The sequence below is a fragment of the Mycobacterium sp. 1164985.4 genome (assembly GCF_001668575.1).
Lineage (GTDB): Bacteria > Actinomycetota > Actinomycetes > Mycobacteriales > Mycobacteriaceae > Mycobacterium.
In genome coordinates, this window is sequence record NZ_LZMD01000059.1 from 1 (window position 1) to 48,430 (window position 48,430).

Below are 48,430 nucleotides of genomic sequence, written 5' to 3' on the forward strand. Positions count from 1 at the left end.
TCTGGCACGTCCCACCCGCGCTCTTTGAGCCTCTTTCGGCTCGCCGCCGCGCGATCGATCACCACCTCGGCGCGCCTCATCCTTCACGGCGGCGTGTTCGCGCTCTCGTTGTACATACTCGGTTACCTCGGGTTGGCGTGGCTCGACATGTCGGGCGCCTTCTATCGCCCCGAGGTGGGCAACGGGTATCTGTTCCGTTTCGTGGCATGGCTTCTCGGACCGCACCCGTTGAACTTCTGGTACGGCTTTGCGGAGACGATTGCTGTCGCCTCGCACCTGATCGTCGAGCCGTTGCGGATCTGCCTGATCGCATCCACGGTGGCGTATTGCCTCGAGCAGCTCGAAAAAGAAGACGCTACAGCAGCATCCGCACCAGAAGTCGACCCTCAGAGGTCGTGACGTCGAGCGCGGTGGGCACCACTTGATGAGGCAACACGAACGCGAACTGCTGTAGTCCGGGCTTCTCGCATCGCAGCGCGACGCCGTCGGGTGCGATCGGTGCCATTCCGCCCGCCTTCTCGGACGACCACCGTCGCTGACCGTCGGTGATGACACCGTTGCAGGTCGCCGGACTCTCGCGTGCCGGCCCCGACCTGTCCACGGTGACGACCGTCAACACCGCCCCCTCCGGCAGGTCGGGCCCGAATCGTAAGGGGTTACGGTTCAAGTGTTTGATCGATTCGACCCGCCACGTGAAGCCGTCGGCCGTGCCTGACTGACCTTTGGCCACAACAACTTCGGGCACCGTCGTTTGGCGGTACGTCGCCCACTGATCGCCCAGTGTGGTTGCGATGACGACGACCAGCGCCCCCGCTGCAACGACGGCCCCGATCAGGTTGCGCACCCACAGTGCCGACAGCCGCCTCATGACGCACTCTCCGCAGGAGGTCTCAGCGTCTCGGCGCGCACTCGGTCGATGTCTGCACGCGGAATATCGATGATGAGTCGGGAATCGAGTTGTTCGTCGTAGCCTGTCCACACCCGTAGCGTCACCGTCTCGGACGATCCGGGCTCGAGCAATGCCGGCGCGACGTCGAACACCCACGATCCCCGTTGCTTGAATCCGGGACTGACGTCATCGCGGAGGGTCTTGAGGAAGAACCGGTCGGTGGGGGTGTAGGTGTTCGGCCCGACGATGAGGTCACTGCGGGGTAGCTCGGTGCTGACCGGCGCCTCCAGCGTGGCATCGACCACCACCCAAATACCAGCAGGAGCAACGGCATTGACCAGCGCAGCGGCACGGACGTCGGTGACCGTCGCTACGACGTCACGTCCTGCGGTGCGTTGCCCGGCCCGGCCGTACACGTCGAACGGCCCCGTGACGTCCGGCGGTGTTGGGAGGTTCTGCCACACCACGGCGGCCGCCGCGATCGTGACGACGGTCCCGACTACGACCAGCACCCGACGCGTGCGCGGGCTCATGTGAGCCCCTGGACTGGAACGACGATCTGGCCGTAGTCGTCGGTATCGATCCATTCTTTGCCGCCGTAGGTGACCAGCAGCTGCGTGTACTCCTTTTTCCACACCCGGATCGTCACCGTCTGCACCGACTGCGCGCTCGATTCGGGTAGCAGCCACGTGAACACCAGCTGTTCGGCAAGTCCAGGACCGAGGGTTTGAAGCGCTGAACCGTCGCGGAACCGGAACGTTCCGAAAAATTCCTTGCCGGGCAGATCCTGTAGGTCGAAGAGGTTGCGAAGGCGTCCGGGCACGGTGCCGGTGTTGTCCACGTTCGCCACCACGCCGAGGTAGACCTTGCCCGGCTGGGCGGTGCCGATGGTCGCCATGCCGCCCTTGATTTCACGAAGGAACCGCGCTCGCTCCACGGTGATCGTGAACTGTCCGTCGCTGAACTTCTGCGCGACGCTGAACGGGGTGACGCGCTTGTCGACGGTGTCAAGGCCGCCGAACGCGGCGGTGGCGGCCAGAACCAGCAGAAGCGCGACACGTCGGATCTGGGCGAAATTCAATCGGGACAACCTCTGCGCCACCCGATGCGTCCGCGTCACGGGGACCGGAGGTTCGCCACCCACGTTGGCCGATGCTAGTGGCAATCGCAGGAGCCGCGCAGTTGCCGCGGCTGACGTCCGCACCGCCAGACTAAGGTCAACGCATGAACCCGATCATGCCCAAGACCGATGCCGCCGCACTGGTGATCGCCGCTAAGACCCGGAAGGGACTGAGCTGGGCCGAGATCGCCGACGCCCTGGACGCGCCCCGAGTCTGGTGCGTTGCCGCGCTGCTGGGTCAACACCCGATGTCGAAAGCGCAGTCAGAACGAGCCTGCGCTCTCCTTGGTCTGGACGAAGCAGTCGGGGAGAGCCTGCAGTTTCAACCCGCTCGCGGTATCGACCCGGAGTCGTTGTCGGACCCGACCATCTACCGATTCCAGGAGGCGCTCGCCGTGTACGGACCGGCGATCAAAGAACTCATCCACGAGGAGTTCGGCGACGGCATCATGAGCGCGATCAACTTCAAAATCGACGTCGGACGCCGCGAGGATCCCGACGGCGATCGCGTCGTGGTCACGTTCGACGGAAAGTTTCTCGACTACCGCTGGTAGCCCGCGACGCCGGAGGCGTGGCTCAAGGGATGCCTACGCCACCTCCGGCAGCACCCCAGCGTGTGGAACCTTCAACTTCTCACCCTGCTTGTCGTCGTACGCGCTGTCGTTGACGTAGACGACTCTTTCGGTGAAGTCGATGCCGAGGACGACGATCCGATGATCCGCTGCGCAGCCAGAACTACAAGAAGCACTTCGCGGCGTGAGTCTGACGAGCCGGCGAAGCGTCACCGCGTCGACAGGCATTTCTCGAGCTTGTTGAGCGAAGCCTTGTAACCCCACTTCATACCGAACGCGGCCATCTTGGCCTTCGCGCCGATATTGGTGATCGTGACGTGCAGCGTGACGACCGTCTTCCCATCGCGCTCGGTGAGGACGACGTCGTTGGTGTGCTCTATCGTCGACCCGTCTTCTTCGCCCTCGGTCCAGGACCGCGCGTCATATGTCAGCCGTGAGCGTTCCTCGATGCGGGTGAACGTTCCGCTCATCGGCCAGCGCGTGCCCTGGTACTTGCCCATGGCTTCGCCGGCCTCCATGACGATGTGAATCCTGCCGCCGACCACAAGGTCGATCTCGCATTCCGGCACGAACGTCTTCTCGGGGCCCCACCACTGCCGCACCATATCGGGATCTGTCCATGCCTCCCATACGGTTTCGATCGGAGCGGGGTACGAGCGCTCGAGGTTCAGTTCCTTGGTCTTCTTGAACATTTGCATCAGCATGCGGTCACTCCTTTGTCGATCGGTGGGACTTGGCGGGGGGAGCGGTCGGTCTTTGGGCCTGGTCTTCGGTCCTTTCGCGGATCGATTCGAGATACCGGCCCAAGGAGTCGAGGCGGCTCTCCCACAGTTGTGCAAACGATTCGGCCCAGCGGCCGATCTCCTCGAACGGTGCAGACTCGAGGTGGTAAATGCGTCGCCGGGCCAGCGCTTCGCCGGCAACGATCCCCGAATCACCCAACACCCGTAAGTGTTTGCTGACCTGTGGCTGCCGGATGTCCAGCGCCTCGGCGATCTCGCCGACCGAACGTGGCCCTGTGCGTAGCAATTCGACGATCTTCAGGCGGCTTGGCTCGGCTAGAGCTCCGAAGACCGTCGACTGCACAGTGCGACGGTACGACCGATAACATATTCCTGTCAAGGAATATGTCGAAGCAGGCTACCGTGGAGCAATGGCGCGCATTCTGATCGTCGGTGGCCACGGCAAGGTGGCACTGCCGCTGGCCCGGATCCTCAGTGAACGCGGAGACGAGGTGACCTCGGTCTTCCGCAATGCAGACCACTCCGATGAGGTCTCGGCGACAGGAGCCGGGCCCGTGGTGGCCGACATCGAGGCCCTCGATACCGAAGCGCTCGTCGAGGTTGTGAGAGGTCACGACGCCGTCGTGTTCGCCGCTGGCGCCGGAGGCGGCAACCCGACGCGTACCTACGCCGTGGACCGCGACGCCGCGATCCGGCTGGTCGACGCGGCAGAACGCGCGGGGGTAAACAGGTTCATCATGGTGTCGTACTTCGGCGCGAAATTGAATCACGGTGTCCCGAAGGAGAACTCGTTCTTTCACTACGCAGATGCGAAGGCCGCCGCCGATGCGCACCTGCGGGCCAGCGGTCTGCGCTGGACGGTATTGGGCCCGGGCGGTCTGACGCTTGAGCCGGCGACCGGTCGCATCGCCATTGGGCTCGACGCCGCCGGTGGCCAGGTGTCGCGCGAAGACGTCGCGCTGGTCGCCGCCGCCTGCCTGGCGAACGACGCCACCGTCGGGCACACCGTCGAGTTCAACAACGGCGAGGTGCCGATCGACGAAGCCCTGACTCGTCTGGCGTAACCGCCTCTTGCCAATCGTGAACCAGGGACGCCTCAGCCGATCATCTTTCGAAGTGCTGCGCGTTCATGTGCGACTTCCGATAGGTCGCCCCAGCTAAGGGTGTGTGCACGGACTCGGTCAAATGGCGCGACTCACGGAAGCCCCGTGTGTAAACCCTCGAGTGCTGGATCAAGTAGCCGTCAGTCCTCCGCGGGGCACAGCAGAGAGTGCACGACACCGGTTTCCTCGTAACGGAATTCGTGTACGGGACGCCGCAGAGGCTCGACGGTGGCGTCCTCGTGGACGATGAGCCCGCCGCCGGAGGGGATGCCCAGACCCGCCGCGGCGCCTTTCATCGTCTGGACGGTGCCGGCCAGCCGCGCCCACTCGGAGCGCTCGTCGTGCGTGTCGATGATCGCGGGAACGAACTTGAACAGGTCGATCAACTCGGTTGCCGAGGATTGCGCCTTCTTGACGATCCCGTAGAGCCCGAGCTGGACCGCGCCCGCAGAGATGCCGATCAGCAGCGCGCCCTGCGCGTAGCGCGTCCGGATCACGTCCGCCATCCCGGTTCTCTCGAAAACTTTCCAGCCGAGCCGCACATCGCCGCCCGCGAGAAGGATCACCCCGGCCTGCTCGAGGAAGTCCCGATCGTCCGCACCGAAAGACGAATCGACCATGTGGTGTCTGGTGATCCCGACGGCCTCCACGGCCGCTTCGAAGATGTCGTAGAACTCCGGACGATCGCCGTTCGAGGCGCCGATGTAGGCGGCGCTGATCGGAAGGTCATCGGCCAGATTGTCGATGGCCGATTCGAGCAGCAGCCGGTCACCGTGTCTCCAGAACAGCAGCTGACTGTCGGCAAGTAGATAGAGCGGCTGTAGGCGGGCCAAGGAATCACCCAAGGAATCAGTTGTCAACTGGCGTCCCGCGACCGCGACCGGCCCAGCCGCCACTTGTTTTTCTTGGGAGTCTGGTAGGCGTCGTGGGTCCAGGCGTCCCACATAGCCTCGGACTCCTCCCGCACGGGACTGTTTGTGACCTCCCATCCGAGGCTGACGACTTCCGTTGTGGACCACCGCATCAGGTTCCCATCAGCGCCGATCTCCTGGGCGAGGAGCACTCGCTCCTCGGGGCTGAGTTTGTCACTGAACGCCTGCATGGCGGTTTTCAAGCGCCAATAGGGCACGGCCCCGTCGCACTGCCGACACAGAGTCACGAGCTCGACCCGTGCGTGTCCGAGCAACGACGCCGGCTCTTCCTCGGTACCAGGGCTGTCCTGCGCGGTCGCGACGCTGGGTTCGTGCTGACTCTCATCGTGTTCGATCAGCCGGCGGTATTTGGCGCGTATGTCTTCGAGCTCGGCCTCGGCGGCCAGGGCTCGTTCGCGCCACCATGCGGCATGGTATTCCGCCAGCTTCGCTTTGCAGTCAGGGCAGATCGCTAGGTCGGACGCGACCTCGTCGTGCGTCGTCGGGCTGGTGAGCGCGAGGCCGCAGAGTGCCTGGTGGAGATCCCGGTTGAGGTAGTCCCCGTGGTGCACCACCGAAGCGGATGACTCCCGGACAAAGCTGTGGGGTGGTTCCACACGAGCCAAAGTAATTGAGCGGAACGGACGTTTCGGCTGGTTCGATGAAAACGGTCGCCAGCCCCGGCGCGTTATCGCCCCAGGGCTGCCGATCCGGTGAAGAACTAGCTGTTGGCGGCCTCACTCGACTGCCCGCCCCCGGGGTTGGTGCCGGTTTTTGCGCGGGCCCACCGCCGCGGCGATCCACCGCAACTACTGGACCAGCGACGGAATGTTGAACGGTTGGCCGTCCCTGGCGGCGAGGTACTCCGGCCGCGGGGTCTCGGCGGCGTAGGGCGAGACGAGTTGGTTCTCGACGGAGTTGAACACCAGGAAGACGTTCGACCGCGGATACGGGGTGATGTTCGAACCCGACCCGTGCATGATGTTCGAGTCGAACCACAGTGCCGTGCCGGCCGGCCCGGTGACCTGGTCGATGCCGTGGCGGGAGGCGGCCTCGGACAGCGTGGCGTGGCTCGGGACGCCGATCTCCTGCTTCACCAGTGATGAGGCGTGGTTGTTCTTCGGCGTTGCGCCGACGCACGGATAGAACGTCTTGTGCGAACCAGGCATCACCAGCAGCGACCCGTTGTAAGGGAAGTTCTCGGTCAGCCAGATCGAGCAGGACACCGCCCTCATCGCCGGCATGCCGTCCTCGGCGTGCCACGTCTCGAAGTCGGAGTGCCAGTAGAAGCCGGTTCCGGTGAACCCGGGCATCAGATTGATCCGCGCCTGGTGCAGGTAGACGTCGCTGCCCAACAGCTGACGGGCCACGGGCAACACGGTGTCGAGGGTGATCACCTCGGAGATGACGTCGCTGAACAGGTGGGGTTGGAACACCGACCGGATGCTGCCACCGGGTTCGCGGATGATCCGCGGATCTTCCCGACCGGCCTTGGCGTCGATGTTGTCCAGCTCGCCGCGCAACGTCGAGATCCAGTTGTCGCCCACCGCCTCATGCTGCAGCAGGTAACCGTTGGCGTCGATCGACTGGAGGTCGCCGTCACCCAGCGGACCGTCCGATTCGCTTCCCCAGGCCGTTGGCTCGGCGCGGGGGATGGGGTCGGACGGTTCCGCGAGGCGCGTGGGATATCTGTCTACAGAGTCAGTGAATCGGGTTTCGCTCAACTTGCTTGCACCGCCGGGGGTGGATAGGTACCGGTCTCGTCGTGGACCTCTTGGCCGGTCACTGGAGGGTTGAACACACACAGCATCCGAAGCTGAGTATCACACGTGACGCGGTGACGTTCATGCCCGTCGAGCAGATACATCGTGCCCGGGCGCAGGGGGTGCTCCTCACCGGTCTCGTGGTTGGTCAGGGTGCCGGTGCCCTCGACCACCCACACCGCCTCGACGTGGTGGCGGTATTGGAACTCGCTGACGGAGTTCGCGTTGATGGTGGTCTCGTGGAAGGAGAAACCGACCCCGTCAACTGCGAGGATGATGCGCTTGGATCTCCAGTCCTTCGCCGACACATCGCGATCGGTGCCGGTGATCTCGTCAGTGGTGCGCACGATCATCTCGTGCTCCTTTCACGTGAATGTGGTCAGGAAAGCGCCGCGGCGACGGACTCGGCGAGCACGTCGATGCCCGCGTCGAGGTCGGCCTCGGAAGTGGTCAGCGGCGGAAGCAGTTTGACGACCTCGTCGGATGGACCGCTGGTCTCCATGAGCACGCCGCGATCGAACCCCGCGCGGCACACCGCCGAGGCCATCGGCGCGTCTTCGAACTTGAGGCCCTGCGCCATGCCGCGTCCGCGCGCGCTGACGCCCGGATACTGCTCGGCGATGCTTTCCAGGCGAGCGCGGATCTGCTCACCCTTGGCAAGGGTGTCGTCACCGAACGTCTCGGTCTGCCAATAAATTTCAAGCGCCTTGCTGGCGGTCACGAACGCCGGGTTGTGGCCGCGGAACGTTCCGTTGTGCTCCCCGGGGGTCCACACGTCGAGCTCCCTGCGGAACAAGGTCAGCGCCATCGGCAGACCGTATCCGCTGATCGACTTGGACAGCGTGACGATGTCGGGAACGATGCCGGCCTCCTCGAAGCTGAAGAAGCGACCGGTGCGCCCGCAGCCCATCTGCACGTCGTCGACGATCAGCAGGATCTCGCGGCGGCTGCACAGTTCGGCTAATGCCTGCAGCCATTCCACACGTGCGACGTTGAGGCCGCCCTCACCCTGCACGGTTTCGACGATCACCGCGGCGGGATGGTTGAGTCCGCCGCCCGAATCGTCGAGCACCCGCTCGAACCAGTGGAAGTCCTCGGTGGCGCCGCCGAAGTAGTTGTCGTATGGCATCGGTGTGGCGTGCACGAGGGGGATACCGGCGCCGGCCCGTTTCATCGAGTTCCCGGTGACCGACAGCGCGCCCAACGTCATTCCGTGAAATGCGTTGGTGAAGTTGATGATCGACTCACGACCGGTCACCTTGCGGGCGAGCTTGAGGGCCGCCTCGACGGCGTTCGCGCCGGTCGGTCCCGGGAACTGCACCTTGTAGTCGAGGCCGCGCGGCTTGAGGATCAGCTGCTCGAAGTTCTGCAGGAACTCCGTTTTGGCGGCCGTGGCCATATCGAGCGAGTGCACGATGTTGTCGTTGGTCAGGTATTCGATCAGCGGCCGCTTCAACTCGGGGTTGTTGTGGCCGTAGTTCAGCGCACCGGCTCCCGCGAAGAAGTCGAGGTAGCGCCGGCCGGAGGTGTCGGTCACCCACGATCCCTGGGCGACGGCCATGGTGGCCGGCCAGCCCCGGCAGTAGCTGCGGACCTCGGATTCGACTGAGGAGTACACGTCGGGCAGGTCGGATTCTTCAGGGCGGGGGAGTGTTGCTGGCGTAGACATGGGTCCTTTCTGAGGTGTCTAGTCGGCCAAAGGTGTGGTGATGGGTCCGATTCGGACCGTCGGCTCGTCTTCGTGGGACTGGTCGGCGGCCAGGTGCGCGGCGGTGAACCGGGGCTCCTCCATGAGGGGCACCCCGTTTCGCCGAGCGAACGCGCCGAAGAACGCGCGGGACGCCGAGTTGCTCGGCGCCACCGTGGCTTCGACGGTGACGGGGTGGCCCCGACGCTCGGCGCGGACGCGATGAACGAGGCCGTCGAGCATTGCGCTGGCCAGTCCGGTTCCTCGGGCGCTCGCCGCGACGGCCACCTGCCAGACGAAGAGCACTTCGGGTCGCGCCGGCGGGTGGTAGCCGGTGATCAACCCGCAGATCTGGCCATCTTTCTCCGCCACAATCGAAGTACTGGCAAAGTCCGTGGCCATCAACAGATAGGTGTACACGGAGTTCAGATCGAGCACTTCGGTCTCGGCCACGAGGCGATGCATCGCGACGGCATCGCCCTCATTAGGCGACCGAAGATGATTGGTCCATGAAATCGGCTGTGCTGCGGGCACTTTCGAACCAGCATTCCGCCCATCCGGAGCCAAGGCCGGGTCGCGAATGGTCACTTGCGTTGTCACCACCGAACAAAATTATCGAGTCACATCAGTTACGTCATCGGCGTTATGACCGTAGGCCAGCAAAAACTGACAGGCAAGTTTCCACCTCTCCCTCACGCCCGTTAGGTGCGCGACGGAGCGGCTAATCACCTGCGCGGATGCCGATGCTTGAGACACCCGTCACGTGATCAAGCGTTATCAAAACGTTATCTAGCGGACCCGTCAATGTTTTGATCGGCTAACGACGGGTAGTTTGTGACGCAGCCGTCAATCCGCTTGGACTGACAAATGGAGTGTTCGGGGGTCCGCTCCGGCGTTCTTCTCGTGCGCGGTCAATGCTGACGCGCGCGCGACATCAATGAGGTAGCGAAGGAGATTTTTCGTGCGACGCATCATCGGATTGCTGATCGCTGCCGCTGCCACCGCGGTCGTGTTCGCCGCGCCCGCAGCAGCCGATCAGGCCGACTTCGTGCGCCAGCTCCAGGAACAGTACGTGTTCCTCGGCGCGGATCAGCTGATCTCCGCGGGCAACTACGTGTGCGCGGAGGCGGCACGTGGCGTGCCGGCCGCCGAGACGGTGATGAAGATCCGCGATGACCTCGGAATCTCGACCGCCGCCGCCGGCGACATCGTCAGCCTCGCGGTGGTCGAACTCGGCTGCTGACCGCGCGCCGGGCGACGTCGCGGCGGACGTTTGGTAACAAGCGGGTCAAGCGGTGCGTGGCGCGTTCTGCGCAGGGACGCGGAATTGCTAGCTTGCCCGCGTGAATTCGTCTGCCGGCAGACTCTGGGTCACTCTGATCGCGATGGTACTCGTGTGCGTGGGGGTCGAAATCCCCACGGCGGCTGCATATTCGCGGGACGGGCTCCCTGTGGAAACCCTCGATGTGCCGTCGCCGTCGATGGGCCGTAACATCCGCGTGCAGTTCCAGGGCGGCGGTCCGCATTCGGTCTATCTGCTCGACGGGCTTCGCGCGCAGGAGGACGCCAACGGCTGGGACATCAACACCGGTGCGTTCGAGTGGCTCTACCAGTCCGGCATCTCCGTCGTCATGCCCGTTGGCGGGCAGGCCAGCTTCTACACCGACTGGTACCGCCCGGCGGCAGGAAGCGCAGGCACCGTGACCTACAAGTGGGAGACGTTCCTCACCCAGGAGTTGCCCGCCTGGCTTGCAGCCAACCGGGGGCAGGACCCGCTCGGCAATGCCGTTGTGGGGCTGTCGATGTCGGGCAGTGCGGCGCTCACCCTCGCCGTCTGGCATCCGAGGCAGTTCATCTTCGCCGGTTCATTATCGGGATATCTCAACCCATCGAGTGGGTTGTGGCCCACGTTGATCGGCTTCTCGATGAAGGATGCGGGCGGCTACAACGCGACCGATATGTGGGGACCCTCGTCGGATCCGGCATGGCGCCGCAATGATCCGATGGCCAACGTCAACACGCTGGTCGCCAACAACACCGCGCTGTGGATCTACTGCGGCAACGGCGCGACCTCCGAACTCGACGACGGCGCAAACTTCGGGGCGCAGTACAGCGCGCAGTTCCTCGAGAACATCACGCTGTCGACGAACAAGGAATTCCAGCGCAAGTATCTCGCGGCCGGCGGACGCAATGCGGTGTTCAACTTCCCGCCCGACGGCACGCACACCTGGGCGTATTGGGGTTCGCAACTGCAGGCGATGAAGCCCGACCTCGTGCGCATTCTCGGAGCCGCCCAACCCTGACGTCCTTCCGTCATACGATGGCCGGGATATCGATCCAGGGGTGGACATGACCGATGACTCCGGCGGTCTTCATGACGAGATCGCACGGCTGGCGCGCAGCCTGCACAGCCAAAAGGGCGCGGACATGAGCGTCGACAATCTTGTCGACGAGGTCACGGCGACGGCGGTGCGCATCCTGCCAGGTGTCGACCATGCGGGCATCTCGCTGGTCGACCCCAAGAGTCGGCGCGTCCGATCGGTCGCGGCCACGGGTCCGGTGCCCAAGGAACTCGACAACCTGCAGGAGGCCCTTCAGCAGGGCCCCTGCGTCGACACCATCCACGATCGCGTGACGGTGCGCGTCGACGACTACGAGTCCGAGGACCGGTGGTCGCAGTTCATGCGGCGTGCACTCGACGTCACGCCGGTGCGCTCCAGCTTGTCCATCCAGCTCTACACCCACGAATCGGAGATCGGGGCGCTGAGCCTGTACTCGGAGCGGGCGCACACCTTCACCGCGCAACTCGAGGACTTGGCGTTGGCCGTGGCGGCACACGCCGCGATCGGATTGGCGACAGCGCGCCGCGACGATCAGTTCCGGACCGCGCTGGCATCGCGCGACATCATCGGTCAGGCCAAGGGCATGATCATGGAGCGCTTCGATCTCGACGCCGCCGACGCGTTCAACCTGCTGGTGAAGCTCTCCCAGGAAAAGAACACGCCGCTGCATTTGATCGCTGTGCAACTGGTCGGCCGAGGAAACTCGCCCGCATAATTGCCGCGGGCCCCTCGCCCGGTGCACCACCCGTCAGTCATTGGCCATGTGGGCCCTGACCGGCGCGGATGGGTCCCCGTTTATGCATCGGTACCGTGAAGTCGCTACCCTATTGCGCGGGTTAAGACTGCAGCCTCGCGTGAACGGCCATGACCGCTACGGTGGTTGCCAAACAAGAGGTGAGGCTTGGACGGACAACTTTGTACCGAGAACTGGGTGGGACGCGTCGCTGTCGTCGCCGCCTCCGGTGACCTCGACATGCTCACGGCACCGCAGCTGCGGGAAGCCGTACAGGCGGCGTTGGGCAAGGATCCGGTCGGTCTGATCGTCGACCTGACCAGCGTGGAGTTCCTGGGGTCCGCGGGCATGCAGGTACTGATGGAGACCCACAACCAGACCGACGGCACCGAGACCCGCTTCGCGGTCGTCGCGGACGGTTCCGCCACCAGCCGGCCACTGAAGATCACGGGGATCGCGGATTTGATCGACCTGTTTTCCTCACTGGACGTCGCGCTCGACAACATCACAGCTTGAGCCGCGGCCGGACGGGGTAATCAGAGTCGACATGAACGCTCCGACGGAACTGGGTTTTTCGAGTAATGGTCCTGCCGATGCGCAGACCGTTGCCGAGTTCCGCAATGCCTTCGCACAGTGGTTGAAGTCGAACTTCGCGCTCGACGCCGACCGCTTCAGTGACATATTGCTCGCGGTGAACGAGGCCCTGACCAACGCCGCCGAGTTCGCTTACGTTGGGTCCAAGCAGGCTGGGACGATGTCCGTAACGGCCCGTTATGACGCCCAAGAGCGTCGGCTGACCGCGATCGTCACTGACCAGGGCGCTTGGTTGGAGAAGGAGCCCGACGCGGCGAGCACCCGCGGTCGCGGGATCCAGTTGATGCGGGCCCTGTCCGACCGCGCAACCGTCGACGGGTCGGCGTCAGGCACTCGCGTTCAGCTCGAGTTCGATGACTGCCGGCTCGCCTCCGAAGAGCCGTTCGCCACATCCGCTTGACTTTTGTTTGGTCCGCGGCGGACGCGGGTAAAGGCGCTTCGCTGACTTCCATCGCAGAAAGCGAGCGCAGGTATGGGTAGTGAACCCCGGGGCGTCGATCTTGCTCCATCCGGTACCTGCGGCAAGCGCGGAACCCGGTAACCGGACGCGGTCGGGAACCGAGAAATGTCCGTCGTGGCGGTCCACCGCCCGCCATCGCAGCCCAGGCGGGTGTTGTCCGTCGTCTCCACCACCTGCGCCGTCGGTGGGCCAGACCACATCGTCGTGTCGGTCACGGGTGAGATCGATGCCGCCAACGTCAGGGATTTTGCGGCGATCGTCCTCGACGCGATCACCGACGCCGCGCGTGTCACCCTCGACCTGTCCGGCTTGGACTTCTTTGCGATCGATGGGGTGACCGCACTTCACGCGCTCAATGCCCGGCTGCTGCGGGCGGGCGTGTCGTGGTGCGTGGTCCCCGGCGCCGCCGCATCGCGGGTGCTGGCGCTGTGCGACCCGGAGGAGCTGATTCCCATGGTGAATGTGCAGCCGCCGTCGCCGCCGCAAAGGCCGAGGCTGCGTCTGGTGCGGTAGTCGCTCTGCGCTCTGTGTGACGGTCGTGGCGCCTGTTGCCGATTTGCTGTCGTGTCGCCCTGTGATCTACCGCTCACTTTGGGCCGCAAAGCTAAGAATCCGTAATAGGTGCCGTCGGCCACATTCTTCGGAACGCCTTGCGGCGCCTCCGTTTACACAGGTCATTAACCGTTTGCTCAACGGCGCCAAGAGGTAACAATCGGGTAACGGGCGATTTTCTAAGCGGTGTCTGAGAGGTTCGCAGGAACGCGCGAAGCCCGCCTCCTGCGTCGCGCGGGTAGGTCCGAATTCGTCGCTAGACTCGTTGCAGACCGCGCCGAAACGGCGCGATACGACTTGGAATCTAGGGCCGGTACACGCATCCGGCGGAGGTACCGAAAGACAATGGCTGACTTTTTGATGCCCGAGCATGGGCCCACCGCGCTGGGTGCCGTCGAGTTGAGTCGAGGGCCGATCGGCGACATCGCCGCGACCGGCGCGGGTACGACGCTGGTCACCCACCCCGGTGACGACAGCGTCGCCGTGCTCAATGCCCGCACCCTGGCGGCAGAGGCGATCATCGCCGTTCACGGCGAACCTTTCGCGGTCGCGATCCACGACGACCGCGCCTACGTGAGCACCTCCTCGTGGACTCATAAGGACGAGGTGACCGTGCTGGATACGGCCACCAGGTCGGTGATCGCGTCGTATCCGCTGGCGGACAACGTGACGGCGCTCGCGGTCAGCCCCGACGGTAAACGGGTCTACGCCGGACGCACCGGCGACGGGCGCATCGACATCGCGGTGATCGACATCCCCGCCGACCGCGTGGGCACCATCGACGTCGCGACCGGTGCCGGCATCGGGATCGACGCACTCGCCGTCGACCCGACCGGAACCAAGCTTTTCGTCGCCACCACCGATGCGCGCGGCAGCGCGGTCGTCACGGTCGAACTCGAGACCGGGCGCGTCGGCGGCGCCGTGCGGATCGGTTCCCCGATTCGCGATATCGCGCTCGCGGACGACACCGCGTTCGTCCTCAGCTCGGACCGGGCTCGCGGTGGCGTGGTGCACGCGGTCGACCTCACGACGACGGGGCGTATCACCGACGTCATCGAGATCGGTGGTGCCCCAACCCAACTCGCGATGGGTGTGGACAAGAGCAGGGCGTACATCGTCGACTACGACCACGTCGCGGTGCTGTGCACGCTCACCTTGCAGATCATCGACACGATCACCCTCGACGCTCGCCCGTCCTGCGTGACGGTCGATTCGCGCGGTGGTCGCCTCTACGTGGCCGACTACGCGGGCGGTGTGACGATGTTCGCCGTCGACGCGACGATGCCGATGCTCTATTCGGAGTTCGTCGCGACCGACCCCATAGTGACGCCCCGGATGCGCGAGCTGGAGACGCTCACCGCGTAGGACGTCATCACGGCGCCCGCCGATCGGCCGCCGCGACGGCGCATATCCCGTTGCCCGAGCCGATCGCGACGAAGTGACTGGCGCCCCCGACCGGATGCCAGACCGCGCCCGGCATCGCATCGGACACCGCCTTGTTGAGCCGACGGCCGTCGCGCGTCGTCACTTCCGCCGTCACGCCATCCCTCCGGCAAGTGGTGTTGAACCTTTGGCGCCGCCGGCCCGTCGTACCCCCTGAAAGGCCGCAGGGGCCTTCACGACACGAAGGGAGCGCGCCATGCGCGCAATACTGTTGACAATGACCGGGCTCGCCGCAGCGGCGTGCGGGGCGATTCTCATGCCTCCCGCGATCGCGTCGGCCGCCGAATCGGCCCAGCTGACCATCGCCACGCTCGAGGCGCAGGGCTTCGACGTCAAGGTCAACCGGATCGGAAGCGCGCCACTCGACCAATGTGTCGTCACCGATGTGCGAAACGCCCGTGAGCGAACGGAATCGGTGCGGCGAGGCGACGACCTCATCCAGGTGGTCGCCCAGCGCACGATCACGGTCACCGCGGACTGCTCGCGCCGGTGAGGCGGATTCCTAACGACCGCTGCAGTCCAGCGACACCGAAATCGGTTTGCTGATGGTCACCGGGAACAACACGCCATCCTGGTTGCCGCCCAGAAGCGGCATCAGCTGGGTGAACTGCTGGGGATTGCGCACGCTGGTGACGACGCATTCGGACATCGGGGCGGTGCCGATCTTGTCGATCGTCACGTTGTACCCCTGGTCCTGCAGTTTGGAGATGACCTCCTGCGCCGATTCCTGGTCGTCGGCCGACGCGAGGCCCGCGGGCGCGGCAACTGTCGCGCCCACGAGGGCTGCGGCTCCGGCGAGGATCCATGTGGTCCGCATGCGGTCCATGATTCCCTATCAGCGCTGGGCGCGCTGGTAAGCGGTCACCACGGCCGCGCCTCCCAGACCAATGTTGTGCTGGAGCGCCGCGGTGACACCCTCGACCTGCCGCTTGTCGGCCGTGCCGCGCAACTGCCACGTCAGCTCCGCGCACTGCGCGAGGCCCGTCGCACCGAGCGGATGGCCCTTCGAGATCAGCCCGCCGGAGGGGTTGACGACCCAACGCCCGCCGTACGTGGTGTCGTTGTTGTCGATGAGCTTGGGCGCCTCACCCTCCCCGCACAGGCCGAGCGCCTCGTAGAGCAGAAGCTCGTTGGCAGAGAAGCAGTCGTGCAGTTCGATCACCTGGAAATCGGTGGGACCGAGCCCTGACTGATCGTAAACACGCTGCGCAGCTTGAACGTTCATGTCGTAGCCGATCAGGTTCTTGGCGCTGCCGTCGAAGCTGGACTGGAAATCGGTGGTCATCGCCTGGCCGACGATCTCCACCGCCTGGCCCGCCAGACCGTGCTTGTCGACGAAATCCTCGCTGGCCACGATCGCCGCACCGGAGCCGTCCGAGGTCGGCGAGCACTGGAGCTTGGTCAGCGGGTCGGAGATCATCTTCGCGGCCAGGATGTCGTCGAGGGTGTACTCCTCCTGGAACTGCGCATACGGATTGTTCACCGAATGCTTGTGGTTCTTGTATCCGATCTTCGCGAAATGCTCTGCGGTGCTTCCATGCTGGCGCATGTGCTCGCGACCCGCGGCACCGAACATCCACGGCGCCACGGGGAAACCGAACTCGTCGATCTCGGCCATCGCCGCGACATGCTTGGCCATCGGTGACTCACGATCGTCGTGGCCGCCCTGCAAGGAGCCCGGCTGCATCTTCTCGAAACCGAGCGCGATCACGCAGTCGGCGAGCCCACCGCGGATCGTCTGTGCGGCAAGGAAGAGCGCTGTGGACCCCGTCGAGCAGTTGTTGTTGACGTTGGCGATCGGAATACCGGTCAGGCCGAGTTCGTAGAGCGCCCGGTTGCCCGAGGTCGAGTCGCCGGCAACGTAACCGACGAATCCCTGCTCGACTTCGGAGTAGTCGATGCCGGCGTCATCGAGCGCCTTCGTGCCCGATTCTTTGGCCATCTGGGGGTAGTCCCAGCCCTCGCGGCGGCCCGGCTTCTCGAACTTCGTCATCCCGACGCCCACGACGAAAACCCTGTTGCTTCTGGCGCTCGACATACCCTCATCCTTTCGCTGCGCTGCGATTGACGACAAACATACAGCGCGCGACGTGTCTAGCGGCCCGGACAGCCACCGACGAAGGCGGGGCCCCACTCCTCGCAGCGGGGCCCCGCAAATTCGGGGGCGTCAGCCGAAAAGTACGGCGTTGCCGGGGCAGTAATGGTCGACAGACGCGATGACGAATGTCGCGACCTGTCCGGTGGTCAGGTCGGTGGTCTCGAGGATCTCCATGCCGAGGTCGACGGGATCGGTGCCGTCGTCGAGCCTCGTGCAGACGTCGTGTGCGGTGCCGGCTCCGGCGACGGCGCCCAATCCGAGCACGGCCATCATGAGTGCGGTGCCGATCGTGGCGAGGCGGTGCGAAGCGAACATCGTGACTCCTGTGGGTGTCGGTTCCCGGTGGTCCCGGGCTGACATCAGAGTCGGATGGAGCTCTTGAAGGATTCTTGAAGCAGTCTTGGCGACCGGTCAGGCGTACTTCAGCCACCAGTTGTGCAGATCGGCGAGGTTGTTGCCCTGCGCATCGCCCAGCAGGAGGTTCTCGTTGATGGTCCAGGTGATGTCCTGGTTGCCGTTGAAGACGCCGCAGGCGATGCGGCCCTCGACCTTGTCGGGAGTCTCGGTGTAGTGCCAGGTGGTGGGGGAGTCGGCGTCGCTGTTGGGGCACGGCACCAGGTCCTGATTGGCCGCGACGGAGTCGTCGAAGGCCTTGTCGAGGGCCGGCTGGTCGGCGAACAGCGAGTATCGCGCGTTCGCCGGTCCGCCCTGTGGAGAGGCGGGTCCGCAGTCCACGGTCGCCAGTGAACCCGGGGCCGGCGGGCTCACCGGCCGGCACACGCCGTCGTTGTAGCCGCGCGGCAGCATCCCGAGCAGTTTGGCGTCGAACGAGTCCGGATTCGGTGCGGGCGTCGTGGTGCGCGGTGACCTGCGGGTGGTGCGCTCCGTGGTCGGTGTCGACGTGGCCGTCGTCGTGGTCGACGCCGACGGCGTGTCGTCGGGCTTCACCGCGAACCAGATCCCGACGGCCCCCAGCACCAACACGAACACCGCGATTGCCGCGGCGATCGGCAGCCACGGGGTGCCCTTGCGCGGCGGTCCTGGTGGGCGCGGTCCCGATGCGGAAGGGGCGGCCCACATCGGGCCGCTCGGCGGTCCTGCCGGGTGCATCGGCCCGCTCGGCGGGCCGCCGGGCGGTGTGTGAAACGCGGCGGGGTGCGCGCTCGGTGGCGGCGTCGGCGGGGGCGTCGGCTGGGGCGTCCGGTACCACGCCTGCGGCGGGGGAGACCCCACACCCGCGGCCTCGCTGCGTTGCAGGATGGTGGCCGCTTGATCCTGATCCCGTTGGGTCAGAGCGTCATTCGCCGCGGCGGCGAGGTCGCCCGCGCTGGCGTACCGATCCTCGGGCTTCTTCGCCATGCCGCGGGCGATCACCGCGTCGAGAGCCGTAGGAATGCCCGGCCGCTGCCGGCTGGGTTTGGGGACCGGCTGCATCAGGTGTGCGGTGATGACGACGCTCACGCTGTCGCCCGGGAACGGCTGTGAGCCCGTGAGGCATTCGTGCAGAACGCAAGTCAGCGCGTAAACATCGGCGCGATAGGTCACCTCGTCGTTGGTGAAGCGTTCCGGCGCCATGTACGCGTAGGTGCCGACCGCGGTGCCCAATTCGGTCAGTTTCTCGTCGGTGGCGGCGTTGGCGATGCCGAAGTCGACGAGATATGCGAAGTCGTCGCGCGTCAGAATGATGTTCTCCGGCTTGACATCACGGTGCATGATGCCGCTCTCGTGTGCGGCGTCCAGAGCCGAGGCGACCTGTTTGATTATGGCCACCGCACGCGCGGGCGTCATCGGCCCGTAGTTCTTGAGCACCTTGCGCAGGTCGGTGCCGTCGATCATGCGCATGTCGACGTACAGCAGGCCGTCGATCTCGCCGTAATCGTGAATCGGAACCACATGCGGTTCCTGCAGCCGCCCCGCCGAGTGCGCCTCGCGCTGTAGCCGCTTGCGGAAGACGGGGTCGTTGGAGGCAGCCTCGGGCAAGAGCTTCAGCGCGACGATCCGGTCCTTGACGGTGTCCTCGGCTTCGTACACCTCGCCCATGCCGCCCTTGCCCAGCAGTCGACGCAGCCGATACGGGCCGATCTGGGAACCCACACGAGAGTCCCCCGGCTCGGGGTCGGTCATCGGAGCTCCTCGGGGCGGTTGGCTGGCCGGCGAGAACACACTAAACCGGCATCAGGCCGAATGCGGGTCGATCCGAAACGTGAACTCGTGGTCGCAGATGCGAATCGGGTCGCCGTCACCGAGCATCGCGGTCCCGCGGATTCGCTCGCCGCGCACTTCGACACCATTCGCCGACCGCAGGTCCGAGACGACGAAGTTGGTCCCGGTGTCGATGATCACGGCGTGGTGCCGGCTCACGCTGGCGCCGGTGAGCACGATGTCGTTGTCGGCCAACCGCCCGATCCTCGTCGCCGTCGCCGTCAGTGGATGGATCTGTCCGGTGGCCGAGTGCAGAGCCGCCACGGCGGAGGACGGGGCGATCGCGGTCCGCGCCGCGATGTCGCCGACGGTGTGGACGGCGGTGGTCTGCGCGGCCTTTCGGACATCGAGCGGCTGCTGGCGCAGGATCCGTTCGTGCAGTGCGCGAACGGTCGGACCCGGGTCGATGCCGAGGTCCTCGGCGAGCGTGGTCTTGAGCCGCAGATATGCATCGAGCGCGTCGGACTGCCGCTCGGCGAGGTAGTAGGCGGTGATCAGCTGGGCCCAAAGCGGCTCGCGGTAAGGGTGTTCACCCACCAGGCGCTCGAGTTCGGCGATGACGGAGTACGCACGCCCGCAGGCGATCTCGGCCTCGGCATGGGCGGTGTGGGCGATCACCTTGTCCTCGGTGAGCGCGGTGGCATATGCGTCGACGAACTGAAAGTCACGCAGGTCGTCGAGAACCGGGCCCCGCCACTCGTTCAGTGCGTTGCGTAGATGTCGGCTCGCCTGCTCGAACTGGCCGGTCGCAGCGGCTTGCACCCCCGCGGCCTTCTCGGCGACGAAGCGGCCGAGGTCGCAGGCGGCGTCGTCGGCGTTGAGCCGATATCCCGGTGCGGCATTCACCAACGCCGACTTGGGATCGGCGCCCACAGTGCCGAGCAGCTTTCGCAGATTCGAAATGTAGGAGTGCAGGCTGGCCCTGGCTTCGGCCGGGGGCCACTGCTCCCACGCCGCGGTGATCAACGCGTCGGTGGAGACCGGCCGATTGCGGTTCATCACGAGCACCGCAAGCACCGCCCGCTGTTTGGGGGTGCCCAACGTAACCGGGGCGCCGTCGGCCGTCATCTCCAGCGGCCCCAGCACACCGAACCCGATCTTGGTCGCGGCCATCGCGGTCATTGTGACCCGCGCGAGAGGGGTTGTGGTGTAGACCTGCAAGAGTAGAACGTGTTCTAGTTTCTTGGTGAAGGAGTCGGTATGGGCCTGCGGGTGGTGCAGTGGGCGACCGGAGGCGTGGGCGTCGCTGCGATCAAGGGCGTGCTCGAACACCCCGACCTCGAACTGGTCGGATGCTGGGTGCACTCGCCGCAGAAGGCGGGCAAGGACGTCGGCGAGATCATCGGCACCGAGCCGCTCGGCGTGACCGCGACCAACAGCGTCGACGACATCCTCGCCCTCGACGCCGACGCCGTGATCTACTCCCCGCTGCTGCCCAATCCCGATGAGGTGGCCGCGTTGCTGCGCTCCGGTAAGAATGTCGTCACACCCGTCGGATGGGTATATCCCAGCGATCGGCAGGGTGCACCGCTGCGGGAGGCCGCGATCGCGGGAAAGGCCACGCTGCACGGCACCGGCATCGCGCCCGGTGGGATCAGCGAGAAGTTTCCGCTTCTGTTCTCCGCCTTCTCGACGGGTGTGACTTTCGTTCGGGCCGAGGAATTCTCAGATCTGCGCACCTACGAAGCGCCCGACGTCGTGCGCCATGTGATGGGCTTCGGCGAGGTGCCCGAGAAGGCGCTGAGCGGTCCGATGCAGAAGCTGCTCGACGGGGGTTTCATCCAGGCGGTGAAGATGATCGTCGACAAAATGGAGTTCCGCGCCGATCCGAAAGTTCGTTCTTCGCAGGAGATCGCGGTCGCGACGGCGCCCATCGAATCCCCGATCGGCGTCATCGAACCGGGTCAGGTCGCCGGGCGCAGATTCCACTGGGAGGCCCTGGTCGAGGGGGAGCCGGTGGTGCGGGTCACCGTGAACTGGTTGATGGGTGAGGAAAACCTCGACCCCGCTTGGACATTCGGCCCGGAAGGTCAGCGGTACGAGATGGAGGTCCGTGGCAACCCGGATGTCAACATCGTCGTCAAGGGTTTTCAGTCGGCGGTCGGAGGGGAGGGGCCGGAGTACGGCATCGTCGGCACCGCGGCGCACTGCGTGAACTCGGTGCCTTCTGTGTGCGCCGCCGAACCCGGTATTGCAACGTATCTGGATTTGCCGCTGATCAGCGGCAAGGCCGCCCGGGAACTCGCTTAGCCTCGGGGGCGGCGTCGGCGGGAGTCCGTCGCCTGGCACACTCACGGGCTGTGACGAGACGCGCACTGGTACTGGCCGGCGGCGGCCTGGCGGGGATCGCATGGGAGACCGGCATCCTGGCGGGTATCGCCGACGAATCACCCGCCACCGCCGAGGCGTTGCTGGCTTCCGATGTCCTTGTCGGCACGTCCGCGGGGTCCACGGTCGCGGCGCAACTCGGCAGCGGACTCGGCTTGGAGGCGTTGTTCGAGCGGCAGACCGCGGCGACGTCGTCGGAGATCAATCCCGGTGCAGGCATCGAGGCCATCACCGAGATGTTCCTCAAGGCGATGACCACGCCCGGCTCGAAAACCGAGAAACTGCAGCGCATCGGCGCCGTCGCGCTCTCCGCCGACACCGTCACCGAAGAGGTGCGCCGGCAGGTCATCGAGCAGCGGCTGCCGTCGCACGGCTGGCCGGACCGTGAGCTGCGCATCCCCGCGATCGACGCCGTCACCGGTGAACTGGTGACCTTCGACCGCTCCTCGGGCGTCTCGCTCGTCGACGCGGTCGCAGCGAGCTGCGCGGTACCCGGAGTGTGGCCGCCCGTCACGATCGGGCCGCGCCGGTACATGGACGGCGGCGTCGGCAGCACCGTCAACCTGGCGCTCGCCGACGACTGCGATGTCGTGGTCGCGTTGATTCCCCAGGGTTTGTCGTCACCGTCGCCGTTCGGGACCGCGGCCCGGGACGAGGCGACCGGATACGGCGCCTTCGCCGTGTTCGCCGACGACGAATCGCTGGCCGCGTTCGGGGACAACCCGCTCGACCCCGCATGCCGGGCGCCGTCGGCGCACGCCGGACGCCTGCAGGGCCGCAGCGTCGCCGCTCGGGTCGCCGACCACCTCGGCCTCTAATCCCCGGCGGCGGTGACGCTTTCGGGCTGCGTGTCGAACGCGTCCAGTGCGGCGGCGGTCAACTCGATTCCGATGTCGATCACCTCGGCGGCCCGGTGGAACTCGAGGCTGCGGCAGGCCGAACGCGGCACCTCGATGAGCATGTCGGGCGGGTATCCGGCGAGCTGATGCCGCGCGAGCGCCGCCTGAGCGATATCGATCGTGCGGTTCATCACCTCGAAGCTGCCGAGCTTGGGCACCACCGCCGACGCCTCCTTGGTGGCGTCGACGAGCTCTTCCTCGCTGTCCCCTTCCGCGGGATCGCCTTCCGGGGCCATGCCGAAGCGATTCAGCACTGCGTTCGACTCGAACAGCGACGTGGTGCTGCGCCACACCCGGGTCAGCCATTCGGTGCTCGCGCGCGAGCCGTGCGGGGCCGGCTCCTCGGCGCCGCCGGCCTCGCTGCCTGCCAGGGACACCGCGATGGTGAGGTCGGCGTTGACGGCCGCGATCGGCGCCATCGGAAGCGGTTCGAGGATGCCGCCGTCGGCGAGCAGGCGCCCGTCGAGCACATGCGGCGCGATCACGCCCGGGATCGCGATCGACGCCCGGATCGCGGCGTCCACCGGGCCGCGCTGCAGCCATACCGACTTGCCGGCGATGAGATCCGTCGAGACCGCGGTGTAGGGGATCGGCAGGTCCTCGATGCGAACGTCGCCGAGGATGTCGCGGACCGCGTCGAGGATTTTCGTGGCGCGAAGGACGCCCGCCGCGGTGATCGAGGGGTCGAGCAGCCGCAGCACGGCGCCCTGGGTGAGCGATTTGGCCCATTCGGAGAACTCGTCGAGTTTCCCGGCGGCGTGCAGACCACCGACGAGGGCGCCCATGGACGATCCGGCGACGCCGACGATCTCGTAGCCGCGCTCCTGCAGTTCCTCGATCACCCCGATATGGGCGTAGCCGCGGGCGCCGCCACTACCCAGCGCCAATGCGACTCGCTTACCAGCCATGTCGCCATTGTCCCGCGCCTGGACGGGTGCAGGTCAGCCGTTTGCGTCGCAGAGGTGATCGGCGGCCGCCTGCACGGCGACGATCACCGCGGCCTGACGCGGTGGCGGCAACTGCGACCAGGGGGTGCCGTACGTGCCGGGCCCCGCCGAATCCGTGGATTGCAGCATGCCGAGGTAGGGCTCGATGTGGTCCTTCGGGTCGCCGCCGCGTTCGGCCATGAACTGCCACGCCGCTTCGCAGGCCTTGGCGTACTCCTCCTCGGTCGAGTCGGCAGGAGCACCGACCGCCGTGGTGACGCCGCCGGGGGAGACCGCGACGGATCCCGGTGCCGCGGTGGGGGTTTCCGAATCAGGAGCGGCGGAGGCCGACGCGGCCGGCGGCGACGTCTCCTCGGAGGTGCCTTCGGTGTCCGATGAACATCCCGCGACGACAGCGATCATCGCTGCGGCCGCCGCGACGCCGTGACGCATGCCCATGTCGGTCAATCTAGGCAATGGTCGGCCGGCGGCGAACACCGGCTGGACGGATCGCCGGGGTTGCGCTCACGGTGAATCTATCCTCCGACCCCGCAATCATGCGCCTGGCCTGCGGCGACGCCTCACCGGTTCGGGCGGGACGCCCACCGCCCGTGATGTGGCGGGTGGCCCGTGCCAGACTTGTGGCCGTGACGACCGGACGCCAGGAGTGTTGTTGGGCTTAGCGCCCCGCCCTGCCCGTTTCCGGTTTTCTTGGAGCTTTCATGGTCTCCCCTGCAGTCCTGCCCCCTGCCGTCCCCGCAGTCTCCGCGCCGACCCGGTTGCGCCTGCCCGATCTGTTGCTCGCCACCGACCGCGGCGCCGACGATGTGCTCAGCGGTCGTTACGACCATCTGCTGCCGGCCGGCGGCCCGCCCCGAGACGAGCGGTGGTTCACGCGCCTGCACGGTGATGACGAGCTCGACATCTGGTTGATCAGCTGGGTGCCCGACCGGTCGACCGAGATGCACGACCACGGCGGCTCGCTCGGCGCGCTGACCGTCGTTTCGGGAGTGCTGCGGGAGACCCGTTGGGACGGCGGGGCGTTGCGGCATCGTCGGCTGCGCGCCGGGGACCAGGCCGCCTTCCCGCTGGGGTGGGTGCACGACGTGGTGTGGGCGCCCGATCGCGACACGTCGGCTCCGATCACGCCGACGTTGAGCGTGCACGCATATTCGCCGCCGTTGACCGCGATGTCGTACTACGAGGTCACGGATCGGAACACGTTGCGCCGCAACCGAACCGAGTTGACCGACGCGCCGGAGGGATGATCGTGACGAGTCGTATCGACCGAATTCTGGACGACGCCCGCGCCCGGCTGCGCCGGTTGCCGGCTTCCGAGGTGCCCGCGGCGTTGGACCGCGGCGCGATCCTGGTCGACATCCGGCCTCAGGCTCAGCGCGCCCGCGAGGGGGAGGTGGATCAGGCGTTGGTGATCGAGCGCAATGTGCTCGAGTGGCGCTGCGATCCGACCAGCGACGCCCGGTTGCCGCAGGCCGTCGACGACGATGTCGAATGGGTGGTGCTGTGCTCGGAGGGCTACACCTCGAGCCTGGCGGCGGCGTCGCTAGTCGACCTCGGGCTGCACCGCGCGACCGATGTCATCGGCGGATATCACGCGTTGAAGACCGTGCTGGCTTAAGCGTTCTCGTCGTTCGACAGCAGCGGCCGGAGGCGCTCGGTTTTCTCTGGAGTCCAGCCCGGCGGCTGCAGAATCGCCGCCCACGCGTTGGCCACATCCTTGACGTAGACGTGACCGTGACCGTCGGGCACGTCGACCGCCACCGCCATGTCCGCCGACACCTGGAGGAACGTCACCACCGGAATCCACTGCATCCGACCGGAGACGTCGTATCCGCGCGGCTCCTTGAGCCAATCCGGTTCGGCGAACAGCAGATCCGGGTTGAACCACGCGATCGGGTCCGAGGCGTGCTGCAGGTACACCACCCGCGGGTTGTCCCACGGTGCGTCGGGGCGGGCCAGATTCTCGGCGCGCGCGGCGAAATGCACACTCTCACCGTTGTCGTAGATCGGCAGCCACATCGGCGAGCCGGGGTCGCGGTCGCGGGTCAGCTGCGTCCAGATCGTGTTGTTGAAGGTCGGACCGCTGAACAGGGCGCCGTCCGTGCGGGCGACGAGATTGTTGAGCGCGAGGAACGGCGCTTCGCCGCCGAACGATCCGAGGCTCTCTCCGAAGACGACCAGGCGCGGTCGCTGTCCTTCTGGCATTTCGCGGATCAGCGCGTCGACTGCCTCGAACAACGCCTGGCCCGCCTGGCGCGCGTTCTCCTTGTCGACGAGGAACGACAACCAGCTCGGCAGGAACGAATACTGCATCGACACGATCGCGGTGTCGCCGTTGTACATGTATTCCAGCGCCGAGGCCTCGGCCTCGTTGATCCACCCGGTGCCGGTGGTGGTGGCCACGGCGACGACGTCACGGTCCAGGCCGCCCGTGCGCTGGAGTTCGCGGGCTGCCAACTCCGCGGTGGCCCTGATGCCGTCCGCGGAATGCAGACCGGCGTAGGCGCGGATGGGCTCGACGGCCGGCCGCCCGTTGAACGCCGTCAACTCGTCGACCGTCGGCCCGGCGGCCACGAACACCCTGCCTTGGTGGCCGAGCGACTCCCAGCTGACCAGCGATCCGGGGCCGCCGGAGCGTAACGGTGAAGTGGGCGCGGGGAAGTCGGGATCGGTTTCGTCATTGACCGCGGCGAACGTGCGGTTCATGGTGCTCATCGCGAAGCGTACGACGACGCCGTTCAGTAGGGCGATCGTGAGCGCGAGCAACGCCACCACGACCACGACCGCCGAGACCCTCGGTGGTGCAACGCGTTCGAGCTGGCGCACCAGGAACCGGACGAGCTTGCCGATCAACTGTCCGATCTCGACGAGCACGAACAGCGTCACGATCGACAGCACCGCGGTCAGCGGGTGATCCCAAAAGCCCATGCGCGCTACGCCGTTGAGGTCGCGCACCTCGTCCTGCCAGGTGTGGAAGTAGAAGATCATCAGCACCTGGCCGATGACGCCGATGACCGCCAGCGCGATCCACGCCTGTCGCGGTGCCGGCGGGGTGGTGTCCCTCGACAGCATGTAGCGCACCAGCCACACCACGAACACGCCGAGCATGTATCCGAAAGCGCCTGCGGCGCCGCTGACGAGGCCCTGGAACAAGGGGCCGCGGGGCAGCAGTGACGGCGTCAGCGATAACCAGATGAAGACCAGGCCGAGCGCAGTGCCCGCGAAGGTGTAGCGCCGCACCCACCACGCGGTGCCTTTCGGCTTGTCGGCCGGTTCTTCCCGCACCGGTTCGTCGATCGTCGTATCGGTGGTGTCGTCGCGGGTGTCTGTCACCCCCGAAGATTAACGGTGGCGGAAGTTCGGTGGGCGTTTCTCGGTGAACGCGTTCATGCCCTCGGTCTGGTCCTCGGTCGCGAACGCCGAGTGGAACAGCCGACGTTCGTACAGAAGTCCCTCGGCCAGCGTGGATTCGAAGGCGCGGTTGACGGCTTCCTTGGCCATCCGGGAGGCCGACAGCGACATCCCAGCGATGGTCTTGGCGACGGCGTTGGCCTCGTCGAGCAGCGTGTCGGCGGGCACCACCCGCGACACCAGCCCCGCGCGCTCGGCCTCCTCGGCGTCCATGTTGCGACCGGTCAGGATCAGGTCCATCGCTTTGGCCTTGCCGATGGCGCGGGTGAGTCGCTGCGAACCGCCCATACCGGGCAGCACGCCGAGTTTGATCTCGGGCTGGCCGAATTTCGCGGTGTCGGCTGCGATCAGCAGATCGCACATCATCGCCAACTCGCATCCGCCCCCGAGCGCGTATCCGGCGACGGCCGCGATCGTGGGGGTGCGGGTCGCCGCGAACTTGCCCCAGGCAGCGAAGAAGTCGCTGGAGAAGACATCGGCGAACGACAGGCTCGACATCTCCTTGATGTCCGCCCCGGCGGCGAAGGCCTTCTCGTTGCCGGTGATGATGATGGCGCCGATCGCCGGGTCATTGTCTAATTCGGCTGCCACGGAGGTGACTTCGTGCATCACCTGGCTGTTCAGCGCATTGAGCGCCTTGGGCCGGTTCAGGGTGATGGTCGCGACGCGGTCGTCCCGCGCGACAACGATGGTGGAGAAGCTGGTCTCGTCGCTCATTTCAAAACTCCAGTTCGCGATCGGCCGGCGTGAAGTACTCCTCGACGTCGGCGGTGGTGACCGCCGCCAGCGAGGCGGGCGACCATTTCGGGTTGCGGTCCTTGTCGACGACCTGGGCGCGGATGCCCTCGACGAAATCGTGGGAGCGCAGGGCCCCGCACGACGTCCGGTACTCCTGCCGTAGCACGTCTTCGAGTGTGGCGAGTTCGCCGGCGCGGCGCAGGGCTTCCAGCGTGACGGAAACCGAGAGGGGGGAGCGGGTCTCGATGAGGTCGGCCGCCTCGGCGGCGGCATCGCCACGGCCGCGCAGCGCGGCGACGATGTCGAGCGCGGATTCGCCCGCGTAGCACTCGTCAATCCATTCGCGCTGGCGCACAAGGTTGCTCGGCGGTGGCTCGGTCGCGTGGGCGGCGAGTGCGGTGTCGATGCCGTCTGCGACGATCGCGGCCTTGAAATCGGCGAGCCTGTCGTGGGGGACGAAATGGTCAGCGAAGCCCATCGCGATGGCGTCGGCGCCGTCGAAGTTCGCGCCCGTGAGCGCGGCGTGGTAGCCGAGCCGGCCGGGAGCGCGCGAGAGGATCAGTTGGCCGCCGACGTCGGGAACGAAGCCGATGCCGACCTCGGGCATCGCCATCTTGGTGGTGTCGGTGACCACGCGCACGTTGCCGTGTGCGCTGACCCCGACGCCGCCGCCCATGACGATGCCGTCCATCAGGGCGACATACGGTTTGGCGAACCGGCCGATCTGGGCGTTGAGGAGGTATTCGTCGTACCAGAATTCCCGCGCTTCGCGGCCCTTCTCGGAGCCTTCCGCCCGGGCGCTGTGGTAGAGCGCGACGATGTCGCCGCCCGCGCACAGGCCGCGCTCGCCTGCGCCGTCGACGACCACAGCGGTGACGGCGTCGTCGCTGGACCACTCGGCGAGCACGCGCGCCATGGTCGCAACCATGGAGTGGTTCAGCGAGTTGATGGCCTTGGGCCGATTGAGGGTGATCAGGCCGACCCCGCGGTCGACTGTTACTAGGACATCCTCGTTTTCGCCCACGGGTATGCAATGTAGAACGTCGCCCGACCTGCGATTGCTTTGGGTAGGGTTTCCTGGGAACAAGCTGGGAAAGTTCGACGGCGTTGCCGGGAACCGAACCAGGGACACGGATCGTTGACGGTGTGTTCGCCGATTGACGATCGACTTCACACGAGAGGAACCGACGGTGCGGGAATCCAGCAACCCCGTATTTCGCACCCTGCCAAGGACGCAGGGCGGATATGCGCAATTCGGTACCGGGGCCGCCGGCTACGGTACGCAGGCGGTACACGCCGACCCCTATGTGACGCAGTACCCGGAGCAGCGGCAGGCGGGTGTTGCGCGGCCGCTGACCATCGATGACGTCGTCACCAAGACGGGTGTCACGCTCGCGGTGCTGTCGGCCGTCGCGGTCGTCTCGTACTTCCTGGTTGCGCAGAACATCGGCCTCGCCATGCCGTTCACCTTGGTGGGCGCGCTCGGCGGGTTGGTCCTGGTGCTGATCGCTACGTTCGGCCGCAAGCAGGACAACCCGGGCATCGTGTTGAGCTATGCGGCGCTCGAGGGCCTCTTCCTCGGTGCGTTCTCGTTCGTGGTGGCCAACCTGATGGTGTCGGGCGTCAGCGCCGGCGCGCTGATCAGCCAGGCCGTACTGGGGACCATCGGCGTGTTCGCGGGCATGCTCGTGGTCTACAAGACCGGCGCCATCCGCGTGACGCCGAAGTTCACCCGCTTCATCGTGGCCAGCCTGTTCGGCGTCGTCGTGCTGATGCTGGGCAACCTGGTGCTGGCGCTGTTCGGTGTCGGCGGCGGTGAAGGACTCGGCCTGCGCAGTGGCGGTCCGCTCGCCATCGTATTCTCGCTGGTCTGCATCGGTCTGGCGGCGTTCAGCTTCCTGATCGACTTCGATGCGGCCGACCAGATGATCCGCGCCGGTGCACCGGAGAAGGCGGCGTGGGGCATTGCGCTCGGCCTGACCGTGACGCTGGTCTGGCTGTACATCGAGATCCTGCGCCTGCTGTCGTACTTCAACAGCGACTAGCAGACTCACGAAAAGGCCCGGCACGAAACGTGCCGGGCCTTTTTCGTTTGCGGCGGTTATCCACAGAGCCGTCGCTACGGCTGTTCGATGGCGCGGATCTGTCGGTTCGGTCATCTTCAGTGCGCCTATGGAGACGCCGTTTGTCGGGAGTGAAGCGTTGCGCGATGGCCTTGTCGCCAACAAGTACCAGCTGCGGACCCGATATCGACTCTTGTACCCCGACGTCTACCTCGACGGCGGTGGGGTGCCGAACTTGGCGCAACGGACGACCGCGGCCTGGTTGTGGACTCGTCGGCGGGGCGTGGTCGCCGGCCTCGCCGCCGCTGCGCTACACAGTTCGAAGTACATCGCCGATGATGTTGCGATCGAACTGATCTGGTCGAATCCGCGTGCGCCTCGCGGGATCGTGACACGACGAGACCGACTGCTCAGCGATGAACGGCAGGACTTGGCCGGCATACCCGTCACCACGCCGGAGCGCACGGCGTTCGATCTCGCCCGGCTCACTCGCGGCGATCGGGCCGTCGCCCGACTCGATGCGCTGGGCAATGCGACGGGTCTCGACCCTGGCGCGGTTACCGAGCTCGCCATTCGACACCGTGGGTCGCCGGGGGTTCCGCGAATATCACCCATGCTCAAGCTCTATGACCCCGGCGCGGAGTCGCCCCGCGAAACGCGGTTGCGCCTCTTGCTGATTCGAGCGGGTTTTCCAAGACCGCGCACGCAGATACCCGTGTATGACGACTTCGGTCGGCCGCGATACCGACTCGACATGGGTTGGGACGACGTGATGATCGCGGTCGAATACGACGGCGAGCTGCACCGTCTCCCGTCACGGCTGGGGAGGGACATCGTGCGATCGGAGTTCATCGCCTATCGGGGATGGACGCACATTCGCGTTGTCGCAGGCGATCACCCCGCCGACATCATCAATCGAGTGCGGCGGGCGTGGGACGCTAGTGTGCACTCAGATCGCGAAATAGCCTCGTAAAGAGTAAATCTGCGATCTGAACGCACACTAGCGCCAAAAAGAGCTAGGAGAGGCGCTCGAGCACCATCGCCATGCCCTGGCCGCCGCCGACGCACATCGTCTCGAGACCGAACGTCTTGTCGTAGGTCGTCAGGTTGTTCAGCAGCGTGGCTGTGATCCGTGCACCGGTCATGCCGAACGGATGGCCCAGCGCGATCGCGCCGCCCGAGACGTTGAGCTTGTCCTCGTCCATTCCGAGTTCGCGCGCCGAGCCGAGCACCTGGACCGCGAACGCCTCGTTGATCTCGTAGAGGTCGATATCGCCGATCGACATCCCGGCGTTGGCGAGCGCCTTCTTCGTCGCCTCGATCGGGCCCAGCCCCATGATCTCCGGCGACAACCCGCTCACGCCCGTCGAGACGACGCGCGCCAGCGGCGTGAGGCCCAGTTCGCGAGCCTTGGTGTCCGACATGATCACCACCGCCGCGGCACCGTCGTTCAACGGGCACGCGTTGCCGGCGGTGATGGTGCCGTTCGGCCGGAACACCGGCTTGAGTTGGCTGATCTTCTCGTAGGTGGTGCCCGCACGCGGACCGTCGTCCTTGGACACCACGGTGCCGTCGGGCAGGGTCACCGGGACGATCTCGCGCTCGAAGAAGCCGTTCTTGATGGCCTCCTCGGCGCGGTTCTGCGACCGGACACCCCAGTGGTCCTGGTCCTCGCGGCTGATGCCGGTGTGCAGCGCGACGTTCTCCGCGGTCTGGCCCATCGCGATGTACACATCAGGCAGCACGCCGTCCTCACGCGGGTCGTGCCACTCCTCGGCGCCCGCGGCCGCCTGGTCCGAGCGGGCCATGGCGTCGGCGAACAACGGGTTCTTGCTGTCCGGCCAGCCGTCGGCCGTGCCCTTCGGGAACCGCGAAACCGTCTCCACGCCAGCCGATATGAACGCGTGCCCCTCACCGGCCTTGATCGCGTGGAACGCCATCCGGGTGGTCTGCAGCGACGACGAGCAGTAGCGATTCACCGTCGTCCCGGGCAGGAAGTCGTAACCGAGCTGGACGGCGACCGCTCTGCCGATGTTGAAACCGGCCTCGCCTGCGGGCTGCCCGCAGCCCATGATCAGGTCGTCGATCTCGCGCGGATCCAGCGCGGGCACTTTGTCCAGCGCCGCGCGCACCATCTGCGCGGCCAGGTCGTCGGGCCGGATGTCGACAAGTGAACCCTTCGCGGCGCGGCCGATCGGCGACCGCGCGGTCGCGACAATGACGGCTTCAGGCATGGTGTCTCCTCGCATCGGTGGCTATGAGGAGAACCTAGCTCGCCGACGCCACGATGGGTGCGGGGACCCCAGTCGAGCGGCGCCACAGCCTGCTCAGCCCGCCGACCCGGGCCAGCAGGGCGAAGCCTTCGCCCGAGCGCGTCCGCCACGGCAACTCCGGCGCCACACCACCGAGCCAGTCGCTCAACGCATTACACAGAGCGGGCAGCAGTTGCTGGGCGGCGAGCGCATATCCCGCGCCGGACGGATGGAACATGTCGGGCGAGAACAGCACGTCGGGGGTGGACCGGAAGTGGGGCGCCAGCAAGTCGGCCAGCGGCACGGGAACGCCGCCCTCGGCTCGCACGGCAGACGTCTGGACGCGCGCCAGCTGCAGGCCGCGGCTGCGGGTGATCGCGCGCAGGGGTTGCGGTATCGCGGTGATGACGCCGAAGTCCGGGCAGGTCCCGACCACGACGACGGCGCCCGCAGCGCGTAACCGCCGCACCGCCTTTCCCAGTCGGTGCGCCGACGGCCGGATGCCGTTGGGCCGGGTGATGTCGTTGGCGCCGATCATGATCACCGCCGCGTCGGGCGGTGGTCCTGCGACGAACATCGCGTCGATCTGGCCCGCCAATCCCTTCGATGTCGCCCCGACAATCGCCTTGGTGCCCAGCCGGATCCGTTTCCCCGAGACCTCGGCCAGCCCCCGTGCGAGCAGGACCCCGGGCACCTCTTCGGCGGTGCTGGCGCCGTAACCGGTGGCGGTGGAGTCGCCGAACACCATCAGGTGCAGGTCGAACGGCACGTCACGATGCCACCGCTCGACGGGACCCCCGCCGGGTGAATACACGCCGTCGGCCCGCGGCGGCATGTCCCACGCCTGAGGGATGACGCGTCGCGCCTGATCGGCCTGCCCGATCAGCAGGTTGCGCGCACAGACGTAAGCGGACCCGATAGTGGCCACGGCCGCAAACGCGATGGTGGTCGTCCGTCGCGGTGTGCCCACGCAAGCAAGTTTAAGGGGGTTTTCTCGGGCTACCCGCGTGGCGAGAAGCGGCAGGGGGTCACATTGCGGTATCAACTCCGGTATCGAATATGACTCGCTGATTGTTGAAATCAACGTATGGTGTCAAGCTAAGGCGCGAGTCACGTCCAGAAAATTAGGCGTACTCAGCACTACCGGCTTGAAACGTCGGAGGGGGTGGTTGTCATGACCGCACCGAGCAAGATTGGCCCTATTCGCCGGCCAGGAGTACCGCCTGTTCACGCGCGCAAACCGCGCAAATTCCCGGTCAGCGACGGCGCGCCGGTAGAAGTTGTCGAAGACGGTCCAAGCCTTGGTGGCCGCCTGGCATCCCTCGCGGCCCTGCTAACGGTGAGACCAACGTTAGCTATCGGCAGCTACGCGCCGCGACTGCCTTGGCCCTGGGGTCTGGTCGATTTCGTCTCGCGTATCGCGCGGCCCGCACCAGGCACCGTGCGCGCCACGATCTCTTTGCCGAACTGCACCGCGCAACTTGTCCGGGCTCCCGGCGTGCTGCCCGCGGACGGCAAACGCGGCGTCATCCTCTACATGCACGGCGGGGCCTTCCTGACCTGCGGCGTCAACTCGCACGGCCGACTGGTCCAGGCGCTGTCGGGCTACGCCGACTGCCCGGTGCTGGTCGTCAACTACCGGATGATCCCGAAGCACTCCGTCGGCATGGCCATCGACGACTGCTACGACGCCTACCAATGGCTGCGAATGCAGGGATACGAACCCGAGCAGGTCGTGCTGGCCGGCGACTCGGCGGGCGGCTACCTGGCGCTCGCGCTGTCCGAACGCCTGCAGCGCGAAGGCCTCGAGGGTGAGGTGCCCGCCGCGATGGTGACGATGTCCCCGCTGTTCGAGATCGACAACGAGGCCCGCGCCAACCACCCGAACATCCGCACCGACGCGATGTTCCCGCCGCGGGCGTTCTACGCGCTGGTCGACCTGATCGAAGACGCCGCGAAGCGGAGCAGCAAGGACGGCCCGGCCGAAGAGGTCTACGAGCCGCTCGACCACATCGAGCCCGGGCTGCCCCGGACGCTGATCCACGTCTCAGGGTCAGAGGTGCTGGTCAGCGACGCCCGCAAGGCCGCGCGGCGGCTGGCCGCCGCTGGTGTACCGGTCGAGGTCCGTGTCTGGCCAGGGCAGATGCACGTATTCCAGATCGCGGCGCCGATCGTGCCCGAGGCCAAACGCTCACTGCGTCAGATCGGCGACTACATCCGAGAGGCCACCTGGTAACCCAGCTGGTGACGGGGAAAGCCGCCTGACACGATGGAGTCATGCGGATCGCCCGGCACGTCAGTGAGCTCATCGGCAACACCCCCCTGGTACAGCTGAACTCCGTTGTCCCCCACGGAGCGGGCACGGTCGCGGCGAAGATCGAGTACCTCAATCCGGGCGGCAGCTCCAAGGACCGCATCGCCATCAAGATGATCGACGCCGCGGAGGCCAGCGGTGAGCTGCGGCCCGGCGGCACGATCGTCGAACCGACGTCGGGGAACACCGGCGTCGGGTTGGCCCTCGTCGCCCAGCAGCGCGGATACAAGTGCATCTTCGTCTGCCCCGACAAGGTCAGCGAGGACAAGCGGAACGTGCTGCGCGCCTACGGCGCCGACGTGGTCGTCTGCCCGACGGCGGTGCCGCCGGACCATCCCGACAGCTACTACAGCGTTTCCGACCGGCTGGTGGAAGAGATCGACGGGGCGTGGAAACCCGATCAGTACTCCAACCCGATGGGTCCCGAATCGCACTACGAGACGACCGGCCCCGAGATCTGGGCCGACACCGACGGCAAGGTCACCCATTTCGTCGCGGGCGTGGGCACCGGCGGCACCATCACCGGCGCCGGCCGCTACCTGAAGGATGTGTCCGGAGGCAAGGTCCGGATCATCGGCGCCGATCCGGAGGGATCGGTGTACTCCGGCGGCTCCGGCAGGCCGTACCTTGTCGAGGGCGTCGGCGAGGACTTCTGGCCCAAGGCCTACGACCCCGCGGTACCCGACGAGATCATCGCGGTCTCGGACGCCGATTCGTTCGAGATGACGCGCCGGCTGGCGCGCGAGGAGGCGTTGCTCGTCGGCGGGTCGTGCGGTATGGCCGTCGTCGCCGCTATCAAAGTGGCCGAGCAGGCCGGGCCCGACGCGCTCGTCGTCGTTCTTCTGCCCGACGGCGGAAGAGGGTACCTGTCAAAGATTTTCGACGACGACTGGATGTCCTCGTACGGGTTCCTGCGCAGTCGGCTGGACGGCTCGGTGGAGGAGTCGACGGTTGGCGACGTGTTGCGTGGAAAGTCGGGTGCGTTGCCTGACCTAGTGCACACGCACCCGTCGGAAACGGTGCGCGACGCGATCGGAATCCTTCGCGAATACGGCGTCTCGCAGATGCCCGTCGTCGGTGCCGAACCGCCGGTGATGGCGGGAGAGGTCGCGGGCAGCGTGTCCGAGCGCGAACTGCTTTCGGCCGTGTTCGAGGGCCGCGCCAAGCTCGCCGACGCGGTGGCCGACCACATGAGCCCGCCGCTACCGCTCATCGGTGCGGGCGAAACCGTCAGCGCCGCGGCGAAAGAGCTTCGCGAGTGCGACGCCGTGATGGTTGTCGAGGAAGGCAAGCCGGTCGGCGTGCTGACCCGTCACGACCTGCTCGGTTTCCTGTCGGAGGGCAGTAAGCGCCGGGTTCGCTAGCGCCTCACTGTCATCGCGCTGCCGGGACCTGGAAAAGACCCCGGCACACGGCGGCTCCGGACGTCCGCATTCCGCGCAGAAATCCCTGCACAAGGGCGCTTCTCCGGTAGTGTAAGCACGCTTGATCCCAGCTAAGAAGCAGACTGGAGTCGTCCGATGACCGATCAGCCGCAACCCCCCGGAGACTATCCGCCCCCGCCGCCAGGTGGTTATCCGCCACCGCCGCAGGGTGACGGCACCCCGCCGACGGCGACGGGTTATCCACCTCCGGCACAACCGGTTCAAGCGCTGCCGAAAGAGGCTTACACGTCGTGGTTCACCCGCGTACTGGCCTGGCTGATCGACTCGATCCCGATCTTCATCCTGTGGGGTATCGGCTACGCGTTGCTGCTCGGCACTCGAGAAACGGCTTGCATCACCGATGTTTCCGAGTACGAGCTCGGCGAGTTCTGCGCGACGGGCGCCTCTACGGTCGGCCAGCTCGCGGTTACGATCACATCGATACTCGTTCTGGCGTACGTGATCTGGAACTACGGCTACCGCCAGGGCACCACCGGATCGAGCATCGGCAAGTCCATGTTGAAATTTAAGGTTGTCGGCGAAAAAATCGGCCAACCAATAGGTTTCGGGATGTCGGTGGTACGTCAGCTGGCGCACATCATCGACGCCGCGATCTGTTACGTCGGGTATCTGTTCCCGCTGTGGGACGCCAAACGGCAGACTATTGCGGATAAACTCATCGGCACCGTCTGCTTACCGCTGTAGTCAACCGGGAAGGTCACATGACTGATCAACCGCCCCCTCCGCCGGGAGACAACCCGCCACCGCCGCCTCCGCCGGGGGGTTATCCGCCGCCACCGCCGCCGGGCGGATATCCACCACCGCCACAGGGAGCCGGTTACCCGCCGGCCGCGCCGGGCGGTTACCCGCCGGCCGCGCCGGGCGGTTACCCGCCGGCCGGTGGTTACCCGCCGCCGGGTGGGCCGGGATTCCCTGGGGCACAGCAGTACAGCGTGGGCGACGCGTTCTCGTGGGCGTGGGGCAAGTTCACCTCCAACGCTGCGGCGCTGATCGTCCCGACGCTGGTCTACGGTGTCATCGTCTCACTGCTGCAGGTGCTCTTCGGCGTGCTGTCGGCTGTCGTAGAACCCGAATCAACCAGTTATTCTACTGATGACGATGGCTTTCTCTTCTCATTCAACATATCGGGTCCTGCTAGCCTCGCAGTCACCATTGTCGGTTGGCTAGTCCTCCTGGTGGTCGGCGGAATCATCCAATCCGCCTACTACAACGGCATATTGGGCGTCGCCAACGGCGAACCGGTGACCATCGGGTCGTTCTTCAAGCCGCGCAACGTAGGTGCCGTCATCATCGCGAGCGTGATCGTCGGGTTGCTGACCTCGATCGGCTTCGCGTTGTGCTTCATCCCAGGGTTCATCGTGGCCATCTTCACGATGTTCACCGTGATCGCCCTGCTGGACCGAAACCTGTCGCCGATCGATGCCATCAAGACCAGCTTCGACATCGCGAAGAACAACTTCGGTCAGGTGCTGGTGACGTTCCTCGTGGTCGTCGCGGTCACGCTCGTCGGCGCGTTGCTCTGCGGTGTGGGCCTGCTCGTCGCACTTCCGCTGAGTGCGCTGATCGAGGTCTACGCGTACCGCAAGCTCAGCGGTGGTCAGGTCGCCGAACTGAACCCGCAACCCCTGCCGCCGGGCCCGCCGCCGCAGGTTCCGCAGCAGTAGGACGGTTCATCGGAAGGCGCTGACACCGGTCAACGCCTCTCCGATGACCAACTGGTGCACCTCCGACGTGCCCTCGTAGGTCAGCACCGACTCCAGGTTGTTCGCGTGCCGGATGACCGGGTACTCCAGGGTGATTCCGTTGGCGCCCAGCATAGTTCGGCACTGCCGGGCGATCTGGATGGCTTCGCGGACGTTGTTGAGCTTCCCGAAGCTGACCTGCTCGGGCTTGATCCGGCCCTCGTCCTTGAGCCTGCCGAGGTGAAGGGCCAGCAGTTGAGCCTTGCCGAGTTCGACTGCCATGTCGGCGATCTTGGCCTGGGTCAGCTGGTAGGCCGACAGCGGTTTGTCGAACACCTCGCGGGTGCCGACGTAGTCCAGCGCGGCCTGGAGGCAGTCCCTGGCCGCGCCGACGCTGCCGAACACGATCCCGAACCGGGCCTCCGACAGGCAACTGAGTGGCCCGGACAACCCGCGCGCCTCGGGCAGTTTCGCGTCGGCTGGGAGCCGGACATCGTCGAGGTGCAGCTCCGAGGTCACCGAGGCCCGTAGCGACAGCTTGTGCGTCATGTCGTTGGCCTGGAAACCGGGCGTGCCGGCGGGCACCAGAAAGCCGGCCACCCCGTCATCGGTCTGGGCCCACACGACCGCCACGTCGGCGACCGAGCCGTTGGTGATCCACATCTTCGAACCGTTGAGGATCCAGTCGGACCCGTCGCGCTTGGCGTTCGTGCGCATGCCACCCGGATTGGAGCCGAAGTCGGGTTCGGTCAGCCCGAAGCACCCGATCGCCTCGCCCGCCGCCATCGCGGGCAGCCACTGGTTGCGCTGCTCCTCGCTGCCCCAGCGGTGGATCGCGAACATCGCCAGCGAGCCCTGCACCGAGACCAGGCTGCGCAGCCCGCTGTCGACGGCCTCGAGTTCCTGGCACACCAGGCCGTATGCCGTCGCGGTCGAACCGCCGCAGCCGTACCCGGTCAGGTGCATGCCGAGCAGGCCGAGCTTGCCGAAGTCCGCGGCCAGTTCGCGGACCGGGACCTGACCGGTCTCGAACCATTCGGCGATGAACGGCCTCAACCGTTGCTCGCCGAACCGGCGCACGGTCTGGCGCAGCTCGATGTCTTCCGGTGACAGCAGGGAGTCCAGCTCGAGCATGTCCTCGAGGCGGGTCGCAGAGCTCATGGGACATGTCTACCCGGTCGGCGCGCCCCACAGTCGTGGCTAGGCTGAGCGGTGATGTCTGAGAAGCAAACGCACGGTCTGTCCACTCGCGGCCTTTCGACGACGGCCATCCACGCCGTCCGGCCCGACCTGACCACCGGCGCCGTCAACGCCCCGATCTACGCCAGCTCGACGTTCGCGCAGGACGGCGTCGGCGGGCTGCGCGGCGGCTACGAGTACGCCAGGACCGGCAACCCCACCCGGGCGGCGCTGGAGACCTCGCTCGCCGCGGTGGAATCAGCCGCCTACGGTCGGGCGTTCTCGTCGGGCATGGCCGCCACGGACTGCGCGCTGCGGGCGATCCTGCGGCCGGGTGATCACGTCGTGATGCCCGACGACGCGTACGGCGGGACGTTCCGGCTGATCGACAAGGTGTTCACCAATTGGGGCATCGGCTACACGGCCGTCTCGCTTGCCGATCTCGACGCCGTGCGCGCAGCGGTCACGCCGGACACCCGGCTGATCCTGGTGGAGACGCCCACCAACCCGCTGCTCTCGATCGCCGACATCAGCGCGATCGCGCAAATCGGTGCGGCGTCGAACGTGAAAGTGTTGGTGGACAACACGTTCGCCTCACCCGCGCTGCAGCAGCCGCTGCTGCTGGGCGCCGACATCGTGCTGCACTCCACCACCAAGTACATCGGCGGGCACTCCGACGTGGTGGGCGGTGCACTGCTCACCAACAGCGAGGAACTCGACGCCGCATTCGCGTTCCTGCAGAACGGTGCGGGTGCGGTGCCGGGCCCGTTCGACGCCTACCTCACGCTGCGCGGCCTCAAGACCCTGGTGGTCCGCATGCAGCGGCACAGCGACAACGCGGCCGTCATCGCGGAGTTCCTCGACGGACATCCCGCGATCGAAACCGTCCTCTATCCCGGCCTCCCCGGTCATCCTGGCCACGAGGTCGCGGCCAGGCAGATGACCGGGTTCGGCGGCATGATCTCCGTACGGCTGCGCGGAGGAGCGGAGGCCGCACGCAAATTTTGTTCGCGCACAGAGGTTTTCATCCTAGCCGAGTCGCTGGGTGGCGTCGAGTCGCTGATCGAGCACCCCGGCGCGATGACCCATGCGTCGACGGCCGGTTCCCAACTGGAGGTCCCCGAAGACCTGGTGCGGCTGTCGGTCGGCATCGAAGACGTCGCGGATCTGCTGGCCGACCTCGAACAGGCGTTGAGCTAGCCGCTGCGAAGCGCCGGACGCAGCGCCGAGGCCGTGACCGCGAGGTTCACCTCGGGCAGCGCCGTCGGGGACTCGTCGACCCAACTGCCGAGCGCGATCTCGCCGGCGCGCGCGTGCACCCACCGCCACCCGCGGTCGTTGAGGCTCAGCAGTGCGCCCAGACCGTCGATCGCGTGCAGCAGTGAGATGATCGCCGCCGTGGACGGCGTTGGCGGGCTGCGATCGAACAGCGCCGACAACAGCGCCGAACGAGCCTGTCCCGCACGGTTGCGATTGGTCAGCGGCCAGGCGAACTCGTGGCCGAACCGCTTGTCCGGCAATGGGACACGGCGGATCTGGCCGGTTCGCTCCAGGTGGCCGGCGAGCTGTCCTTCTGTGTGTTTGGCCAGCCGCTTGACCGCTGTCCGCGGCCGCAGCGGGCGGCGTTGCAACAGCTGGAACGCCGGCTCGGTCACCGGATCCGTCGGGCCCGGCACCGACAACGCGATCAGGTGGCCCGGTTCGACCGCCTCGCCGTCGACCGAGGGCCGCACCCGGCACGCCAGGGCCAGGTCGAGCAGCACCGCCGCGGCCAGTACCCGCTCCCGGCGCGCACGATCGAGAGCGGGCTGCGCGGACGCGTTGTCGAGCAGCAGCAGGAACAGGTCCTCGGCGATCTGCGCCATGAGCGGATGCTAAACCGCACCCGCACCCGGACCCGAATTCAGCCGGAGGACTCGGTCAGGCGTGGTAGGGCTCGGCCTCGAGCAGCTTCACCTTGACCGTGCTGCCGCTGGGCACCGTGTAGGTGCGCACATCGCCGACCTTGGCGTCGATGAGCGCCTCGCCCAGCGGCGACTTCGGCGAGTACACCTCGAGCTTGCCGTCGCTGATGCCCTCCTGGCGGGTGGCGATCAGGAAGGTCTCGGTGTCGTTCTCGTCGTCGCCGTACTGCACCTTGACGACCGAGCCGGGCAGCGCGACGCCGGATTGCTTGGGCGCCTCGCCGACCTTGGCGTTGTTGAGCAGTTCCTGCAGCTGACGAATCCGGGCCTCCTGTTGGCCCTGTTCCTCGCGGGCGGCGTGGTATCCGCCGTTCTCGCGAAGGTCGCCCTCTTCGCGACGGTCGTTGATTTCAGCGGCGATGACGGGCCGGTTGGCGATCAGCTGGTCGAGCTCCGCCTTCAACCGGTCGAATGCCTCCTGCGTGAGCCAGGTGACCTGCGTATCGGTCATGTCGTCGCGCTCCTGTCTATTGCGTGTTCTCGCGCTCTTCTCGCGTAAGAAGTCCGGTGGTACGGCGCCGGGGCTTGACGTGTATTGCCGCATCGGCGCGTTCGATCACAGCCAAATGCAGCAATACACGGCTCCAGCAGGAACCGTGTACCCGACCATGGTAGCACCGAAGGGTCAACCGGTTTTCACAAATTCGCAGTTCGCCGTTCGCTGAGCCGCCGAATCAGCGTGATCTCAAGGCGCCACGAGATAGGACGGCACGTCGGCGCCGCAGCCGTAGATATCGCCGATGACGGGCCGGCGGGTGGCCTTGACGGGCGCGGTCACTTGCACGGTCTGTTGCGTCGACGGCGGGATCAGCACCTCGCGGCGCCCCGTCTCGGCGCCGTCGATGGAGCGTGCCCGAACGATGCAGACGGCCGGTTGGGACGGGTCTTCTCGCGTGACGCTGATCGTCACCGACACCGTCTGGTCATCGATCAGTTCGTATGCGTTCAGCTCACCCTTGACGGGCTCGCCTTCGAACCGGTCGAACGCGACGACGGCGATCACCACCCCCACCACGAGGGCGAGCAGTGTGAAGCCGACGACGATCCAGCGGCGGCGGCCGCCGGAGAGCCGCTGACGCCCATAGCGTGCGGCGGGGCGATCGATCATCTAGTTTTCTATGCCCGTCGGTCGGATAGATCTACAGAACTGGAACTATAGGGACTACTGAAAAGTCTCCGCGGGTTGATATGGCCGGAGACGACAGCGCGATGGTAAGGCAGAGCAGGTTGAGCGAACTGCGGTTGATGGCGGTGCACGCCCACCCGGACGACGAGTCCAGCAAGGGCGCCGCCACGATGGCTCGGTACGTGGACCAGGGCGTCCGTGTGCTGGTCGTGACGCTCACCGGCGGCGAACGCGGCGACATCCTCAACCCCGCCATGGACCTGCCCGAGGTCCACGGCCGGATGGCCGAGATCCGCCGCGACGAGATGGCCAAGGCCGCCGAGATCCTCGGTGTCGAACACCACTGGCTCGGCTTTGTCGACTCCGGCCTGCCCGAAGGCGACCCGCCGCCACCGCTGCCCGAAGGCTGTCTCGGCGTGGTCCCGCTCGAGCAACCGGCAGAGGCGCTGGTCCGCGTCGTCCGCGAGTTCCGGCCGCACGTGATGACCACCTACGACGAGAACGGCGGCTATCCCCACCCGGACCACATCCGGTGCCATCAGGTGTCGATGGCGGCTTACGAGGCGGCCGGCGACCACCGCTTGTTCCCCGACGCCGGCGAGCCGTGGAACGTTCAGAAGCTGTACTACACCCACGGCTTCCTGCGGCAGCGGATGCAACTGCTGCAGGACGAGTTCGCCAAACACGGCGAGGTCGGGCCCTTCGACAAGTGGCTCAAGCACTGGGACCCCGACCACGACATCTTCGCCAAGCGGGTCACCACCCGCATCGAGTGCGCCAAGTACTTCGCCGTGCGCGACGACGCGTTGCGCGCGCATGCCACTCAGATCGACCCCAACGGGGACTTCTTCCGTGCCCCGATCGAGTGGCAGCAACGGCTCTGGCCCACCGAAGAGTTCGAGCTGGCCCGCTCCCGGGTGCCGGTATCGCTGCCCGAGGACGACCTCTTCGCCGGGATCGAGGACCGATGAACCTGCTGCTCGCCGTCGGCATGCTGGCCCAGGACCCGCCACGGGACACCGGACCCGACTTCGGAAAGGCCAGCCCGATTGGACTTCTGGTCGTCGTGCTGCTCCTGATCGGCACGTTCCTGCTGGTGTGGTCGATGAACCGGCAGCTGCGCAAGGTGCCGAAGTCGTTCGACGTGCAGGCACCGGAGTCGGAGCAGATCGCCGAACCGTCCGATGGGGCGCAGGCGCCGACCGAATCGGAGGCGCCGCCCGACGGGACGAAGCGTGAGCCAGGGGGCTAACACCCTCTCGCGGGCCACCAGCCCGTATCTGCGCCAGCACGCCGAGAACCCCGTGCACTGGCGCGAATGGACGCCCGAGGCGCTGGCCGAGGCGGCCGATCGTGACGTGCCGATCCTGCTCTCGATCGGGTATGCGGCCTGCCATTGGTGCCACGTCATGGCCCACGAGTCGTTCGACGACGACGAGGTAGCCGCGGCGATGAACGACGCATTCGTCTGCATCAAGGTCGACCGCGAGGAGCGGCCCGACCTCGACGCGGTGTACATGAACGCGACCGTCGCGCTGACGGGTCAGGGCGGCTGGCCGATGACCTGCTTCCTCACCCCGGACGGCAGGCCGTTCTTCTGCGGCACCTACTACCCGAAGCCGACCTTCCTCCAGTTGCTGGCCGCGGTGACCGACACCTGGCGCAACCGCCGCGGTGAAGTGGAGCAGGCGTCCGACCGGATCACCGACGAGTTGCGGTCGATGGCAGCCGGACTGCCCGACGGAGGGCCGCCGCTGCAACCGGCCCTCTGCGACCACGCCGTCGCCGCGGCGCTGCAGGACGAGGACGTGGTCCACGGCGGGTTCGCCACGAATCCCGCGGGCGCTCCGAAGTTTCCGCCGTCGGCGTTGCTCGAGGGACTGTTGCGCAATCACGAGCGCACCGGCGACATCATGCCGGCGGAGACCGTCGAGCGCACTTGCACGGCGATGGCCCGCGGCGGCATTTACGACCAGTTGGCCGGAGGTTTCGCGCGCTACAGCGTCGACGCGGCCTGGGTGGTCCCGCACTTCGAGAAGATGCTGTATGACAACACCCTGCTGTTGCGGGTGTACGCCCACTGGGCGCGGCGTACCGGAAACCCGTTGGCGCACAGAGTCGCCGCCGAGACTGCCGCGTTCATGGTCAACGAGCTCGGCGTCGACGGCATGTTCACCTCGTCGTTGGACGCCGACGCGGACGGGGTGGAGGGGCTGACCTATGTGTTCACTCCTGCGCAGCTGCGCGAGGTCCTCGGTGGCGACGACGGCCGTTGGGCCGCAGAACTTTTCGCGGTGACCGACGAGGGAACCTTCGAGCGCGGCGCGTCGGTGCTGCAGTTGCCACACGACCCCGACGACCCGGAACGGTTCACCAGCGTGCGAGCGGCGCTTCTGGCGGCCCGGCTCACCCGGGCCCAACCGGGCCGCGACGACAAGATCGTCACCGCGTGGAACGGGTTGGCCATCACCGCGCTGGCGGAAGCCGCCGTCGCACTCGACCGGCCCGAATTACTCGACGCCGCAACACGATGCACGCAGGCGATCTGGGATCTGCACATGGTGGACGGCAGGCTCCGTCGGGCCAGCCTCGGCGGGGTGGTGGGCGACAGCGCCGGAATCCTCGAGGATCACGGCGCGCTGGCCACCGGCCTGCTGACCGTTCACCAGATGACTGGCGACGCGCAGTGGCTGGAGGCGGCGACGACGCTGCTCGACATCGCGATCGACCACTTCGCCGACCCGCAGCGGCCCGGCCGGTGGTTCGACACCGCCGACGACGCCGAGGCGTTGATGGTCCGTCCGGCCGACCCCCTCGACGGGGCGACGCCCTCGGGAGCGTCGCTGATCGCCGAGGCACTGCTCACCGCGGCGCACCTGGTACCGGCCGATCGGGCCGACCGCTACGCCGCGGCGGCCGACGCGACGCTGGCGGCGGCCACACCGATACTGACCCGGCTGCCGCGTTCCGGAGGGCACTGGCTCGCGGTCGCGGAGGCGGCCGTGGGCGGGCCCATCCAGATCGCGGTGGCGTGCGACCCGGCACGGTCGGAGCTGTTGTCGGCCGCGCGGCGGCTCGCGCCGGGCGGGGCGGTCGTCGTCGGTGGTGCGGTGAACTCGTCCGAGCTGCTGACCGACCGCGACCAAGTCGACGGTGCCGACGCCGCCTATGTGTGCCGCGGCAGAACGTGCGATCTGCCGGTCACCACCGCGCCGGAACTCGCTGCCGCACTGGGCGCGTCCGTGTAGCGTTCGGCGCATGCCGACGCCGGAAGACAACGCCAAGACCGTCACCCGCTACCTCGAGTTGGCCGCCCAGGGCAAGGCCGACGACATCGCCGAGCTGTACGCCGACGACGCCACCGTCGAGGATCCGGTCGGCGGTGAGGTGCACATCGGTCGCAAGGCGATCCGCGGGTTCTACGACGCGCTGCCCACGATGGGTGCCCAAGCCGACGTCGTCACGCTGCGTGCACTCGGAAGCGAGGTGGCGTTCTTCTGGTCGCTGACCATCGACCTCGGCGACAACAAGATGCGCATCGAGATCATCAGCGTCATGACCTTCAACGACGAGGGCAAGATCGCCTCGATGAAGGCCTACTGGACCCCGGAGAACGTCACCCAGCTGTAGGGAACGCTCTAGAAGACGGCGAACCACATCGCGATGTAGTGGCAGATGGCCGCCACCGCGGTGCACGCGTGGAAGAACTCGTGGTGGCCGAACACCGTCGGCCACGGGTTGGGCCACTTGAGCGCGTAGAGCACGCCGCCGATGCTGTAGAGCGCGCCGCCGACGATCAACAACACCAGCGCGGCGACCCCCGCGCCGTGGGTGATCGGCCCGACGAACCACGCCGCCACCCAGCCCAGCAGGATGTAGAGCGGTACGCCCACCCACCGCGGCGCCGACGGCCAGAAGCACTTGAGCAGCACGCCCGCGATCGCCCCGCCCCAGACGATCCAGAACAGCACCATGCCGTCGGTCTTCGGCAGGGCCAACAGGGCGAACGGTGTGTAGCTGCCCGCGATGAACACGAAGATCATCGAGTGGTCGAGTCGCTTCATCCACTTACGGGCGGTCGGGGACTTCCAGTTGACCCGGTGGTAGGCGCCGCTGACGCTGAACATCGCCACGATGGTGAGCGTGTAGATCAGGGTCGCGATGCCCGCGCGCGTGGACTGCACTGACCAGGAGACGGACACCAGCGTGGCGCCGCAGATTGCGGCTATCACCGCCGCGTAGACGTGGATCCAGCCTCGGGCACGCGGCTTGTTGATGAAGTTGGCGACACCGTCGACGACGGCTTCCGGGAAGTCCTCCGGGCTGCTCTGCGGGTCGCGCACTTTGTCGGAATCGGTTTCGTCGATGGATCGCGTCATGTCACCTCCACTAATGCCATGGGGGTTATCGAACCTCACAGTAGTCTGGATCTTCGTGGAGCTCATTCCCCCGCGCCTCAAGGAGCCGGCCTACCGGCTGTACGAGTTGCGGCTTCGCCAGGAGCTGGCGCGGGCCAAATCCCAACTGCCACGCCATATTGCCGTTTTGTGCGACGGCAATCGCCGTTGGGCGCGTGACCTTGGCCACGACGACGTCAGCGTGGGATACCGGATGGGCGCCAGGAAGATCGCCGAGATGCTGCGCTGGTGCCAGGAGATCGGCATCGAGATGGCGACGGTGTATCTGCTGTCGACGGAGAATCTGCAGCGCGCCCCCGACGAGCTGTCCCCGCTGATCGAGATCATCACCGACGTGGTCGAGGAGATTTGCGCACCCGCCAACCACTGGAGCGTGCGCACGGTCGGCGATCTGGAGCTGATCGGCGAGGAGCCGGCGCGCCGGCTGCGCGACGCGGTCGGGTCGACGCAGTCGGAGGCTCCTACCCACACTTTCCATGTCAACCTCGCCGTCGGTTACGGCGGCCGTCAGGAGATCGTCGACGCCGTGCGCCAACTGCTGTCCAAGGAGCTGGCCAACGGCAGCACCGGCGAACAGCTCATCGAGGCCGTCACCATCGACGCGATCTCGGAGAACCTCTACACCTCCGGACAGCCCGACCCCGACCTGGTCATCCGGACATCGGGAGAGCAGCGGCTATCGGGCTTCCTGTTGTGGCAGAGCGCGTATTCGGAGATGTGGTTCACCGAGGCGTACTGGCCCGCGTTCCGGCGAGTCGACTTCCTGCGCGCGCTGCGCGATTACACCGGCCGCCATCGCCGGTACGGAATGTGATGCCACACTGAGAACATGGCTGCGCTGTCGGCGGTGGTCTTCGCGCTCAGCTGGTGGTTGGGGCTCTATCTGCTGGCCCGCGACCCCCGAAAACCCGTGCTGGTTTTCGCCGCGATCGGGTTGACGAGCTTCGCGGCGGTGGTGGCGCTGGACGCCGTGCGCACGATCAGCGGCGCCGACGTGCTCGGCCGCATCGAGGTCTACCTCGTCGCCGTTCCCGGCATCGCATGGTTCGCGGTGCTCCTCGAGATGTCCCGCCCGCGCGACACCTGGCGCGGCCGCGCGGGTGAGCTCGGGTTGGTGGCGGCGGTCGCCGCGGCGGCGTTCGTCGGCGCCGCGATGGCCGGAACCGTCGACGGCCCACTGCGGCTCGGCCATTGGGTGATGTTCGCGGCGGTGTCTCTGTCGTCGCTGGGCGCTCTGGCGCACGCGGTGATTCGCCGGTCGCAGCCGCGCCCGGTGGTCGGGTTCGTGGTGATCGCGACGCTTTTCTTCGCGCTGGGCAACGCGATCCTGGTGATCCCGCTGGGTCTGGTGCCGAGCTGGCTGGCGCTGGCGTCGACGGGGTTCGACGTGGCGCTGCTGGGCGTGGCGGTCGCGATCGGCGACGCGTTCGACGAGGGACAGGCGTTGCGCGCCGACATGTTGCGCTCGTTCGCGGCGACGACGGTGGTGGCGGTGTTGTTCGGCGGGCAAGCCCTGGTCGGCTTGGCCGTGACCGGCCACGACACCGCGCTTACCGTGCTGCTCTTCACCAGCCTGGCGGTCGCGATCGCGATCAACGTGCTGGCCGACCCGTTGGCCGGCGCGCTCGACAGGTTGGCGTTCTCGCGGTCGCCGACCCTGCGGGCCGACCGCGCCGCGCTGCGCAGCACCGAGGCCGCGCTGCCGCTGCGCAAGGACAACCCGCTCGACGGCGTCGACGAGGAGGCGTTCGCCCGGCTGACCCGCCGCGCGCTGGGCCACTACGGTGATCTCTCGAAACTGATCGCCAGCCCGCTGACCCGATTGCCGATCATCGACGAGCGGTTGGCGGCGCGCGGTGCACCCGATCAGCCGCTGGAACGCGCGACCGAACTCAAGGCGCTGCTGGCCGAGCGCATCGCCCGGCTCAAGCCGCGCGACGGCGGCGAGTTCGGCACCACCGAGGAGTGGCGCCACTACAACTCGCTGTACTTCCCGTACGTCGTCGGGGTGCGGGCCTACGCGCAAAACGCCACCGCCGCCGGGCTCGATCCCGTCGCCCGCCAGGCCTGGCAGTGGTTCGTCACCGAGGTACCGCAACGGTCGCTGCACAACTGGCAGAACGCGGCCGCCCGGCTGATCGCCGCCGACTTGCGCGGCAACCTGGTGGCCGCGCGAAGCGACGCGTGAGTGCCCTCGGGCGCTGACCTGCGGTTGGCAGTAGCTGGCAGCGTTCTGCGTCGATCTGGCAGCGCGATCTGAGCAGTGTCGGTGCCATGACCACAGCAACCCGCCCGATCCGCGACACCGCCGACGACGGCGATCTCGGGGCCGACTCCCTACTGCGTTTCGCGTTGCGCGCCGACGCGACCCTGTGCGGCGGCCAAGAAGAGCGCGAGACCGTAGCCGACGAGCGCGGCGCCGGCGATCCACTCGCTGGTGGCCGACAGACCG

General features: G+C 66.7%; 57 protein-coding genes and 1 pseudogene. 28 read left to right on the plus strand and 30 right to left on the minus strand.

Going from position 1 to position 48,430, the window contains the following annotated elements; genetic code table 11:
* Window positions 1–399, plus strand: a pseudogene (locus tag A5650_RS10255) (hypothetical protein); the annotation flags it as partial.
* Here the strand turns inward: A5650_RS10255 and A5650_RS10260 are convergent.
* Genes A5650_RS10260 through A5650_RS10270 form a run of 3 tightly spaced genes read right to left on the minus strand, consistent with a single transcriptional unit; the run spans window position 356 to window position 2,033 of the window.
* The gene (locus A5650_RS10260; RefSeq protein ID WP_067290038.1) at window positions 356–868 is read right to left on the minus strand and encodes a hypothetical protein; all 513 of its coding nucleotides are present in this window, start codon (window positions 866–868) and stop codon (window positions 356–358) included. The pseudogene A5650_RS10255 and the gene A5650_RS10260 sit on opposite strands and share 44 nt — an antisense overlap.
* Window positions 865–1,422 (minus strand): hypothetical protein, encoded by a 558-nt coding sequence (locus tag A5650_RS10265; RefSeq protein WP_067290042.1) that lies wholly within the window; start codon window positions 1,420–1,422, stop codon window positions 865–867. The genes A5650_RS10260 and A5650_RS10265 overlap by 4 nt, the downstream gene beginning before the upstream one ends.
* Window positions 1,419–2,033: a hypothetical protein gene (locus A5650_RS10270; protein ID WP_067290045.1), complete on the minus strand. Its 615-nt coding sequence runs from the start codon at window positions 2,031–2,033 to the stop codon at window positions 1,419–1,421. The genes A5650_RS10265 and A5650_RS10270 overlap by 4 nt, the downstream gene beginning before the upstream one ends.
* Window positions 2,034–2,113: 80 nt before the next feature.
* On the opposite strand from A5650_RS10270, the gene cynS reads away from it, so the two are divergent.
* A complete protein-coding gene (gene cynS, locus A5650_RS10275) occupies window positions 2,114–2,563 on the plus strand; it encodes a cyanase (RefSeq protein ID WP_067290049.1) in 450 nt (149 codons plus the stop codon).
* Window positions 2,564–2,596: 33 nt separating this feature from the next.
* Here cynS and A5650_RS10280 read toward each other — a convergent pair whose 3' ends face one another.
* From A5650_RS10280 to A5650_RS10290, 3 genes are read right to left on the minus strand one after another with little or no spacing between them, the layout of a single operon-like run.
* Window positions 2,597–2,809, minus strand: coding sequence for a hypothetical protein (locus A5650_RS10280; protein WP_156744078.1), 213 nt, complete (start codon window positions 2,807–2,809; stop codon window positions 2,597–2,599).
* Window positions 2,791–3,285 (minus strand): SRPBCC family protein, encoded by a 495-nt coding sequence (locus tag A5650_RS10285; protein ID WP_067290056.1) that lies wholly within the window; start codon window positions 3,283–3,285, stop codon window positions 2,791–2,793. The genes A5650_RS10280 and A5650_RS10285 overlap by 19 nt, the downstream gene beginning before the upstream one ends.
* Before the next feature lie 4 nt (window positions 3,286–3,289).
* Complete coding sequence (locus A5650_RS10290; protein ID WP_067290059.1) at window positions 3,290–3,667, minus strand: ArsR/SmtB family transcription factor; 378 nt, start codon at window positions 3,665–3,667, stop codon at window positions 3,290–3,292.
* 67 nt (window positions 3,668–3,734) lie between these two features.
* On the opposite strand from A5650_RS10290, the gene A5650_RS10295 reads away from it, so the two are divergent.
* The gene (locus A5650_RS10295; RefSeq protein ID WP_067290063.1) at window positions 3,735–4,388 is read left to right on the plus strand and encodes an SDR family oxidoreductase; all 654 of its coding nucleotides are present in this window, start codon (window positions 3,735–3,737) and stop codon (window positions 4,386–4,388) included.
* Window positions 4,389–4,567: 179 nt separating this feature from the next.
* On the opposite strand, the gene A5650_RS10300 is transcribed toward A5650_RS10295, so the two are convergent.
* The 6 genes from A5650_RS10300 to ectA all read right to left on the minus strand — a co-directional run bounded on the left by A5650_RS10300 (window position 4,568) and on the right by ectA (window position 9,253).
* Entirely contained in the window at window positions 4,568–5,272 is a 705-nt protein-coding gene (locus A5650_RS10300; protein WP_231992591.1) for a Type 1 glutamine amidotransferase-like domain-containing protein, read from the minus strand.
* Window positions 5,273–5,283: 11 nt separating this feature from the next.
* Window positions 5,284–5,955, minus strand: a complete 672-nt coding sequence (locus tag A5650_RS10305; RefSeq protein ID WP_231992592.1) for a hypothetical protein — start codon at window positions 5,953–5,955, stop codon at window positions 5,284–5,286.
* A 192-nt stretch (window positions 5,956–6,147) separates the two neighbouring features.
* On the minus strand, window positions 6,148–7,062 hold the full coding sequence (thpD, locus tag A5650_RS10310) for an ectoine hydroxylase (RefSeq protein WP_067290066.1): 915 nt from the start codon (window positions 7,060–7,062) through the stop codon (window positions 6,148–6,150).
* Window positions 7,059–7,454 (minus strand): ectoine synthase, encoded by a 396-nt coding sequence (locus tag A5650_RS10315; RefSeq protein ID WP_067290070.1) that lies wholly within the window; start codon window positions 7,452–7,454, stop codon window positions 7,059–7,061. Before A5650_RS10315 ends, thpD begins: the two co-directional genes overlap by 4 nt.
* 26 nt (window positions 7,455–7,480) lie before the next feature.
* On the minus strand, window positions 7,481–8,770 hold the full coding sequence (gene ectB, locus A5650_RS10320) for a diaminobutyrate--2-oxoglutarate transaminase (protein WP_067290074.1): 1,290 nt from the start codon (window positions 8,768–8,770) through the stop codon (window positions 7,481–7,483).
* 18 nt (window positions 8,771–8,788) lie between these two features.
* Entirely contained in the window at window positions 8,789–9,253 is a 465-nt protein-coding gene (ectA, locus tag A5650_RS10325) for a diaminobutyrate acetyltransferase (RefSeq protein WP_082950702.1), read from the minus strand.
* A gap of 496 nt (window positions 9,254–9,749) precedes the next feature.
* Between ectA and A5650_RS10330 the strand changes: the two genes are divergently transcribed.
* From A5650_RS10330 to A5650_RS10360, 7 genes are all read left to right on the plus strand, one after another.
* Complete coding sequence (locus A5650_RS10330; RefSeq protein WP_231992593.1) at window positions 9,750–10,031, plus strand: DUF732 domain-containing protein; 282 nt, start codon at window positions 9,750–9,752, stop codon at window positions 10,029–10,031.
* 142 nt (window positions 10,032–10,173) lie between these two features.
* Window positions 10,174–11,091 (plus strand): esterase family protein, encoded by a 918-nt coding sequence (locus A5650_RS10335; protein WP_067290077.1) that lies wholly within the window; start codon window positions 10,174–10,176, stop codon window positions 11,089–11,091.
* 46 nt (window positions 11,092–11,137) lie between these two features.
* Window positions 11,138–11,845 carry a GAF and ANTAR domain-containing protein gene (locus A5650_RS10340; protein WP_067290188.1) on the plus strand — a complete coding sequence of 236 codons (708 nt, stop codon included), beginning with the start codon at window positions 11,138–11,140 and terminating at the stop codon, window positions 11,843–11,845.
* 186 nt (window positions 11,846–12,031) lie between these two features.
* Complete coding sequence (locus A5650_RS10345) at window positions 12,032–12,379, plus strand: STAS domain-containing protein (RefSeq protein WP_067290080.1); 348 nt, start codon at window positions 12,032–12,034, stop codon at window positions 12,377–12,379.
* Between the two features lie 31 nt (window positions 12,380–12,410).
* Window positions 12,411–12,857, plus strand: coding sequence for an ATP-binding protein (locus tag A5650_RS10350; protein ID WP_067290083.1), 447 nt, complete (start codon window positions 12,411–12,413; stop codon window positions 12,855–12,857).
* 165 nt (window positions 12,858–13,022) lie between these two features.
* Entirely contained in the window at window positions 13,023–13,430 is a 408-nt protein-coding gene (locus tag A5650_RS10355) for an STAS domain-containing protein (protein ID WP_067290086.1), read from the plus strand.
* Between the two features lie 384 nt (window positions 13,431–13,814).
* On the plus strand, window positions 13,815–14,834 hold the full coding sequence (locus tag A5650_RS10360; protein WP_082950703.1) for an MmpL3/TtfA transport complex stabilizer: 1,020 nt from the start codon (window positions 13,815–13,817) through the stop codon (window positions 14,832–14,834).
* A 7-nt stretch (window positions 14,835–14,841) separates the two neighbouring features.
* On the opposite strand, the gene A5650_RS26755 is transcribed toward A5650_RS10360, so the two are convergent.
* Window positions 14,842–15,009 (minus strand): hypothetical protein, encoded by a 168-nt coding sequence (locus tag A5650_RS26755; protein WP_156744079.1) that lies wholly within the window; start codon window positions 15,007–15,009, stop codon window positions 14,842–14,844.
* A gap of 99 nt (window positions 15,010–15,108) precedes the next feature.
* Here A5650_RS26755 and A5650_RS10365 point away from each other — a divergent pair, with 99 nt between their 5' ends.
* The gene (locus A5650_RS10365) at window positions 15,109–15,405 is read left to right on the plus strand and encodes a hypothetical protein (protein ID WP_067290090.1); all 297 of its coding nucleotides are present in this window, start codon (window positions 15,109–15,111) and stop codon (window positions 15,403–15,405) included.
* A gap of 9 nt (window positions 15,406–15,414) precedes the next feature.
* On the opposite strand, the gene A5650_RS10370 is transcribed toward A5650_RS10365, so the two are convergent.
* From A5650_RS10370 to A5650_RS10390, 5 genes are all read right to left on the minus strand, one after another.
* Window positions 15,415–15,729: a hypothetical protein gene (locus A5650_RS10370; RefSeq protein ID WP_067290194.1), complete on the minus strand. Its 315-nt coding sequence runs from the start codon at window positions 15,727–15,729 to the stop codon at window positions 15,415–15,417.
* A gap of 18 nt (window positions 15,730–15,747) precedes the next feature.
* Complete coding sequence (locus A5650_RS10375; RefSeq protein ID WP_067290095.1) at window positions 15,748–16,950, minus strand: lipid-transfer protein; 1,203 nt, start codon at window positions 16,948–16,950, stop codon at window positions 15,748–15,750.
* A gap of 129 nt (window positions 16,951–17,079) precedes the next feature.
* On the minus strand, window positions 17,080–17,325 hold the full coding sequence (locus tag A5650_RS10380; protein WP_067290097.1) for a DUF732 domain-containing protein: 246 nt from the start codon (window positions 17,323–17,325) through the stop codon (window positions 17,080–17,082).
* Window positions 17,326–17,421: 96 nt separating this feature from the next.
* Complete coding sequence (locus A5650_RS10385) at window positions 17,422–19,134, minus strand: serine/threonine-protein kinase (RefSeq protein ID WP_067290101.1); 1,713 nt, start codon at window positions 19,132–19,134, stop codon at window positions 17,422–17,424.
* Window positions 19,135–19,185: 51 nt separating this feature from the next.
* Window positions 19,186–20,325 carry a BTAD domain-containing putative transcriptional regulator gene (locus A5650_RS10390; protein ID WP_067290197.1) on the minus strand — a complete coding sequence of 380 codons (1,140 nt, stop codon included), beginning with the start codon at window positions 20,323–20,325 and terminating at the stop codon, window positions 19,186–19,188.
* 87 nt (window positions 20,326–20,412) lie between these two features.
* Between A5650_RS10390 and A5650_RS10395 the strand changes: the two genes are divergently transcribed.
* Both A5650_RS10395 and A5650_RS10400 read left to right on the plus strand, forming a co-directional pair.
* Entirely contained in the window at window positions 20,413–21,462 is a 1,050-nt protein-coding gene (locus A5650_RS10395; RefSeq protein WP_067290103.1) for an NAD(P)H-dependent amine dehydrogenase family protein, read from the plus strand.
* Window positions 21,463–21,512: 50 nt separating this feature from the next.
* Window positions 21,513–22,358: a patatin-like phospholipase family protein gene (locus A5650_RS10400; RefSeq protein WP_156744080.1), complete on the plus strand. Its 846-nt coding sequence runs from the start codon at window positions 21,513–21,515 to the stop codon at window positions 22,356–22,358.
* On the opposite strand, the gene A5650_RS10405 is transcribed toward A5650_RS10400, so the two are convergent.
* Both A5650_RS10405 and lpqV read right to left on the minus strand, forming a co-directional pair.
* Window positions 22,355–23,347, minus strand: a complete 993-nt coding sequence (locus A5650_RS10405) for a patatin-like phospholipase family protein (protein WP_067290105.1) — start codon at window positions 23,345–23,347, stop codon at window positions 22,355–22,357. The genes A5650_RS10400 and A5650_RS10405 overlap by 4 nt on opposite strands.
* 33 nt (window positions 23,348–23,380) lie before the next feature.
* The gene (gene lpqV / locus A5650_RS10410) at window positions 23,381–23,818 is read right to left on the minus strand and encodes a lipoprotein LpqV (RefSeq protein ID WP_067290203.1); all 438 of its coding nucleotides are present in this window, start codon (window positions 23,816–23,818) and stop codon (window positions 23,381–23,383) included.
* 269 nt (window positions 23,819–24,087) lie between these two features.
* Here lpqV and A5650_RS10415 point away from each other — a divergent pair, with 269 nt between their 5' ends.
* Together A5650_RS10415 and A5650_RS10420 are read left to right on the plus strand one after the other, a co-directional pair.
* Complete coding sequence (locus tag A5650_RS10415; RefSeq protein ID WP_067290107.1) at window positions 24,088–24,633, plus strand: cysteine dioxygenase; 546 nt, start codon at window positions 24,088–24,090, stop codon at window positions 24,631–24,633.
* Window positions 24,630–25,004, plus strand: coding sequence for a rhodanese-like domain-containing protein (locus tag A5650_RS10420; protein WP_197501835.1), 375 nt, complete (start codon window positions 24,630–24,632; stop codon window positions 25,002–25,004). Before A5650_RS10415 ends, A5650_RS10420 begins: the two co-directional genes overlap by 4 nt.
* Here A5650_RS10420 and A5650_RS10425 read toward each other — a convergent pair.
* Genes A5650_RS10425 through A5650_RS10435 form a run of 3 tightly spaced genes read right to left on the minus strand, consistent with a single transcriptional unit; the run spans window position 25,001 to window position 28,559 of the window.
* On the minus strand, window positions 25,001–26,719 hold the full coding sequence (locus A5650_RS10425) for an alpha/beta-hydrolase family protein (RefSeq protein WP_082950706.1): 1,719 nt from the start codon (window positions 26,717–26,719) through the stop codon (window positions 25,001–25,003). The genes A5650_RS10420 and A5650_RS10425 overlap by 4 nt on opposite strands.
* A gap of 9 nt (window positions 26,720–26,728) precedes the next feature.
* Window positions 26,729–27,514 carry an enoyl-CoA hydratase gene (locus A5650_RS10430; RefSeq protein ID WP_067290109.1) on the minus strand — a complete coding sequence of 262 codons (786 nt, stop codon included), beginning with the start codon at window positions 27,512–27,514 and terminating at the stop codon, window positions 26,729–26,731.
* A 1-nt stretch (window position 27,515) separates the two neighbouring features.
* Window positions 27,516–28,559 carry an enoyl-CoA hydratase/isomerase family protein gene (locus tag A5650_RS10435; protein ID WP_067290113.1) on the minus strand — a complete coding sequence of 348 codons (1,044 nt, stop codon included), beginning with the start codon at window positions 28,557–28,559 and terminating at the stop codon, window positions 27,516–27,518.
* Window positions 28,560–28,725: 166 nt separating this feature from the next.
* On the opposite strand from A5650_RS10435, the gene A5650_RS10440 reads away from it, so the two are divergent.
* Complete coding sequence (locus tag A5650_RS10440; protein WP_067290212.1) at window positions 28,726–29,580, plus strand: Bax inhibitor-1/YccA family protein; 855 nt, start codon at window positions 28,726–28,728, stop codon at window positions 29,578–29,580.
* 127 nt (window positions 29,581–29,707) lie between these two features.
* Complete coding sequence (locus tag A5650_RS10445; RefSeq protein ID WP_067290116.1) at window positions 29,708–30,571, plus strand: type IV toxin-antitoxin system AbiEi family antitoxin; 864 nt, start codon at window positions 29,708–29,710, stop codon at window positions 30,569–30,571.
* Between the two features lie 43 nt (window positions 30,572–30,614).
* Here the strand turns inward: A5650_RS10445 and A5650_RS10450 are convergent, their stop codons facing one another.
* Entirely contained in the window at window positions 30,615–31,832 is a 1,218-nt protein-coding gene (locus tag A5650_RS10450) for an acetyl-CoA C-acetyltransferase (RefSeq protein ID WP_067290119.1), read from the minus strand.
* Between the two features lie 34 nt (window positions 31,833–31,866).
* Window positions 31,867–32,820 (minus strand): SGNH/GDSL hydrolase family protein, encoded by a 954-nt coding sequence (locus A5650_RS10455; protein WP_067290123.1) that lies wholly within the window; start codon window positions 32,818–32,820, stop codon window positions 31,867–31,869.
* Window positions 32,821–33,024: 204 nt separating this feature from the next.
* On the opposite strand from A5650_RS10455, the gene A5650_RS10460 reads away from it, so the two are divergent.
* The 4 genes from A5650_RS10460 (at window position 33,025) to A5650_RS10475 (ending at window position 37,273) form a co-directional block, all read left to right on the plus strand.
* Window positions 33,025–34,086: an alpha/beta hydrolase gene (locus A5650_RS10460; protein WP_067290126.1), complete on the plus strand. Its 1,062-nt coding sequence runs from the start codon at window positions 33,025–33,027 to the stop codon at window positions 34,084–34,086.
* Window positions 34,087–34,127: 41 nt separating this feature from the next.
* Window positions 34,128–35,528, plus strand: a complete 1,401-nt coding sequence (locus A5650_RS10465) for a cystathionine beta-synthase (protein WP_067290130.1) — start codon at window positions 34,128–34,130, stop codon at window positions 35,526–35,528.
* A 156-nt stretch (window positions 35,529–35,684) separates the two neighbouring features.
* Window positions 35,685–36,293, plus strand: coding sequence for an RDD family protein (locus A5650_RS10470; RefSeq protein WP_067290133.1), 609 nt, complete (start codon window positions 35,685–35,687; stop codon window positions 36,291–36,293).
* Window positions 36,294–36,310: 17 nt separating this feature from the next.
* Window positions 36,311–37,273: a DUF2189 domain-containing protein gene (locus A5650_RS10475; protein WP_156744081.1), complete on the plus strand. Its 963-nt coding sequence runs from the start codon at window positions 36,311–36,313 to the stop codon at window positions 37,271–37,273.
* A gap of 6 nt (window positions 37,274–37,279) precedes the next feature.
* Here A5650_RS10475 and A5650_RS10480 read toward each other — a convergent pair whose 3' ends face one another.
* Window positions 37,280–38,452, minus strand: coding sequence for an acyl-CoA dehydrogenase family protein (locus A5650_RS10480; protein ID WP_156744082.1), 1,173 nt, complete (start codon window positions 38,450–38,452; stop codon window positions 37,280–37,282).
* A 54-nt stretch (window positions 38,453–38,506) separates the two neighbouring features.
* Between A5650_RS10480 and A5650_RS10485 the strand changes: the two genes are divergently transcribed.
* The gene (locus tag A5650_RS10485) at window positions 38,507–39,670 is read left to right on the plus strand and encodes a cystathionine gamma-synthase (RefSeq protein WP_067290140.1); all 1,164 of its coding nucleotides are present in this window, start codon (window positions 38,507–38,509) and stop codon (window positions 39,668–39,670) included.
* Here A5650_RS10485 and A5650_RS10490 read toward each other — a convergent pair.
* The 3 genes from A5650_RS10490 to A5650_RS10500 form a co-directional block, all read right to left on the minus strand.
* Window positions 39,667–40,335, minus strand: a complete 669-nt coding sequence (locus A5650_RS10490) for a GOLPH3/VPS74 family protein (protein WP_067290141.1) — start codon at window positions 40,333–40,335, stop codon at window positions 39,667–39,669. The genes A5650_RS10485 and A5650_RS10490 overlap by 4 nt on opposite strands.
* Window positions 40,336–40,390: 55 nt before the next feature.
* Window positions 40,391–40,885 carry a transcription elongation factor GreA gene (gene greA, locus A5650_RS10495; protein ID WP_067290146.1) on the minus strand — a complete coding sequence of 165 codons (495 nt, stop codon included), beginning with the start codon at window positions 40,883–40,885 and terminating at the stop codon, window positions 40,391–40,393.
* Window positions 40,886–41,119: 234 nt separating this feature from the next.
* Window positions 41,120–41,542: a DUF4307 domain-containing protein gene (locus tag A5650_RS10500; protein WP_067290150.1), complete on the minus strand. Its 423-nt coding sequence runs from the start codon at window positions 41,540–41,542 to the stop codon at window positions 41,120–41,122.
* A 119-nt stretch (window positions 41,543–41,661) separates the two neighbouring features.
* Between A5650_RS10500 and mca the strand changes: the two genes are divergently transcribed.
* The 4 genes from mca to A5650_RS10520 are packed head-to-tail and all read left to right on the plus strand — an operon-like array spanning window position 41,662 to window position 45,190.
* Entirely contained in the window at window positions 41,662–42,531 is an 870-nt protein-coding gene (mca, locus tag A5650_RS10505; RefSeq protein WP_067290225.1) for a mycothiol conjugate amidase Mca, read from the plus strand.
* Window positions 42,528–42,812 (plus strand): hypothetical protein, encoded by a 285-nt coding sequence (locus A5650_RS10510; RefSeq protein WP_067290153.1) that lies wholly within the window; start codon window positions 42,528–42,530, stop codon window positions 42,810–42,812. Before mca ends, A5650_RS10510 begins: the two co-directional genes overlap by 4 nt.
* On the plus strand, window positions 42,796–44,808 hold the full coding sequence (locus A5650_RS10515) for a thioredoxin domain-containing protein (RefSeq protein WP_067290156.1): 2,013 nt from the start codon (window positions 42,796–42,798) through the stop codon (window positions 44,806–44,808). Before A5650_RS10510 ends, A5650_RS10515 begins: the two co-directional genes overlap by 17 nt.
* A gap of 10 nt (window positions 44,809–44,818) precedes the next feature.
* The gene (locus A5650_RS10520) at window positions 44,819–45,190 is read left to right on the plus strand and encodes a nuclear transport factor 2 family protein (protein ID WP_067290160.1); all 372 of its coding nucleotides are present in this window, start codon (window positions 44,819–44,821) and stop codon (window positions 45,188–45,190) included.
* 8 nt (window positions 45,191–45,198) lie between these two features.
* On the opposite strand, the gene trhA is transcribed toward A5650_RS10520, so the two are convergent.
* On the minus strand, window positions 45,199–45,939 hold the full coding sequence (gene trhA / locus A5650_RS10525) for a PAQR family membrane homeostasis protein TrhA (protein ID WP_067290162.1): 741 nt from the start codon (window positions 45,937–45,939) through the stop codon (window positions 45,199–45,201).
* A 55-nt stretch (window positions 45,940–45,994) separates the two neighbouring features.
* On the opposite strand from trhA, the gene A5650_RS10530 reads away from it, so the two are divergent.
* Together A5650_RS10530 and A5650_RS10535 are read left to right on the plus strand one after the other, a co-directional pair.
* The gene (locus A5650_RS10530) at window positions 45,995–46,792 is read left to right on the plus strand and encodes a (2Z,6E)-farnesyl diphosphate synthase (RefSeq protein WP_067290164.1); all 798 of its coding nucleotides are present in this window, start codon (window positions 45,995–45,997) and stop codon (window positions 46,790–46,792) included.
* A gap of 15 nt (window positions 46,793–46,807) precedes the next feature.
* The gene (locus tag A5650_RS10535) at window positions 46,808–48,166 is read left to right on the plus strand and encodes a hypothetical protein (protein ID WP_067290168.1); all 1,359 of its coding nucleotides are present in this window, start codon (window positions 46,808–46,810) and stop codon (window positions 48,164–48,166) included.
* Window positions 48,167–48,430 lie beyond the last annotated feature (264 nt).

Coding starts and splice junctions, on each gene's coding strand:
- A5650_RS10390 (WP_067290197.1), bottom strand. CDS start 20,325: ATGGCCGCGACCAAGATCGGGTTCGGTGTGCTGGGGCCGCTGGAGATG.
- A5650_RS10405 (WP_067290105.1), bottom strand. CDS start 23,347: ATGGCTGGTAAGCGAGTCGCATTGGCGCTGGGTAGTGGCGGCGCCCGC.
- A5650_RS10535 (WP_067290168.1), top strand. CDS start 46,808: ATGGCTGCGCTGTCGGCGGTGGTCTTCGCGCTCAGCTGGTGGTTGGGG.
- A5650_RS10365 (WP_067290090.1), top strand. CDS start 15,109: ATGCGCGCAATACTGTTGACAATGACCGGGCTCGCCGCAGCGGCGTGC.
- ectA (WP_082950702.1), bottom strand. CDS start 9,253: ATGCATCGCCTCGTGGCCGAGACCGAAGTGCTCGATCTGAACTCCGTG.
- A5650_RS10475 (WP_156744081.1), top strand. CDS start 36,311: ATGACTGATCAACCGCCCCCTCCGCCGGGAGACAACCCGCCACCGCCG.
- A5650_RS10510 (WP_067290153.1), top strand. CDS start 42,528: ATGAACCTGCTGCTCGCCGTCGGCATGCTGGCCCAGGACCCGCCACGG.
- A5650_RS10490 (WP_067290141.1), bottom strand. CDS start 40,335: ATGGCGCAGATCGCCGAGGACCTGTTCCTGCTGCTGCTCGACAACGCG.
- A5650_RS10430 (WP_067290109.1), bottom strand. CDS start 27,514: ATGAGCGACGAGACCAGCTTCTCCACCATCGTTGTCGCGCGGGACGAC.
- A5650_RS10370 (WP_067290194.1), bottom strand. CDS start 15,729: ATGCGGACCACATGGATCCTCGCCGGAGCCGCAGCCCTCGTGGGCGCG.
- A5650_RS10395 (WP_067290103.1), top strand. CDS start 20,413: ATGGGCCTGCGGGTGGTGCAGTGGGCGACCGGAGGCGTGGGCGTCGCT.
- A5650_RS10340 (WP_067290188.1), top strand. CDS start 11,138: ATGACCGATGACTCCGGCGGTCTTCATGACGAGATCGCACGGCTGGCG.
- A5650_RS10350 (WP_067290083.1), top strand. CDS start 12,411: ATGAACGCTCCGACGGAACTGGGTTTTTCGAGTAATGGTCCTGCCGAT.
- A5650_RS10280 (WP_156744078.1), bottom strand. CDS start 2,809: ATGCCTGTCGACGCGGTGACGCTTCGCCGGCTCGTCAGACTCACGCCG.
- A5650_RS10315 (WP_067290070.1), bottom strand. CDS start 7,454: ATGATCGTGCGCACCACTGACGAGATCACCGGCACCGATCGCGATGTG.
- A5650_RS10415 (WP_067290107.1), top strand. CDS start 24,088: ATGGTCTCCCCTGCAGTCCTGCCCCCTGCCGTCCCCGCAGTCTCCGCG.
- A5650_RS10385 (WP_067290101.1), bottom strand. CDS start 19,134: ATGACCGACCCCGAGCCGGGGGACTCTCGTGTGGGTTCCCAGATCGGC.
- A5650_RS10380 (WP_067290097.1), bottom strand. CDS start 17,325: ATGTTCGCTTCGCACCGCCTCGCCACGATCGGCACCGCACTCATGATG.
- A5650_RS10485 (WP_067290140.1), top strand. CDS start 38,507: ATGTCTGAGAAGCAAACGCACGGTCTGTCCACTCGCGGCCTTTCGACG.
- A5650_RS10450 (WP_067290119.1), bottom strand. CDS start 31,832: ATGCCTGAAGCCGTCATTGTCGCGACCGCGCGGTCGCCGATCGGCCGC.
- A5650_RS10445 (WP_067290116.1), top strand. CDS start 29,708: ATGGAGACGCCGTTTGTCGGGAGTGAAGCGTTGCGCGATGGCCTTGTC.
- lpqV (WP_067290203.1), bottom strand. CDS start 23,818: ATGCGTCACGGCGTCGCGGCGGCCGCAGCGATGATCGCTGTCGTCGCG.
- A5650_RS10480 (WP_156744082.1), bottom strand. CDS start 38,452: ATGAGCTCTGCGACCCGCCTCGAGGACATGCTCGAGCTGGACTCCCTG.
- cynS (WP_067290049.1), top strand. CDS start 2,114: ATGAACCCGATCATGCCCAAGACCGATGCCGCCGCACTGGTGATCGCC.
- A5650_RS10500 (WP_067290150.1), bottom strand. CDS start 41,542: ATGATCGATCGCCCCGCCGCACGCTATGGGCGTCAGCGGCTCTCCGGC.
- A5650_RS10520 (WP_067290160.1), top strand. CDS start 44,819: ATGCCGACGCCGGAAGACAACGCCAAGACCGTCACCCGCTACCTCGAG.
- A5650_RS10295 (WP_067290063.1), top strand. CDS start 3,735: ATGGCGCGCATTCTGATCGTCGGTGGCCACGGCAAGGTGGCACTGCCG.
- A5650_RS10360 (WP_082950703.1), top strand. CDS start 13,815: ATGGCTGACTTTTTGATGCCCGAGCATGGGCCCACCGCGCTGGGTGCC.
- A5650_RS10470 (WP_067290133.1), top strand. CDS start 35,685: ATGACCGATCAGCCGCAACCCCCCGGAGACTATCCGCCCCCGCCGCCA.
- A5650_RS10420 (WP_197501835.1), top strand. CDS start 24,630: ATGATCGTGACGAGTCGTATCGACCGAATTCTGGACGACGCCCGCGCC.
- A5650_RS10375 (WP_067290095.1), bottom strand. CDS start 16,950: ATGTCGAGCGCCAGAAGCAACAGGGTTTTCGTCGTGGGCGTCGGGATG.
- A5650_RS10265 (WP_067290042.1), bottom strand. CDS start 1,422: ATGAGCCCGCGCACGCGTCGGGTGCTGGTCGTAGTCGGGACCGTCGTC.
- A5650_RS10335 (WP_067290077.1), top strand. CDS start 10,174: ATGGTACTCGTGTGCGTGGGGGTCGAAATCCCCACGGCGGCTGCATAT.
- A5650_RS10465 (WP_067290130.1), top strand. CDS start 34,128: ATGCGGATCGCCCGGCACGTCAGTGAGCTCATCGGCAACACCCCCCTG.
- A5650_RS10460 (WP_067290126.1), top strand. CDS start 33,025: ATGACCGCACCGAGCAAGATTGGCCCTATTCGCCGGCCAGGAGTACCG.
- A5650_RS10285 (WP_067290056.1), bottom strand. CDS start 3,285: ATGCTGATGCAAATGTTCAAGAAGACCAAGGAACTGAACCTCGAGCGC.
- greA (WP_067290146.1), bottom strand. CDS start 40,885: ATGACCGATACGCAGGTCACCTGGCTCACGCAGGAGGCATTCGACCGG.
- A5650_RS10260 (WP_067290038.1), bottom strand. CDS start 868: ATGAGGCGGCTGTCGGCACTGTGGGTGCGCAACCTGATCGGGGCCGTC.
- trhA (WP_067290162.1), bottom strand. CDS start 45,939: ATGACGCGATCCATCGACGAAACCGATTCCGACAAAGTGCGCGACCCG.
- A5650_RS10355 (WP_067290086.1), top strand. CDS start 13,023: ATGTCCGTCGTGGCGGTCCACCGCCCGCCATCGCAGCCCAGGCGGGTG.
- ectB (WP_067290074.1), bottom strand. CDS start 8,770: ATGTCTACGCCAGCAACACTCCCCCGCCCTGAAGAATCCGACCTGCCC.